Annotated in this window: 50 protein-coding genes (1 of these 50 running past the window's edge); 40 read left to right on the top strand and 10 right to left on the bottom strand. The window is 63.1% G+C overall.

Annotated features, from left to right (window positions below):
* Nucleotides 1-246 precede the first annotated feature (246 nt).
* From dnaA to ACAty_RS00030, 5 genes are all read left to right on the top strand, one after another.
* Complete coding sequence (gene dnaA, locus ACAty_RS00010; protein WP_004869623.1) at nt 247-1,599, top strand: chromosomal replication initiator protein DnaA; 1,353 nt, start codon at nt 247-249, stop codon at nt 1,597-1,599.
* Between the two features lie 250 nt (nt 1,600-1,849).
* Nucleotides 1,850-2,947 (top strand): DNA polymerase III subunit beta, encoded by a 1,098-nt coding sequence (gene dnaN, locus ACAty_RS00015; RefSeq protein ID WP_004869626.1) that lies wholly within the window; start codon nt 1,850-1,852, stop codon nt 2,945-2,947.
* Between the two features lies 1 nt (nt 2,948).
* Complete coding sequence (recF, locus tag ACAty_RS00020) at nt 2,949-4,022, top strand: DNA replication/repair protein RecF (RefSeq protein ID WP_004869630.1); 1,074 nt, start codon at nt 2,949-2,951, stop codon at nt 4,020-4,022.
* Nucleotides 4,019-6,424, top strand: coding sequence for a DNA topoisomerase (ATP-hydrolyzing) subunit B (gyrB, locus tag ACAty_RS00025; protein ID WP_004869635.1), 2,406 nt, complete (start codon nt 4,019-4,021; stop codon nt 6,422-6,424). Before recF ends, gyrB begins: the two co-directional genes overlap by 4 nt.
* Nucleotides 6,425-6,488: 64 nt before the next feature.
* Nucleotides 6,489-9,959 (top strand): FAD-dependent oxidoreductase, encoded by a 3,471-nt coding sequence (locus tag ACAty_RS00030; protein WP_004869638.1) that lies wholly within the window; start codon nt 6,489-6,491, stop codon nt 9,957-9,959.
* A gap of 34 nt (nt 9,960-9,993) precedes the next feature.
* Here ACAty_RS00030 and minE read toward each other — a convergent pair whose 3' ends face one another.
* From minE to ACAty_RS00070, 8 genes are read right to left on the bottom strand one after another with little or no spacing between them, the layout of a single operon-like run.
* Entirely contained in the window at nt 9,994-10,263 is a 270-nt protein-coding gene (gene minE, locus ACAty_RS00035; protein WP_004869641.1) for a cell division topological specificity factor MinE, read from the bottom strand.
* Nucleotide 10,264: 1 nt separating this feature from the next.
* A complete protein-coding gene (minD, locus tag ACAty_RS00040) occupies nt 10,265-11,074 on the bottom strand; it encodes a septum site-determining protein MinD (protein ID WP_004869644.1) in 810 nt (269 codons plus the stop codon).
* A gap of 24 nt (nt 11,075-11,098) precedes the next feature.
* Nucleotides 11,099-11,794 carry a septum site-determining protein MinC gene (gene minC / locus ACAty_RS00045; protein WP_004869647.1) on the bottom strand — a complete coding sequence of 232 codons (696 nt, stop codon included), beginning with the start codon at nt 11,792-11,794 and terminating at the stop codon, nt 11,099-11,101.
* A gap of 18 nt (nt 11,795-11,812) precedes the next feature.
* Nucleotides 11,813-12,139, bottom strand: a complete 327-nt coding sequence (gene fdxA / locus ACAty_RS00050) for a ferredoxin FdxA (RefSeq protein WP_004869651.1) — start codon at nt 12,137-12,139, stop codon at nt 11,813-11,815.
* 3 nt (nt 12,140-12,142) lie between these two features.
* Nucleotides 12,143-14,626 (bottom strand): type I DNA topoisomerase, encoded by a 2,484-nt coding sequence (gene topA / locus ACAty_RS00055; RefSeq protein WP_004869654.1) that lies wholly within the window; start codon nt 14,624-14,626, stop codon nt 12,143-12,145.
* Between the two features lie 2 nt (nt 14,627-14,628).
* Nucleotides 14,629-15,066, bottom strand: a complete 438-nt coding sequence (locus ACAty_RS00060) for a Smg family protein (protein ID WP_004869659.1) — start codon at nt 15,064-15,066, stop codon at nt 14,629-14,631.
* Between the two features lie 12 nt (nt 15,067-15,078).
* Nucleotides 15,079-16,173 (bottom strand): DNA-processing protein DprA, encoded by a 1,095-nt coding sequence (dprA, locus tag ACAty_RS00065; RefSeq protein WP_004869662.1) that lies wholly within the window; start codon nt 16,171-16,173, stop codon nt 15,079-15,081.
* Nucleotides 16,170-17,216 carry a LysM peptidoglycan-binding domain-containing protein gene (locus ACAty_RS00070; protein ID WP_004869665.1) on the bottom strand — a complete coding sequence of 349 codons (1,047 nt, stop codon included), beginning with the start codon at nt 17,214-17,216 and terminating at the stop codon, nt 16,170-16,172. Before ACAty_RS00070 ends, dprA begins: the two co-directional genes overlap by 4 nt.
* 84 nt (nt 17,217-17,300) lie before the next feature.
* Here ACAty_RS00070 and def point away from each other — a divergent pair, with 84 nt between their 5' ends.
* From def to ACAty_RS00245, 35 genes are all read left to right on the top strand, one after another.
* The gene (gene def, locus ACAty_RS00075; protein WP_004869669.1) at nt 17,301-17,807 is read left to right on the top strand and encodes a peptide deformylase; all 507 of its coding nucleotides are present in this window, start codon (nt 17,301-17,303) and stop codon (nt 17,805-17,807) included.
* Nucleotides 17,797-18,732, top strand: a complete 936-nt coding sequence (fmt, locus tag ACAty_RS00080) for a methionyl-tRNA formyltransferase (RefSeq protein WP_004869674.1) — start codon at nt 17,797-17,799, stop codon at nt 18,730-18,732. Before def ends, fmt begins: the two co-directional genes overlap by 11 nt.
* Nucleotides 18,729-20,060 (top strand): 16S rRNA (cytosine(967)-C(5))-methyltransferase RsmB, encoded by a 1,332-nt coding sequence (gene rsmB, locus ACAty_RS00085; RefSeq protein WP_004869677.1) that lies wholly within the window; start codon nt 18,729-18,731, stop codon nt 20,058-20,060. The genes fmt and rsmB overlap by 4 nt, the downstream gene beginning before the upstream one ends.
* Nucleotides 20,057-22,312, top strand: a complete 2,256-nt coding sequence (locus ACAty_RS00090; protein ID WP_004869679.1) for a sensor histidine kinase — start codon at nt 20,057-20,059, stop codon at nt 22,310-22,312. The genes rsmB and ACAty_RS00090 overlap by 4 nt, the downstream gene beginning before the upstream one ends.
* Complete coding sequence (locus tag ACAty_RS00095; RefSeq protein ID WP_004869681.1) at nt 22,294-23,700, top strand: sigma-54-dependent transcriptional regulator; 1,407 nt, start codon at nt 22,294-22,296, stop codon at nt 23,698-23,700. The genes ACAty_RS00090 and ACAty_RS00095 overlap by 19 nt, the downstream gene beginning before the upstream one ends.
* A gap of 112 nt (nt 23,701-23,812) precedes the next feature.
* Complete coding sequence (locus ACAty_RS00100) at nt 23,813-24,343, top strand: molybdenum cofactor synthesis domain-containing protein (RefSeq protein WP_004869685.1); 531 nt, start codon at nt 23,813-23,815, stop codon at nt 24,341-24,343.
* On the top strand, nt 24,333-24,965 hold the full coding sequence (locus ACAty_RS00105) for a class I SAM-dependent methyltransferase (RefSeq protein WP_226824462.1): 633 nt from the start codon (nt 24,333-24,335) through the stop codon (nt 24,963-24,965). Before ACAty_RS00100 ends, ACAty_RS00105 begins: the two co-directional genes overlap by 11 nt.
* 67 nt (nt 24,966-25,032) lie before the next feature.
* Nucleotides 25,033-26,907 (top strand): tRNA uridine-5-carboxymethylaminomethyl(34) synthesis enzyme MnmG, encoded by a 1,875-nt coding sequence (gene mnmG, locus ACAty_RS00110; protein ID WP_004869692.1) that lies wholly within the window; start codon nt 25,033-25,035, stop codon nt 26,905-26,907.
* 13 nt (nt 26,908-26,920) lie between these two features.
* Entirely contained in the window at nt 26,921-27,568 is a 648-nt protein-coding gene (rsmG, locus tag ACAty_RS00115; protein WP_004869695.1) for a 16S rRNA (guanine(527)-N(7))-methyltransferase RsmG, read from the top strand.
* Nucleotides 27,569-27,656: 88 nt separating this feature from the next.
* Nucleotides 27,657-28,415 (top strand): ParA family protein, encoded by a 759-nt coding sequence (locus tag ACAty_RS00120; RefSeq protein WP_004869699.1) that lies wholly within the window; start codon nt 27,657-27,659, stop codon nt 28,413-28,415.
* On the top strand, nt 28,412-29,254 hold the full coding sequence (locus ACAty_RS00125) for a ParB/RepB/Spo0J family partition protein (RefSeq protein ID WP_004869701.1): 843 nt from the start codon (nt 28,412-28,414) through the stop codon (nt 29,252-29,254). Before ACAty_RS00120 ends, ACAty_RS00125 begins: the two co-directional genes overlap by 4 nt.
* A gap of 62 nt (nt 29,255-29,316) precedes the next feature.
* Nucleotides 29,317-29,712 (top strand): hypothetical protein, encoded by a 396-nt coding sequence (locus ACAty_RS00130; RefSeq protein ID WP_004869704.1) that lies wholly within the window; start codon nt 29,317-29,319, stop codon nt 29,710-29,712.
* A 3-nt stretch (nt 29,713-29,715) separates the two neighbouring features.
* Nucleotides 29,716-30,465, top strand: a complete 750-nt coding sequence (gene atpB, locus ACAty_RS00135) for a F0F1 ATP synthase subunit A (RefSeq protein WP_004869707.1) — start codon at nt 29,716-29,718, stop codon at nt 30,463-30,465.
* A gap of 54 nt (nt 30,466-30,519) precedes the next feature.
* Nucleotides 30,520-30,774 (top strand): F0F1 ATP synthase subunit C, encoded by a 255-nt coding sequence (gene atpE, locus ACAty_RS00140; protein ID WP_004869709.1) that lies wholly within the window; start codon nt 30,520-30,522, stop codon nt 30,772-30,774.
* 42 nt (nt 30,775-30,816) lie between these two features.
* Nucleotides 30,817-31,296 carry a F0F1 ATP synthase subunit B gene (locus tag ACAty_RS00145; protein WP_004869711.1) on the top strand — a complete coding sequence of 160 codons (480 nt, stop codon included), beginning with the start codon at nt 30,817-30,819 and terminating at the stop codon, nt 31,294-31,296.
* A gap of 11 nt (nt 31,297-31,307) precedes the next feature.
* On the top strand, nt 31,308-31,847 hold the full coding sequence (locus ACAty_RS00150) for a F0F1 ATP synthase subunit delta (RefSeq protein ID WP_004869712.1): 540 nt from the start codon (nt 31,308-31,310) through the stop codon (nt 31,845-31,847).
* A 16-nt stretch (nt 31,848-31,863) separates the two neighbouring features.
* A complete protein-coding gene (atpA, locus tag ACAty_RS00155) occupies nt 31,864-33,408 on the top strand; it encodes a F0F1 ATP synthase subunit alpha (protein ID WP_004869716.1) in 1,545 nt (514 codons plus the stop codon).
* 9 nt (nt 33,409-33,417) lie between these two features.
* Entirely contained in the window at nt 33,418-34,284 is an 867-nt protein-coding gene (atpG, locus tag ACAty_RS00160) for a F0F1 ATP synthase subunit gamma (RefSeq protein ID WP_004869718.1), read from the top strand.
* Between the two features lie 30 nt (nt 34,285-34,314).
* Nucleotides 34,315-35,724, top strand: coding sequence for a F0F1 ATP synthase subunit beta (gene atpD / locus ACAty_RS00165; protein WP_004869719.1), 1,410 nt, complete (start codon nt 34,315-34,317; stop codon nt 35,722-35,724).
* A 12-nt stretch (nt 35,725-35,736) separates the two neighbouring features.
* Nucleotides 35,737-36,156: a F0F1 ATP synthase subunit epsilon gene (locus ACAty_RS00170; RefSeq protein WP_226047577.1), complete on the top strand. Its 420-nt coding sequence runs from the start codon at nt 35,737-35,739 to the stop codon at nt 36,154-36,156.
* Between the two features lie 168 nt (nt 36,157-36,324).
* A complete protein-coding gene (glmU, locus tag ACAty_RS00175; protein WP_004869727.1) occupies nt 36,325-37,701 on the top strand; it encodes a bifunctional UDP-N-acetylglucosamine diphosphorylase/glucosamine-1-phosphate N-acetyltransferase GlmU in 1,377 nt (458 codons plus the stop codon).
* 20 nt (nt 37,702-37,721) lie between these two features.
* A complete protein-coding gene (gene glmS, locus ACAty_RS00180) occupies nt 37,722-39,557 on the top strand; it encodes a glutamine--fructose-6-phosphate transaminase (isomerizing) (RefSeq protein WP_004869729.1) in 1,836 nt (611 codons plus the stop codon).
* Nucleotides 39,558-40,021: 464 nt separating this feature from the next.
* Nucleotides 40,022-42,775 (top strand): bifunctional glycoside hydrolase 114/ polysaccharide deacetylase family protein, encoded by a 2,754-nt coding sequence (locus ACAty_RS00185; protein ID WP_226823202.1) that lies wholly within the window; start codon nt 40,022-40,024, stop codon nt 42,773-42,775.
* Entirely contained in the window at nt 42,759-43,607 is an 849-nt protein-coding gene (locus ACAty_RS00190; RefSeq protein ID WP_004869739.1) for a hypothetical protein, read from the top strand. Before ACAty_RS00185 ends, ACAty_RS00190 begins: the two co-directional genes overlap by 17 nt.
* Nucleotides 43,604-45,256 (top strand): tetratricopeptide repeat protein, encoded by a 1,653-nt coding sequence (locus tag ACAty_RS00195; RefSeq protein WP_038471333.1) that lies wholly within the window; start codon nt 43,604-43,606, stop codon nt 45,254-45,256. Before ACAty_RS00190 ends, ACAty_RS00195 begins: the two co-directional genes overlap by 4 nt.
* Nucleotides 45,253-46,770, top strand: coding sequence for a hypothetical protein (locus ACAty_RS00200; protein ID WP_070114078.1), 1,518 nt, complete (start codon nt 45,253-45,255; stop codon nt 46,768-46,770). Before ACAty_RS00195 ends, ACAty_RS00200 begins: the two co-directional genes overlap by 4 nt.
* A gap of 17 nt (nt 46,771-46,787) precedes the next feature.
* Complete coding sequence (locus tag ACAty_RS00205; RefSeq protein ID WP_004869745.1) at nt 46,788-47,324, top strand: hypothetical protein; 537 nt, start codon at nt 46,788-46,790, stop codon at nt 47,322-47,324.
* 2 nt (nt 47,325-47,326) lie between these two features.
* Nucleotides 47,327-48,610 carry a PelD GGDEF domain-containing protein gene (locus ACAty_RS00210; RefSeq protein WP_004869747.1) on the top strand — a complete coding sequence of 428 codons (1,284 nt, stop codon included), beginning with the start codon at nt 47,327-47,329 and terminating at the stop codon, nt 48,608-48,610.
* Nucleotides 48,607-49,515 (top strand): hypothetical protein, encoded by a 909-nt coding sequence (locus ACAty_RS00215; RefSeq protein ID WP_226824484.1) that lies wholly within the window; start codon nt 48,607-48,609, stop codon nt 49,513-49,515. The genes ACAty_RS00210 and ACAty_RS00215 overlap by 4 nt, the downstream gene beginning before the upstream one ends.
* Entirely contained in the window at nt 49,512-51,005 is a 1,494-nt protein-coding gene (gene pelF, locus ACAty_RS00220) for a GT4 family glycosyltransferase PelF (RefSeq protein ID WP_004869749.1), read from the top strand. The genes ACAty_RS00215 and pelF overlap by 4 nt, the downstream gene beginning before the upstream one ends.
* 2 nt (nt 51,006-51,007) lie before the next feature.
* Nucleotides 51,008-52,378, top strand: coding sequence for an exopolysaccharide Pel transporter PelG (gene pelG / locus ACAty_RS00225; RefSeq protein WP_004869750.1), 1,371 nt, complete (start codon nt 51,008-51,010; stop codon nt 52,376-52,378).
* Nucleotides 52,379-52,386: 8 nt separating this feature from the next.
* Complete coding sequence (locus tag ACAty_RS00230; RefSeq protein ID WP_004869751.1) at nt 52,387-53,334, top strand: NAD-dependent epimerase/dehydratase family protein; 948 nt, start codon at nt 52,387-52,389, stop codon at nt 53,332-53,334.
* Between the two features lie 177 nt (nt 53,335-53,511).
* A complete protein-coding gene (locus ACAty_RS00235; protein ID WP_004869755.1) occupies nt 53,512-54,255 on the top strand; it encodes a 2OG-Fe(II) oxygenase in 744 nt (247 codons plus the stop codon).
* Between the two features lie 20 nt (nt 54,256-54,275).
* Nucleotides 54,276-54,977 carry an SIMPL domain-containing protein gene (locus tag ACAty_RS00240; protein ID WP_004869756.1) on the top strand — a complete coding sequence of 234 codons (702 nt, stop codon included), beginning with the start codon at nt 54,276-54,278 and terminating at the stop codon, nt 54,975-54,977.
* A 94-nt stretch (nt 54,978-55,071) separates the two neighbouring features.
* Nucleotides 55,072-56,979 carry a sensor domain-containing diguanylate cyclase gene (locus ACAty_RS00245; RefSeq protein WP_004869758.1) on the top strand — a complete coding sequence of 636 codons (1,908 nt, stop codon included), beginning with the start codon at nt 55,072-55,074 and terminating at the stop codon, nt 56,977-56,979.
* Here the strand turns inward: ACAty_RS00245 and ACAty_RS00250 are convergent.
* Nucleotides 56,976-57,263, bottom strand: a complete 288-nt coding sequence (locus ACAty_RS00250; protein ID WP_004869759.1) for a chaperone modulator CbpM — start codon at nt 57,261-57,263, stop codon at nt 56,976-56,978. The genes ACAty_RS00245 and ACAty_RS00250 overlap by 4 nt on opposite strands.
* 22 nt (nt 57,264-57,285) lie before the next feature.
* A protein-coding gene (locus ACAty_RS00255) for a DnaJ C-terminal domain-containing protein (protein WP_004869761.1) crosses the window boundary here: on the bottom strand, nt 57,286-57,671 show its 3' portion. 550 nt of this gene lie beyond the right edge of the window; 386 of the gene's 936 nt are visible here — the last part of the coding sequence; the start codon falls outside the window, past its right edge; its stop codon occupies nt 57,286-57,288.

Raw genomic sequence — 57,671 nt, forward strand, 5'->3', positions numbered from 1 at the left:
AAGCTATTTTCGCCCACTGGGTGGGCGGGTTCGGGGCTGCGCAGCCAGCGCGCCTTAATTTTCTGAAAAACCGCACTATTCCCGCTGCGCCCCGGGCCTCGTGGTGGGGGTGGCGACTGGCCACGGTGGGGTCGGGTGGGTATACTGGGGGAAGCTTGAGTCCGTGCCTACGTTACTTGGAGAGCTCCCCCCTCGCGCCGCGCCTGGCGACCGGGGTCGGGGTCATTGCGGCCAGATAGGATCATCATGAGTAGTCATTCAGCGCCGACAGCGTTGCAAGATGGAGCCGCGCTGTGGTCCGCCCTATGCGTCCAACTGGAGCTCGTCACGAGTCCGCAGCAGTTCAATACCTGGCTGCGGCCCCTGCGTGGCGAATTGCAGGGTCATGAGCTGCGCCTGCTCGCCCCCAATCCCTTCGTCCGCGACTGGGTGCGTGAACGCATGGCCGAACTCGTCAAGGAACAGCTGCAGCGGATCGCTCCGGGTTTTGAGCTGGTCTTCGCTCTGGACGAAGAGGCAGCAGCGGCGACATCGGCACCGACCGCGAGCATTGCGCCCGAGCGCAGCAGCGCACCCGGTGGTCACCGCCTCAACCCAGCCTTCAACTTCCAGTCCTACGTCGAAGGGAAGTCCAATCAGCTCGCCCTGGCGGCAGCCCGCCAGGTTGCCCAGCATCCAGGCAAATCCTACAACCCACTGTACATTTATGGTGGTGTGGGCCTCGGCAAGACGCACCTCATGCAGGCCGTGGGCAACGATATCCTGCAGCGGCAACCCGAGGCCAAGGTGCTCTATATCAGCTCCGAAGGCTTCATCATGGATATGGTGCGCTCGCTGCAACACAATACCATCAACGACTTCAAACAGCGTTATCGCAAGCTGGACGCCCTGCTCATCGACGACATCCAGTTCTTTGCGGGCAAGGACCGCACCCAGGAAGAGTTCTTCCACACCTTCAATGCCCTCTTTGACGGCGGACGGCAGATCATCATCACCTGCGACCGCTATCCCAAGGAGGTGGAAGGCCTGGAGGAGCGCCTGCAATCCCGCTTCGGCTGGGGTCTCACCGTCGCCATTCAACCGCACGACCTGGAGACCCGCATGGCCATCGTCCTGTGCAAGGCCGAGGACCACGGCATTCAGCTACCGGAAGAGGTCGCTTTCTTCATTGCGGAGAAGATCCGCTCCCACGTGCGCGAGCTGGAAGGGGCATTGCGACGGGTCATTGCCCACGTCAACTTTACCCACAAACCCTACAGTGTGGAATCCGCCAAGGAAGCCCTGCGCGACCTCATCGATGTTCAGAAACGTATGGTCAGCCTCGAAAACATCCAAAAGGTCGTGGCCGATTATTACCACATCCGGGCTTCGGAAATGCAGTCCAAAAGACGCAATCGCAACGTTGCACGACCACGACAGATGGCCATGGCCCTGACCAAGGAATTGACCCGCCACAGTCTCCCGGAAATTGGCGAGGCCTTTGGCGGACGCGATCACACAACCGTACTCCACGCCTGCCGTCAGATCGAGAAATTGCGCCGGGAGAGCGCGCAAATCGAGGAAGACTATCGTAATCTCATACGGATCCTCGGCGCATGAGCGTGCTGTCGACAAAGCTGTGGATAAGCACCGGGACAAGACCGGTACGGTTTCGGTATAAAAATGGGCAGGGTGATCCATCCCAGGTCATACCGACTTATCCACAAGCTATACCCTTTGCGGCGCACCTAAAAAAGCAAATAAAAACCAGTGGGTTCATACCGCCCTCCACAGGCCAGACGGCCCCTTAATAAGATTATACAGAAAAAAGAAAATATTTATTAAATTTAGCGTTGCGGAGAGAGACGATATGAAAATCCGGGTAGAACGGGACACGCTTTTACCGTTGCTCGCCAGCATGGTCAGTGTAGCGGATCGACGGCCCATCCAGCCCATACTCTCCCACCTGCTGGTAACGGCGGAGTCGGACTCCCTGCGCTGTGTGGCCACGGACCTCGAGATTCAACTGCTGGCCCACATACCCGCCCAGGTGGAACAGGCCGGCTCTTGCGCCATTCCCGCGCGCAAACTCTACGATATCTGTCGCTCCCTACCGGAAAGCAGTACCCTGGATATCCTGCGCGACAAGGAAAGAATTGCCCTGCGCTGTGGTTCAGCACGGTTTCATCTGCAGTCCTTGCCAGCGGAGCAATTTCCAGAGAGCAGCAACGACGACACCCTGTTCTCGGGGCAATGCAGCGGCACGACCTTGCGCGACGCCCTATCCATAGCCGCTACCGCCATGGCGCAGAACGACGCGCGTTTTTTTCTGAACGGTGTGCTTCTGGAAGTCGCCGAACATGAATTGCGCTGCGTCGCCACCGACGGCCATCGGCTGGCGCGCATGACCCTGCCCTTTGCACATGCAGCAGAGCTCCCGAGCTATCAGGGAATCTTGCCGCGCAAGGCTGTTCTCGAGCTCGGTCGACTACTGGATGAGCAAGACATAGAACTGCGCCTTGGGCATAATGCCATCGTGCTCGTCAACGACCGTATGCAATTCCGCTGCAAACTCATCGATGCCCGGTATCCCGACTATCGCCGGGTGATTCCCCTGGGCCACCCCGAGCGGGCACAGGTGGATCGGCTCGCGCTGAAACAGGCGCTGACCCAGATCAATGTGCTTTCCAGCGACAAGAATCCGGCCTGTGTTCTGAAATTCCAGACGACGAGCCTCAGCCTGCGCAGCCGCAATGAGGAGCAAGAAGAAGCGGAAGTGGAAATTCCGGTGCAGTATGGCGGTGCCGGTCTCGAAATCGCGTTCAATAGCCACTATCTGGCCGACTCCACCCAGATATTCACCGAGTCGGAAATCGCCATGCAGCTCAAGGACAACGGCAGCAGTGTGCTCTTCACGCCCTTGAAGGGAGATAACCCACTGTACATCGTCATGCCCATTCGCCTGTGAGATGCCCGTTGCCGTTTTGGAGATCCGGAATCTACGCTGCATCGAGCACATGCAACTGGCGGCAGGACCGCGGTGGAACTGGCTGGTGGGGGCCAACGGCGCCGGCAAGAGTACGGTTCTGGAGGCGCTGCACCTGCTGGGCCTTGGGCAAAGCTGGCGGCGCGGACCACGGCAACTCATCCGTGACGGAAGTTCGTGCTTCCTGCTCTCGGTCCTGCGCAACGAAGATTTGGGTTTGAACGATCGCATCGTGCTCGAACAAAACGGTGGCGAGCGCCAGATGCGCTTTGCCGGCGAGCATCTCAGATCGCAGTGGGCTTTGCTGGAGCTGCTCCCCATACAGGCCATCCATAGCGGCAACAGTGAATTCATCGCCGGTTCCGCCGACGATCGCCGGCGCCAGTTGGACTGGGGCATCTACCGCCGGCATCGGGAATACGGCGACCATCTGCGTCAGTATCGCCGCTTGTTGGCACAACGAAACGCCTGGCTGCGCAGCCAAGGCCACAAAGAAGACCCCTGGGAACATCTGCTGGCCGGAGCCGGTGAACTCCTGCACGAGTACCGCAGTCGGGAAATTGCTTATCTGCAGGAAGGTCTTTGCCACTTCTGGAAAGAGCGGACAGGCTCGACTTCTGAGATCCGCCTGCACCTGCAATCGGGTTGGCGCGACGGGATGCGCTTTGCCGAGGTGCTGCGGGAAGATCGCAGCAGCGATGCGGAAACCGGCTTCACCCGTAGTGGTCCGCACCGCGCCAACATCCTGTTCCGCGTCGATGGCCGCAGTGCAGCGGACAGCCTGTCCCGAGGCCAGCTGCGCACCCTGGGCAACTGTTTTCGTCTGGCGCAGCTACAGGCCATCAAGGACAGCGGTCTGGAACTGCCGGTGGTGCTCATCGACGATTTTGCCGCCGAACTGGATCCCGCCGGACGCCTGTGGTGGCGTCAACAACTGGATGCCCTGGGTGTGCAGGTCTTTGCAGCGGGCACCGAGGCCGCAGCCCTACCCATGAACGCCGAGGATTGCCAATGGACGATCCAGGCCGGACAATTGCGTGAAGGAAAACCATCATGACCGAAAAATACGACTCGACCAGCATTCAGGTGTTGCGCGGCCTCGAAGCCGTGCGTAAACGTCCCGGCATGTACATCGGTGATACCGACGATGGCAGCGGCCTGCACCACATGGTTTTCGAGGTGGTGGACAACGCCATCGATGAAGCCTTGGCCGGCTATTGCGATCGCATCCTGGTCACCATCCACGAGGACGAGTCCGTCAGCGTACGCGACAATGGACGCGGCATACCGGTAGATATTCATGCCGAAGAGGGTCGCTCGGCGGCGGAGGTGATCCTCACCGTACTCCACGCCGGCGGCAAATTCGACGACAACTCTTACAAGGTTTCGGGTGGTCTGCACGGAGTCGGTGTCTCCGTGGTCAACGCTTTGTCGGAGTACCTGCATCTGCAGATCGATCGCGATGGCTACCGTTGGACCCAGGAATACCGCGATGGTGAGCCTTTGGCGCCCCTGCAGCGAGGCGAGGCGTCGCGTAAGCGCGGCACGGAAATCCGCTTCAAGCCATCGGCACAGGTCTTTGCCGACACCCATTTCCACTTCGAGATCCTGGCCCGACGCCTACGCGAGCTCGCCTTTCTCAACTCCGGTGTGCACATTCAGTTGCGCGACGAGCGCGGAGAGGGGCGCGAAGAAGTCTTTCACTACGAAGGTGGTATCCGTGCCTTCGTGGAGCATCTCAACCGCAGCAAGAACGCCATTCACCCCACCGTCATCAGTCTGTCGGGGGCGCGCGACGGGGTGATGGTGGAAGCCGCACTGCAGTGGAACGAGGGTTACAACGAGAGTGTGCTCTGTTTCACCAACAATATCCCGCAGGCGGACGGGGGCACCCACCTGGCCGGGTTTCGGGCGGCCCTGACCCGCACCCTGAACCAGTACATGGAGCGCGAGGGAATTCTCGCCAAGGCCAAGGTGGCGGTCTCGGGAGACGACGCCCGGGAAGGTTTGACGGCGGTCTTGTCCGTCAAGGTACCGGATCCCAAGTTTTCCTCCCAGACCAAGGAGAAACTGGTCTCCAGCGAGGTGAAGCCTATCGTCGAGGCCTCCATGGCCGAGGCCCTCGGTATTTTTCTGGATGAACACCCGCGCGAGGCTCAGGCCATTGCCGCCAAGGTGGTGGAGGCGGCGCGCGCCCGGGAAGCGGCGCGGCGCGCGCGGGAATTGACCCGGCGCAAGGGCGCTCTGGACATTGCCAACCTGCCGGGGAAACTGGCCGACTGCCAGGAAAAGGATCCCGCCAAGTGCGAGATCTATCTCGTGGAGGGAGACTCGGCCGGAGGCTCCGCCAAGCAGGGACGCGACCGCCGCCACCAGGCCATCCTGCCCCTGAAGGGCAAGATTCTCAACGTCGAGCGAGCGCGTTTCGACAAGATGCTGTCCTCGGACGAGATCGGCACCCTGATCACGGCCCTGGGAACGGGCATCGGTCAGGAGGACTTCGACGTGACCAAGTTGCGCTACCATCGAGTGATCATCATGACCGATGCCGACGTCGACGGCAGCCACATCCGCACCCTGCTGCTCACCTTCTTTTACCGACAGATGCCGGAGCTGGTGGCGCGCGGCCATGTCTACATCGCCCAGCCGCCGCTGTACAAGGTCAAAAAAGGCAAGGACGAGCGCTATATCAAGGACGATCAGGAGCTGGCTACCTACCTTCGGGAACTGGCAGTGCAGGATGCGCGCTTCGAGACTGCGGCGGGCGGAGAGATCGTCAGCGACGAGCACCTTGCCGCCCTGATCCGCCAATACCAGGGTGTCGAGGCGGTGATCGAGCGGCTCGCTCGCCGCTACCCGACCGCCCTGCTCTGGGCGCTGGCAACCGTTGCACCGCCGGCCTCGGCCATGGACGCTGGCGCCCCATGGCAGGATTTTGCGGCGCGCCTCGAGAACATCCTGCAAGGGGATGCCCTTGCCGGCGAACACTACCGGGTGCAGATCGTCGGCGGTGACGAAAGTCCGCGTCTGCACATCGAAAGGCGCCTGCACGGCAGTCAGGAGCAGCGTTTCCTCGATGCCGATTTTTTTGTCAGCGCCGACTATCGTCATCTGCGCAATTATGCCGAACAGGTGGAAAGCCGGGTTGGCGACGGGGCACGTATTCACCGCGGCGACAAATCCAGCGAGCTGCGCCATTTTCGCCAGGGTATGCAATGGTTGCTGGCACAGGCGCGCCAAGGAGTCGAGATTCAGCGCTATAAGGGTCTGGGCGAGATGAATCCGGAACAGCTCTGGGAGACCACCATGAACGCCGATAACCGGCGTCTGGTGCGGGTGGATGTGGAGGATGCCATCGCCGCCGACGAGGTCTTTTCCATGCTCATGGGCGATGCCGTGGAACCGCGCCGCCGTTTCATCGAGGAGAATGCGCGCTTCGTATCGCGCCTGGACGTTTGACGATCGACTTTAGGATATACATACACAAGGCAGCCGTGCGCGTGTGCTGCCCGGGGGAGTCAAGGTGCTGACATTCACTGAGGGGAATTTTGCGGATTTTTTTACGGCGACGGGCCTCACCCGCCTGGATTCCACGTTTCAGGCGGCCGTCGCTGCCGAGGATCCGGAACTCGCCCGCCAGTTTGCGGATTACCGTGCGGGCAGGATAGCCGCCCAGGGGCGTGAGGCCAGCGCCCTGCTGCTTGCCCTGGCGCCCATCCTGGAGGCATTCCTGGCCCGCTTCTTTGGCATCGAGGCGGACAATGCGGCCTTGCAGCAAAGTACCCGTGGCCATGACCCGGTCATGGCCTTCAAGAAACACTTTGTGCTGCGCCGTGCGCGGCGCTATCGTGGCGAGTTTCCCGAGTCTTTTGCCGAGCTTTCCGCCTGGCTTGACGAGGAAATCCAGCAGGCGCACCTGGATCCCGCCGATCCGGAGCTCGCCATCGCCCGTCTGGGGGAAAACTGGCTGGCCGACGAGGCCCGGCATGCCGAGGCCATCCTCAAGTTGACCCGCTGGTGTGCCCTCGCCCTTACCGATCCCGAGGGGCAGCACAGGGTGGCGGACTGGCCGAGTTTTCGTTTGCCACAGCGGGTCGACCACGAGGCACTGGTCCCCTTGCAGCGCTATACCGCCCGTCCCGATCAGCCCTGGATGGGCGATCCATCCCAGCTGCGCCGTCGCGATGGTTTTCACCTGACGGACCCGCGCATGGACGCCCGCGGCGTCCAGAGCGAAGTGCACTATTGCCTGTATTGCCACGACCACGATGGCGACTTCTGCTCCCGGGGTTTCCCGGAAAAGAAAGGCGTTCCGGAGCTCGGCTTCAAGGTGGATCCGCTGGACGTGGTCCTCACGGGCTGTCCCCTGGAAGAGAAAATCTCGGAGATGCAGATCCTGCGCCGCGACGGTTTCAATATCGCCGCCCTGGCCATGATCATGGTGGACAACCCCATGTTGCCGGCCACGGGACATCGCATCTGTAACGACTGCATGAAGGCCTGCGTCTACCAAAAGCAGGATCCGGTGAACATTCCCCAGGTAGAGACCCGGGTGCTCAGCGATGTCTTGTCCCTGCCCTATGGCGTCGAGATCTACGACCTCCTCTGTCGCTGGAATCCCCTGCGCCAGACCCAATATCTGGCACGGGACTACAACGGTCGGCGGGTGCTGGTGGTGGGCATGGGTCCGGCAGGCTTTACCATGGCCCACCACCTCCTGCAGGAAGGCTGCGCCGTGGTGGGCATAGACGGACTCAAGATCGAACCGCTGGCCGAGGAGTGGCTGCGGCAGCCGGTGCGTTCCTGGGCGGCCCTACAGGAGGATCTGGACGAGCGCCTGCTGCTGGGTTTCGGTGGCGTTGCGGAATACGGTATCACCGTGCGCTGGGACAAGAACTTTCTCAAGCTCATCTATCTGAGCCTTGCCCGGCGGCCCCTTTTCCAGATCTTCGGCGGCGTGCGCCTGGGTGGTACCCTGACCCTGGAGGATGCTTGGTCCAGCGGTTTCGATCACGTCTGTCTGGCAACGGGTGCCGGTCTGCCGCGGGTGCTGTCCTTGCCTGGGAGTCTCGCCCGCGGCATGCGTCAGGCCAGCGATTTTCTCATGGCCCTGCAACTCACTGGAGCAGGGAAACAGAGCAGTCTTGCCAATCTCCAGGTCCGCTTGCCCGCCGTGGTCATCGGTGGTGGTCTGACGGCCGTGGATACGGCAACGGAAGTTCAGGCCTATTACGTGCGCCAGGTCGAAAAGGTTCTGCAGCGTTACGAGGCCATGGCGGCGGCGCGCGGAGAAGCGGCGGTACGGGCTGGACTCGGCGAGGAAGATGTCCGCATCCTCGATGAATTTCTGGCACACGGTCGGGCCGTGCGTGCCGAGCGCGAGCGCGCCAAGGCTGCCGGGGAGCAGCCCAATTTCATTCCCCTGCTCCACGCCTGGGGTGGGGTGACGCTGGCCTACCGCAAGGGCATGCAGCAATCCCCCGCCTACACCCGCAATCACGAGGAACTCATCAAGGCCCTGCAGGAGGGGATCTTCTACCAGGAGGGCCTCGATCCCCTGCGGGCCGAACTGGATGGCTACGGACACATCGCGGCCATGGTCTTCCGGCGAATGGAAGAGGTGGAGGGGCGCTGGCGTCCCAGCGCAGCGGAGCTGCGCCTGCCCGCCCGCGCCGTTTTCGTCGCCGCGGGGACGGTCCCCAATACCATCTACGAGCGCGAGTATCCCGGGACCTTGACGCTGGATGGCGATCATTTCCAGACCTATGTGGGACACCCCCATAGTCTGCAGGCAGTACAGGTGGCGGCGGACTGCAAGTCGCCGGATTTTGGCCCCTTTACCTCCTACCGCGATGAACGGGATCATCGCGTGAGCTTCGTGGGCGACGCGCACCCCGTCTTTCACGGCAGCGTGGTCAAGGCCATCGCCTCGGCCAAGCGGAGCTACCCCGAGCTCATGGAGCATCTACGACAGCTGCCGATGCAGGACATTCCCTTGGAATCCTTTCAGAGGGAGATGGCGCAGCGTCTGGGTATGCGCATCCGCCGCATCGACCGCAGCAACCCGGCAGTCTGCGAGCTCTGGGTGGAGGCTCCGGCAGCCGCCCGAAACTTCCGCCCTGGACAGTTCTTTCGTCTCCAGAGTTACGAGGCGATGAGTCCGGTGGTGCAGGGGACACGCCTGCAGATACCGGTGCTCACGGTGAGCGGCGCCGGCGTCGAGGACGACTGCATCCGCCTCATGGTGTTGCAGTGGGGAACGGCACCGCGTCTGGTGGGTCGCCTGCGGGAAGGGGACCCGGTGGTGCTCATGGGTCCCACGGGCGCACCGACGGATATCCCCAAGGACAAGACCATTCTGGTGGTCGCCGGACGCTGGGGTGCAGCGGTGATGATGGACATTGGTCCAGCGCTGCGGGCGGCGGGTAACCGCGTTCTCTATGTGGCGGCTCTGGGGGACGCGCGGGAACTGGACCATCAGGAGCTCCTGGAAGCCGCCGCGGATCAGATCGTCTGGTGTGTCGCCAAGGGTCCGCAGATTACGGCGCGGCGCCCACAGGACATCAGCGTCACTGCCAGCGACATGGTGCAGCTACTGCTGGACTATGCCGCCGGCCAGTTGGGAAAAGCGGACGGCAACATTGCCCTCAAAGAGGTGGATCGGCTCATGGTGATGGGTTCCACCGGACTGCTCAAGGCCTTTCAGGCCGCCCTACGGGGAAGCCTCGAAAGCCGTTTCCGAGCCGATCTCGAGGCCGTGGCCACCGTTGGCAGTCCCATGCAATGCATGTTGAAGGGCGTCTGCGCCCAGTGTCTGCAGTGGCAGGTGGATCCGCAGACGGGGCAGCGCACCCAGGCCGTTTTCAGTTGCGCCGGGCAAGACCAGCCCCTGGCCTGGGTGGATCTGGATCATCTGGCCGCGCGGCAGAGCCAAAACCGGCTGTTGGAGCGCCTGTCCAGTCAGTGGTTGGATCACGTTCTGGCGGGAAGCTAGCGTCCCGGGGTGCCGAAGATGCACCGGAGCCGGTTCAATGCTTCGGTGCGTTACCCGCCTTTTCGGGGAAAAGCACGTTCAGCTCCAGCACCTCGAAATCGCCGCGCCGCTCGAGGTTGACGCTGATCCGGTCGCGCTCCACGGGCAGGTATTTGGCGATGACGGCGAGGAGTTCCTCTTGCATCTGCGGCAGGAAATCTTGCGTGCCAGCACTGCGTTCGTGGGCCAGGATCAGACGGAGTCGGTCCTTGGCCACCTCTGCGCTTTTCTTGCGCGTACCCAGAAAATAATCGAGAAAGGACATGTCAGCCTCCGAAAAGCCGCTTGAAAAGGCTCTGCTTTTCCGGCTGCGTGAAGCGTAGGGGGCGGTCTTCGCCAAGGAAACGGGCAATGGCATCTTCGTACGCCTGGGCCACGTCGGTACCTTTCATGTGGATGGCGGGTATACCCTGATTGGAGGCCTGAAGAATGGCCTCCGATTCCGGAATGACCCCCAGCAACGGGGTGCGGAGCAGCTCCTGGACATCCTCCACAGACAGCATTTCGCCACTCTGGACGCGTCGCGGCGCATAGCGAGTGAGGAGCAGGTGCTCCTTGACCGGACTGTCGCCCATTTCCGCCCGTTTCGAGCGTGCCTGCAGGATACCGATGATGCGATCGGAGTCGCGCACCGACGACACTTCCGGATTGGTGACGACGATGGCCTCATCGGCGTGATATAGGGCCCGCAGAGCGCCGGTTTCGATGCCCGCCGGTGAATCGCAGACGATGTAATCGAACTCCTTCTGCAGTTCGTCCATGATGGCGGCAACGCCCTCGGCGGTAAGGGCTTCCTTGTCGCGGGTCTGGGAGGTGGGAAGGATGTAGAGCTGTTCCAACTGGCGATCGCGGATGAGGGCCTGCTGCAAGCGCGCCTCGCCCTGGATGACGTTGATCAGATCGTACACAACCCGGCGCTCGCAACCCATGACGAGATCCAGATTGCGCAGGCCCACATCGAAGTCGATGACCACAGTGCGAAAGCCGCGCAGCGCCAGCCCGCTGGCGAAGGCAGCGCTGGTGGTGGTTTTGCCCACCCCACCCTTTCCCGAGGTGACGACGATAATCCTGGCCATGTCTGCGGTCTCCGATGGTGGCAACTACGATTCTAGGGGAATTATATGCAGGGCGTCGTTGTCCAGGTACACCTGGGACGGACGACCCCACTGGGGATGTTGGGAGTCCAGTGTGCTGTAGATGCCGGCTATGGCCACGAGTTCTGCCTCCAGACTGTGGCAGAAGATCCGGGCCTCGCTAGCGCCGCTCACCCCGGCCATGGCGCGGCCGCGCAGGGCGCCGTACACGTGCAGATGGCCATCCGCCAGAACCTCGGCGCCGGCATTCACCGCCCCCAGGCAAACGAGGCCGGTGTGGCGGGCATAGACGCGTTGACCGCTACGCACGGGCTGGTCGAGAATCCGGGATGGCGGAGTGGCCACATTCGTCGCCGTCGGCGGAGGGCTGGCGCCCGGATCGCGACCACGCAGGATGGCAAGGCCCAGCCTCTGGGCTGCCTCGCACAGTCCCGCGGAGGCCTGGCGCACCCCGACCACCGTGCAGCCGAGCTCGCGCAGGCTGGCAACGGAGCGGGCAAGGGCATCCGTATCGGTGTCGGACCAGTTGGCGAGATCCAATACCAGGCCCGCACCCTGGAGGAGATCCGGGAGTCGGCCCTCGCGGTCGAGGAGTTCCCGGCCAAGGTCGGCAGCGTCCACATCCCAGAGCTCCAGTATGGGCAGAGTGAAGACGCCACCACTCAGGCGTAGTCGCGACCCCTTGCGTTGGATGTCAGCCATGTTTCACGTGAAACGCGTTCATGAACGCCGCAGCAGTGGCCGCTTGCCCGGCTTGCCATTCCACTCATCGGCATCCGCCGGCGCTGCCTTCTTACGCAGGATGACCGGCCAGTGTTTACTCAACTCGGCATTGAGGGCGGTGAAATCGCGCTGATCCTCGGGTACGTCGTCCTCGGCGAAAATGGCGTCGGCAGGGCACTCTGGAACGCAGGCGGCACAGTCAATGCACTCTACGGGGTCGATGGCCAAGAAGTTGGGTCCCTCGTGAAAACACTCCACGGGACAGACTTCGGCGCAATCGGTGTACTTGCACTGGATACAGTTTTCGGTGACGACGTAGGTCATGTTTCACGCTTTGACGGTGGGTTTCTTGGAGGTTTTGCTCTTGGTGGCGGCTTTGCTGGTCGGCTTCGACCGGACGGTTTTAGCCGCGGCGGCGGATTTGGGGCCAGCTGCCGCCTTCTTGACGGTCTTAGCAGCGCGCCGTGGGCGCGCCGTGGCATCGGCGTCGCCCTTGGGCGGCGGCGGAGTGTAGTCCGCGAGAAGCCGCTGCACTTCGGCATCTTCGGCTGCGGCGGGAAAATGGAAGGCGCACTCGGCTTGGGGACAGACCAGTTCTTCGCCGCGCCGTTTGGTACTTTTCTGGTAGAGGATGGGCCAGCCGCAGCGGGGACAGGGCCGTTGCAGCGGCGGGCCCCAGAGGGCGTAGCTGCATTTGGGATAGGTATCGCAGGAGTAGAAGATCTTGCCGTAGCGGCTGCGTTTTTCCACCAACTCACCGACCTTGCACTGGGGGCAGGTGATGCCCGTACCCTTGGGCTTGTTCAGGGCCTCGATGTACTTGCACTGGGGATAGGCACTACAGGAGATGAAGCGCCCGTAGCGCCCGGTCTTGTAGACCAGGGGCTGGCCACAGTCGGGGCAATCGCGACCGACGGGTTCCGGAGCGTCCCGGGGTCCCTCCAGGGGACGGGCATAGTGACACTCGGGAAAGCCGGAACAGGCGATGAAACGTCCGTGTCGACCGAGTTTTACCAGAAGCTTTTTGCCGCATTCGGGACAATCCTCATCCAGCGCCTCGCTGGTCGCTTCCTGTCGGCTGACGTTGGCCTTTTCTTCCAAAAGCTCGTGGAAGGGGCCCCAGAACTGCGCAAGAACCGGCTGCCACTGCTTCTCACCCCGGGCAATGGCGTCCAGTTCGTCTTCCATTCCGGCGGTGAAACCGTAATCCACGTAGCGTTCGAAGTGCTGAATCAGGAAGCGTCCCACGACGCGCCCGAGATCGGTGGGGAAAAAGCGACGCTGCTGGACCTCGACGTATTCGCGGTTCTGCAGGGTCTGAATGATGCTGGCGTAGGTGGAGGGGCGGCCGATACCGTGGGCCTCCAGAGTCTTCACCAAAGTGGCGTCGCTGTAGCGCGGCGGTGGTTCCGTGAAGTGCTGTTCGCCCAGCACCGCGTCCACGGCAACGCTCTCGCCCTCGCGCAGGGGCGGCAGCAGGCGCTCCTCGTCCTCCTCCGCCGCCTCATCACGACCCTCCAGGTAGACGGCCATGAAGCCGGGAAAGGTCACCGTCGAGCCGTTGGCGCGCAAGGTCCAGTGGCTGTCGGCGTCCAGGTCGGCGGCCACGAGATCCAGACGCGCCGCCGCCATCTGGCAGGCCACGGCGCGCTTCCAGATGAGGTCGTAGAGTCGCCACAGATCGCGCTCCAGCACCCCCCGGAGCTTCTCGGGAGTGCGCTGCACATCCGTCGGTCGAATGGCCTCGTGGGCCTCCTGGGCGTTCTTGCTTTTGGTCTGGTAGCGGCGCGCCTCGGCCGGGAGGAAATCCGCCCCATAGTGCCCAACGATGAAGCTACGCAGGGACGTGAGCGCCTCTTCGGCCAGATTGACGGCATCGGTACGCATGTAGGTGATGAGGCCCACCGTTTCCGTGCCGATACTCACACCCTCGTAGAGTTGTTGCGCCACGCGCATGGTACGGCTGGCGCTGAAGCCCAGTTTGCGTGAGGCCTCCTGCTGCAGGGTGGAGGTAGTGAAGGGCGCCGCGGGCTGACGCTGCCGATTCTTGCGCTCGACCTTGCGCACACGCAGACCGTGGGCGGCGATGTCCGCCAGGATGGCTTGCCGTATTTCCTCCGCCCGCTCGCCATCGACGATGTCGAACTGCTCCAGCTTTTGCTGCTGCCAGTGGGTCAGGCGTGCCGTAAAGGGGTCTTCGCCGCGCCGCAGTTGTGCGCCAATGGTCCAGTATTCCTGACGGACGAAGGCCTCGATCTCGTCCTCGCGCTCGCAGACCAGGCGCAGGGCGGCGCTCTGGACGCGTCCGGCCGACAGGCCCGGACGGACCTTGCGCCAGAGCAGCGGCGATAGATTGAAACCCACGAGATAGTCCAGGGCACGGCGGGCCTGCTGGGCGTTGACGAGATCACCCGCGATCTCCCGCGGGTGGGCGATGGCTTCCCGCACCGCCTTCTGGGTGATCTCGTGAAAGACCACGCGGTGCACCGCTCGGTCTTCCAGCAGGCCCTTTTCCCGGAGGAGTTCCACCAGGTGCCAGGAAATGGCCTCACCCTCGCGATCGGGGTCCGTCGCCAGCCACAGGGCGTCGGCGGAGCGCAGGGCCTTGGCAATGGCGTCGACGTGCCGCCGATTCCGTTCGATCTCGGCATAGCGCATGGCAAAGCCATGCTCCGTGTCCACGGCCCCCTCCTTCGGGAGCAGGTCGCGCACGTGCCCGTAGGAGGCCAGCACCGTAAAATCCTTGCCCAGGTATTTTTCGATGGTCTTGGCCTTGGCCGGGGATTCGACGACGACGAGTTGCTGACCCATGCTCAGTGCAGGATACGCTTGCCGTCGGGATCGAGCAGATTATCCATCCACAGGGAATCTGGTCCGGGCTCGTTGGCCAGTACCAGAAAGGCGACCCAGTCGAGGGTGTCGACATCGGCCTCGTCCAGCTCCAGGGCGAGCAGGCGATCGATGATGCGTTCCCGCAGCACACCATTGATCACGCCCAGTCGCTCCCACTCCTGCAGCTGGCCGCGCGTGGCCACCGACAGGTTGCGCAGCTCCCAGGGGTGATAGGCGCGGGTGGCACGGGCATTATCGTGCTGCTCGGCGACGGCGTCGAAACCGTCCATCCAGTCCAAAGCCCGCTGGATGTCCTCCTCAGGATAGCCCACGGCCCGCAGTTGCTCTTCCACCTCGAGGTCGTCCTCGTCGTCCAGATGGTCCAGAAGATAACTGATGATATCGATCACGTCTTCCATGGGAACAACCTCCTAGCGGAAGCCAGAGAGGCGGCAGAAACGCCCGCCGGGACAGGGAGCGATGAAACCGTGTATTTCCATGCTCAAGAGGATGGCGGAAAGCGCCGATAGCGTCAATCCAGAGCGTTCCGAAATCTCCTCGAGGCTGAGGGTGTCCTCGTGCAGGGCGTTCCACACCATCCGCTCCTGGGGATCCTCGGGCGCCTTCGGTGCGGCCGTATCGCGCTGGAGCTCTCGACGGGCGTGAAAAAGGGGACCCAGTTCCTCGAGGATGTCGTTGCTGGTTTCCACCAGCTTCGCACCGGCACGGATGAGTGCATGTGGTCCGCGCGCCAGGGGCGAGTGAATGGAGCCCGGTATGGCAAAGACCTCGCGGCCCTGGTCCAGGGCCAGCCGGGCGGTGATGAGGGAGCCACTCTGCAGGGCGGCCTCCACCACCAGCACACCGAGACTCAGGCCGCTGATGAGGCGGTTGCGGCGGGGAAAGAGGCCGCTGCGCGGACCGGTCCCGGGAGCTTGCTCACTGACGAGCAGGCCAGCGTCCAGAATTCGGTGGGCAAGCTCCAGGTGCTCCCGGGGATAGACGATATCGGGACCCGTAGCCAGAACGGCAACGGTACCCGTTTCCAGCGCACCCTCGTGGGCAGCGCCGTCGATGCCCAGGGCAAGGCCGCTGACGATGACGAGGCCGGCACGGCCGAGGCTCTCGGCGAAGGCCACGGCATTGGCGCGCCCGCTGGGTGTGGGGTGGCGCGTGCCGACGATGGCCAGGGCGGCCCGACCAAGCAGCTCGCGGCGCCCGCGCAGATGCAGGTAGGCCGGTGCGTCGGGAAGGATCCGTAACAGGGCGGGGTAGTCACTGTCCTCCAGGCTGCAGATGGCATTGTCGCCGATGGCCAACCAGCGGCGATCGTCGGCGTTCAGGAGGTCCCCTGGGTCCTTCTGCAGCTGCGCTACCTGTGCTCTGCCAAGACCCAGTTCGGCGAGCTCTGCCGTTCCCCGGCCAAAGCAGGCGGCAACACTACCGAAGTGTTGCAACAGGGCCCGCTGCCGGACCGGGCCCAGACCCGGGATACGCCCCAGGGCAAGCCAGAGCTCTCTGCTCAAGGAGCGATACCCAGGACCTTGGGGGCCTCGGGCGGGGGACTGCGCAGGGCATCACCGACACGGATGCCGCGTTTGGCGACGGTGATCACGGCAAAGGAGACTTCCGGCAAGACCCGAAAGAGCATGAGGGAACCGACATCCCGTCCAGGCAGGGTGAGGTGCTCCCCCGTCACGGCATCGCGGGTCACGCTCTCGGGGCCATCGATCTGCAAAACGTTACCGGGGACGAGGCCGGCATCGCTGCCCTGGTCCACCACGACCACCTGCCCGACCATCATCTCGGGAAAGTTGCTGAGACTGCCGACGATGTGACCCTGAATCGGATGGGCAGGGCTGCTGGGGAAGAAGTGTGGTTCTGGCACCGGGGTTTCCGGCACCAGGCGATCGCCCAGGGTGATTTCTTCCCGGGCGTTGGTGATTTCGATCTCGGCCAGGGCGCCATCGTGGAGCACTTTGGCCGTGCCAAGGTCTATCAGGGCGTGGCCCAAAGGTTTCCGGTCGCTGGGCCGCACGAGCTGGGGACCAGCACGCACCACCCGCAGCAGGGTGCCGGGGGCGAGATTGCCCAGCTGTTTGACGTACAGGCGATTGCCGTTGCTGAAGATGGTGTCGCTGTCGTCGGCGGCGGCGATGTAGGGGAGTCTTTCGTAGTCGCTACGCTTGGCGATGAGTCCCGGGCTGCCCAGGAAAGGCAGCATCACGCCGGTGTGGTAGCTCGGTATCGGGCTCACCGTCATCTTGGGCCGTAACTGGATCACCTGCAGTTGCGGCACACCCGCCGCATCGTAGCGCAGGACGATGCGATCGCCGGGGTAAATGAGGTTGGGATTGTGGATGGCGGGGTTACGGCGCCACAGGAGGGGCCAGTCCCAGGGGTTTTTCAGGAAGTGCGCAGCAATGCCCCAGAGGGTGTCACCGGGCCGAACCACGTAGACCTGCGGCTGCGCCGCGAATGCCTCGGCAGGAGTGGCCAAGGTGGCCAGAGGCTCGCTGGCAGCGAGGGCCAGACCAAGGCACAGAATGACACGGCGGGCGTTGCGCATGATGGGTTCCTCCAGACTTTCGCAGCGACTAGTATTAGTCCAAGATAAGGGATTTGGCGAGTTAGCGCAGCGCAGAGGACGATCATGGCGCTTTTGAAGATTGTTGAGTATCCCGATGTTCGCCTCAAGCAAGAGGCCGCACCCATTGCCCGCATCGACCGGGACATCGAGGCCCTGGCCGACGATATGGCGGAAACCATGTACGCTGCCCCGGGCATCGGGTTGGCGGCCATTCAGGTAGCAGCGCCCCAGCGGCTCATCGTGGTGGATGTGTCGGAAGCGCGTAACGAGCTCCTGACCCTCGTCAACCCCGAGATCATCGAAAGCTCCGGCGAGGAGGAGATGCAGGAAGGCTGTCTGTCCGTTCCCGGTGTGCTGGAGACGGTTCGCCGCGCCGAACGCGTCAAGGTGCGCGCCTTGGATCTGCGGGGCAAAACCCTGGAACTCGAAGCCGATGGTCTGCTGGCCGTGTGTCTGCAGCACGAGATCGACCACCTCAACGGGACCCTGTTCGTGGATCATCTCTCTCGCCTCAAGCAGAACCTCATCCGCCGCAAGGCCGAGAAGCGGCTGCGTCACCATGGCGGATAGTCGTCGCATCGTTTTTGCGGGGACGCCGGAGTTTGCGCGGGTGGTTCTCGCGGGGTTGCTTTCGGGACCGGAACCGGTGGTGGGCGTTTTCACCCAGCCCGATCGACCCGCCGGCCGCGGGCGCAAGCTGCAGTCGAGCCCCGTCAAGGCCCTGGCCGAGGCGCACGGTCTGGCCATCTTCCAGCCGGAAAGCTGCCGCGATCCAGAGGTCCCCGGGATCCTTCGCGCCTTGCAGGCGGATCTGCTCATCGTCGTCGCCTACGGCCAGATCCTGCCGGAGACCGTGCTCCACGCCCCGCGTCTGGGCTCCATCAATGTGCACGCAAGCCTCCTGCCCGCCTGGCGTGGCGCCGCTCCCATCGCCCGTGCCCTGGCTGCCGGTGACAGCGAGACGGGTATCTCCATCATGCAGATGGAGGCGGGACTCGATTCCGGACCGGTGCTGTGGCGGCGATCCCTTCCCATCCGCGCCGACGATACGGCCGCCAGTCTGCACGATCGCCTGGCGGAGCTGGGCGCCGTCGCCCTGCGCGAGGCCCTGGACCGGCTGTGGTGTGGTACCCTGACGCCAGAGCCCCAGGATCCGGCTCTCGTCAGCTATGCCCGTAAATTGCGCAAAGCCGAAGGTCTATTGGATTGGCAGCAGGCGGCGACGCTCCTGGAGCGTCTGGTGCGTGCCTTCAATCCCTTTCCCGTCGCCCACAGCCAGTGGCGCGGGCAGATCGTGCGTGTCTGGTCGGCGCGTATCGGCGTGGGGTGCGGCGAGCCCGGTCGCATCCTGGCCCTGCATCCCGATGGACCGGAGGTGGCCTGCGGCGAGGGCAGCTTGATCCTGACCCGGGTACAGCCAAGTGGAAAATCGGCCCTCAGTGGTGGCGACTTTCTGCGCGGTTATCGTTTGGCGGTGGGGGAAGCGCTCGGTTGAAGCCGGCACGCCTGGATCGGGGACTCGCCATAGCGGGCCTGCAGCGACTTTGGGCGGGCACTCGTCTTGACGATCTCTTGATGGAAATGGCTCCGGAGCAGGCAGGGCGAGGTACGCTGCAGTGGCTGTGGAGTGCCTGTCTACGCCAGCACGGTAGTCTACGCCGTCTCACGGAACTCCTGTTGCGCAAGGCCCTGCGGCCGGAGGACGAAGACCTCTCCGCCCTTCTGCATCTGGCCCTGGAAGAGCTGCGGGCCGGTCAGCGCCCGGATTTTGCCGTGGTCAACGACTGGGTGGGAGCCTGCGCCCTGCTGCACAAGGAGTGGGCGCGAGGCTTGGTGAATGCCCTCCTACGCCGCTATCTGCGCGAGCGAGAGCCCCTAGAGGAGCAAATCCGGGATGCGCACTGGAATCATCCCCAGTGGCTCGTGCGCCGCCTGCAGCAGGTGTACCCGACACAATGGCCAGACATCCTCGCCGCCAACCTTCGGGAGGCGCCCCTGTGGCTGCGCGTGAATCCCCAAGCCATCACGCCCGCCGCCTACGCAGAGCGACTGGCCGAGGCCAGCCTCCCGGCGCAAAGCCACGCAGGGCTACCCGAGGCTCTGCGTCTGGACACCGCCGTACCCGTGCGCGCCCTGCCGGGCTGGGAGCGGGGCTGGGTCAGCATCCAGGATGGCGCGGCGCAGCGGGCAGCCCATATTCTGGCGCCACGTCCGGATGAGCGCGTTCTGGACGCCTGCGCAGCCCCCGGTGGGAAAACGACGCACCTTTTGAGCTTTGGGGTGAGGCAGTTGACGGCCCTGGACCGATCGCAAGCTCGCCTGGAGCGCCTGCGTCGGGAACTGCAGCGCTTGCAGCTGCCCTTGCCGTCCCTGCACGTGGCCGACGCCGCCGACGTCGACGCCTGGTGGGATGGGATGGTCTTCGACGCCATCCTCCTGGATGCGCCCTGTACGGCCAGCGGGGTCATCCGGCGCCACCCCGACATCTTGCTGCGCCGTCGGGAGGATGACGTAGAGCGCGTCCGTCACGAGCAGCGGCGCCTCCTCGCGGCACTCTGGCGGGTACTCAAGCCCGGTGGTCGACTCCTCTACTGCACCTGCTCCGTGCTACCGGAGGAAAACGGGGAACAGATCGCCAGTTTCCTGGAGGAGCACGACGATGCCCGCGCGCTTCCCCACCCACAATGCGGGCAACGACTCCCCGGGGAGGAGGGCATGGACGGTTTCTTCTATGCGCTCCTGGGCAAGATCCCCATGGCTGTGCCCGTTTCACGTGAAACCGACGGCGCGCACTGCCGTGCGGCGGCGCAGGATAGGGTGTGAGCGGCCAACAGCGACCGGAGTCATCGCGCCGTTCCTGGCTCCGGGCTCTGCGCAACGGTGGCGCCGTGACCAGCGAAGGCAGTGGCCCTCGCCTTGGGGCCTTGCTCCTGATCCTTGCCATCCTGGTCTTTCTGGGCGTCAACTTCATCACCGGCGCAGGCGGACCCCTCAGTGCCTACTTCGTTCCCATGCTGGTGGCCTCGGCGATCATTCTGCTGGGCCTGCTGGGTCTGGTGGTGCTCTCCGTGGCAGCTCTGGTGTGGCGCTTGCGCCGCGGGGAAGTGGGCAGCCAGCTGGCCACCCGCCTCGTCGTCATCATCACGGTCCTGAGCCTGCTCCCCGCCACGGTCGTCTTTGCCTTCTCCTGGCAATATCTGGATCGTGGGGTAGACTCCTGGTTCAGTGCGGCCGTGCAAAGTGCCTTGGACCAGGCCCTGGATGTGGCCAAGGCCGGCATCGATCGCTATCGCAGCAACACCCTCCTTGCGGCAGAGAGCATTGCCCAGGCGCTGGTGGGGGAGTCGGATAGTAATGCCGTGCTCACCGTGATCCAGTTACGCGATCAGTTTCGCCTGAGCAGCGTGACCCTCTTTTCCAGCAACAATCGCATCATTGCCACCAGCAGCGACAGCCTTGATCTGGCCCCACGCCTGCCGCGGCGACAAATGCTAGGCATGAACACCGGTCACCCTGACGCCAAAATCATCACTGAGCCCGATGGCCGTATGGTGGTGCGGGTGGTGGTGCCGGTGATGAGCCCCAACCTCGGCCAGGGCAATCGCCTCCTCTACGTCGAGCAGACCATCCCGGAGCAGCTGAGCAAGGCAGCAGCGGCAGTGCAGGTGGCCTACACCCGCTATCACCAGCTTCTGCTCATGCGCGAGCCCATGAAAACCGCCTTCCAGTTGAGCCTCGGGGTGGCGCTGCTGCTGGCGGTGCTGTCCGCCGTCTGGATGGGCCTGCACCTGGCGCGGCGCCTCACGGCCCCCATTGCCCGCCTTGCTGCCGGTACCCAGGCCGTCGCCCGGGGTGAGTTCATCCCGGTGCAAACCGTGGCGAGCCAGGACGAACTGGGAGTACTCATCCACTCCTTCAACAACATGACCCGCCAGCTAGCCCGCGCCAAGACCCAGGCAGCGGCTGCCCAGGAGCAGGCGGAGCAACGCCGCCTCTATCTGGAAACGGTGCTGGCACAGATCTCTAGCGGTATCCTGACCTTCGACGGCGATGAGCGGCTGACGGAGTGCAACGCCGCCGCGATCCAGATTCTGCAGCAGGAACTCGAGACCGGCCGGAATCTCGCGGACTGCGGCGACGGCGCGGTACTGGAGCCCTTCTGGCAGCTGGTGCGTGACTGGGTGCGCCAGCCGCGAGCGGAGATGCACAAGGAGTTGCAGATCGAGCGCAAGGATGGCAACCAGACCCTCATCCTCCACGGTGCCCGTTTCGTCGAGGAGGGCGGACGTACCGGTTTCGTACTGGTCTTCGACGATATCAGCACCCTGGTCGCCGCGCAGCGCAGTGCCGCCTGGAGTGAGGTGGCGCGCCGCCTCGCCCACGAGATCAAGAATCCCCTCACACCCATCCAGCTGTCGGCGGAGCGTCTACGCCGCAAATATCTGGAACGCCTGGGCACCGAGGCCGATACCTTGGACCGGGCTACCCGGACCATCATCCACCAGGTCGATTCCTTGCGGGTCTTGGTGGACGCCTTCTCGGATTATGCGCGGGCGCCGCAACTGGACCTGCGGCCGGTGGATCTCAATGCGCTGATTCTGGATGTGCTGGAGTTGTATCGCGGCCAGGACGCCGGGGTACGGCTGCAGACGGAACTCGCCCCGGATCTGCCCCTGGTTCGGGCCGACGCCAATCGTCTACGGCAGATCCTCAACAACCTGTTGCGCAATGCCCTGGATGCCTTGGCCGCCCTTGGTGAGAGCGCGACTCCCAAGGTCATTCGCATCCGCAGCCGCGTGCGCGCCGAGGCCGGCCAAGCCGTGTTAGAATGGGAAGTGAGCGACAACGGTCCGGGGTTTCCGGCGGAGTTGCTGGCACGGGTCTTTGAGCCCTACGTGACCAGCAAGGTCAAGGGTTCGGGCCTTGGTCTGGCCATCGTCCGGCGTATTGTCGAGGAGCACGGCGGCCAGATCCAGGCGGACAATCAGGGTCTGGACGGTGGTGCGCGCATCGTGATGCGGTTTCCGCTGCAGGAGGCAGAGATGGAGGAGGGACGATGGAACGGTCGGGCCTGAAAATTCTCGTGGTGGACGACGAACCGGATATCTGCGCCACCCTGGCCGAGATCCTCGAGGACGAGGGCTATGCCGTGCAGACCGCTGCCAGCGCCGAAGCCGCATCCCTTCTCTGCCGCGATCAGATCTTCGACCTGCTCTTGCTGGACATCTGGATGCCCGGTGAGGATGGTCTCAGTCTGCTGCGGCGTCTTGCCGAACAGGGTCTGGAGCAGCCGGTGGTGATGATGTCCGGGCACGGCACCATAGAAACGGCTGTCCAGGCCACCAAGCTCGGAGCCTACGACTTCATCGAAAAGCCCCTGTCCCTGGACAAGACCTTGCTGACGGTGGAGCACGCCCTCGAGGCGAGTCGCTTGCAGCGCGAGAATCGTCTGTTACAGACCCAGGTGGGGGTGGTCAGTCAGCCTTCCGGAGACAGCCTGGCTATCCGCCAGTTTCGCGAGCAACTGGAACGGGTCGCCGCCGTGGATTCCTGGGCACTCCTGCTGGGCGAGCCGGGCAGCGGCAAGGAGGTTGCGGCACGCTACCTGCATCAGCACAGTCGTCGAGCGCGCGGGCCCTTCGTCGATCTGCGTGCCGCCGCCATCGCCCGGCCCAATGTCGCCATCGAGCTCTTTGGCAGCGAACAGGACGGACGGCTCGTTCGCGGGCGGCTGGAGATGGCCCACGGCGGTACCCTCTACATCGACGAGATCGGGGACATGGATCTCGAGACCCAGGCGCGTCTCAGTTCGGCGCTGCAGGAGCGGCGGATCATGCGGGTGGGCGGTGACAGCCCTGTTCCCGTGGACGTGCGGGTCATTGCCGGTAGTGTGCAGGATCTGGGGCAGGCGGTGCAGGCCGGACGCTTTCGTCAGGAACTTTTCTATCGGCTCAATGCCCTGCCCCTGCGCGTGCCGCCCCTGTCGACGCGGGTAGACGACATTCCGGTGCTGGTGGAGGAGTTCATGGCCTTCTATGGCCGCCGCGACGGTCTTGCGCCACGACGCTTCCGACCCGATGCTCTGGACGTGCTGCGCCACTACCCCTGGCCCGGCAATGTCCGCGAGCTGCAGAATCTGGTGGAGCGTCTGCTCATTCTGTCCGAGGGTCCGGAGGTCGGCGCCGATGAGATCGAAGGTGCCCTGGGCCTCGACAATCGCTCCGTCTTTGCCCAGCCCATGGGGCTCGACGAAGAGGACTTCGGTGGAACCCTGAAGCGCGCCCGAGAACGCTTCGAGCGAGCCTTTCTGGAATACCATCTGGCGCGCAACGACTGGAACATTGCCCGGACCGCCGAGACAGTGGGTCTGGAACGTACCCATCTGTACCGCAAACTGAAGAGTCTCGGCATTGCGCTGCGCAGTGAGCGCCGCGGGGACCCGGAGGAGGAGACGGGCCGCTGAGGCGGGCGCCCCCTGGGTCGCCAGCGTGGGCATGCTCTCAAGGGGTGGACGGCACGACCGAGAGCCACGCCGTGCTAGACTCCCGGGAAGTTTCCTTGGTGGAGAGAGCACCATGCCCATAGATCCCAATCGTCCCTTTCAAGCCCTCGGCATCGCCATCCTCACGGCCTCCGATACCCGCACGGCCGATACGGACAGTTCCGGCGACCTGGCCGAAAGCCTCTGCCGTGAGGCCGGCCACCGAATACAGGCACGGGTCATCGCCCGCGACGATCTCCTGGCCTTGCGCCGGCAATTCCAGCACTTCATCGACGATGCCGATGTGGACGTCGTCATCGCCACGGGCGGTACCGGGGTAACGGGCCGGGACGTCTGTCCCGAGGCCTTGGCGCCCCTGGTGAGCAAGCCCATCCCAGGCTTCGGTGAGCTCTTTCGTCAACTCTCTTATTTGGAGATCGGGTCGAGCACCATCCAGTCGCGGGCTGAGGCGGGCGTCTGCTCGGGCACCCTGATTTTCCTTCTGCCCGGCTCGCGTGGTGGCGTGCGTCTGGGTTTGCAGGAGATCGTCCTGCCGCAGTTGGACAGCCGCAATCGACCCTGTAGTCTGGCCGAGCTTTTGCCCCGCATTCGCCATGAGCATTGAGCGCCGTGGGGCATTGACGGTCAAGCATTCCGAAAGCGATACGCGCACCGAATCCGGGGCCGATGATCGTCGTGCCCGCTGGCGGTCGCGTTACTCGGAACTGGCGGACACGCCCCTGCCACCGGCACATACCCTCCTGCAACGCTGGGTTCAGGCGCCCCAGCAGGGTACGGCCTTGGACCTGGCCTGTGGTCGCGGCCAGGACGCCCTGTACCTTGCCCGCTGCGGTTTCGACACCGAGGCCTGGGACCTGGCCGAACCGGCCATTGCCGAGCTCAGTGAGCGCGCCCAGGGTCTTTGCCTACGTGCCCGCGTGCGCGACGTGCTCGCCGAACCCCCCGCCGAGTCCACCTTCGACTGCCTGCATGTGGCCAACTTCCTCGCTCGACCCAATTTTTCCGCAACTGGTTGCGGCACTACGCCCCGGTGGCCTGCTCATCTATACGACCTGGGCGGGCAGTCCTGCTGGGCGCGGCCCGAAGGATCCCGCCTTTCGCGCGGCGCCGGGGGAACTGGCCGCGGCCTTTGCGTCCCTGACCGTCCGCTTCTACCGCGAGGAAAGGGAGCGCGTAACCGGAGTCTGGCAACGTTCACTTGGGTGAGCGCGCCCAGGGACGCCTGACTCGGGCGCGCCCAGGTCGCTGCGCCGGTCTCTTGTCCTGCGCATTGCCCCCGGCGATAATCTCTTTATGGCTCAACAGTATGATCTCATTGTGGTCGGTGGCGGTCACGCCGGGGTCGAGGCGGCGGCCGCTGGCGCTCGCCTCGGTGCCTCGACCCTCCTCCTGACCCAAAACCTGGATACCATCGGCCAGATGTCCTGCAACCCGGCCATCGGTGGCATCGGCAAGGGACACCTGGTCAAGGAAATCGATGCCTTGGACGGCCTCATGGGGCGCGCCATTGACGCAGCCGGGATCCAATTCCGCACCCTCAACCGCCGCAAGGGGCCGGCGGTTCAGGCGACCCGGGCGCAGGCGGATCGGGTGCGCTATCGACAGGCCATTCGTCAGCTGCTGGAGGCGCTGCCGCAGTTGCACCTTTTCCAGGGCACGGTGGCCGATCTTCTGCTGCGCGGCGGTCGTGTGGCCGGAGTACAGCTGGAGAACGGCATTGAGATCGGGGCCGGCGCCGTGGTGCTCACCACGGGAACCTTTCTCGGTGGTCAGATCTACATTGGTGACCGGCGCACGGCGGCGGGTCGCGCTGGCGACCCGCCGGCCAACGCCCTGGCCCAACGCCTGCGGGCCATGGAGTTTCCGGTGGGTCGATTGAAGACCGGGACCCCGCCGCGCATCGACGGTCGCAGCATCGATTACCGCCACCTGGAGCCGCAGCCCGGAGACACCCCGCCGCGCCCGTTTTCCTTCCTCAATAGGCGGGTGGTGCTGGGGCAACTGCCCTGCTACATCACCCACACCAACCGTCGCACCCACGAGGTCATCGCTGCCAATCTGCAGCGCTCCGCCCTCTTTGGCGGCTTCATTCAGGCTACCGGGCCGCGCTACTGTCCCTCCATCGAGGACAAGATCGTGCGCTTTGCGGACAAGGAGTCCCACCAGATCTTTCTCGAGCCGGAGGGTCTGGACACGCAGGAAGTCTACCCCAACGGTATCTCCACGAGTCTGCCCTTTGCGGTTCAGGAGGAGCTGGTGCACACCATCCCCGGCCTCGAGGCGGCGATTCTGCTGCGCCCCGGATATGCTATCGAGTACGATTATCTGGACCCGCGCGATCTCGATCACAGCCTGCAGAGTCGGCGCCTGCCCGGTCTTTTCTGTGCCGGCCAGATCAACGGCACCACCGGCTACGAGGAGGCCGCTGCCCAGGGTTTGCTGGCGGGCATCAACGCCGTGCGCAGCCTGCGCGGCGAAGAAACTTGGTGTCCAGCGCGGCACGAGGCCTACATGGGGGTGCTCGTGGACGATCTGGTGAGCCGGGGCGTGGACGAACCCTATCGCATGTTCACCAGTCGTGCCGAGTATCGCCTGCAGCTCCGGGAAGACAACGCCGATCGCCGGCTCACGCCCATCGGGCGAGGTCTGGGTCTGGTCGGTGACGAACGGTGGCGACACTTTGAGGAGAAGCAGGCACAGCTCGAGCGAGAGCGGGAGCGACTGGCCGGCCTGCGGGTCCGCCTCGATGCGCAGATGGCGCAAGGTGTTGGGATGGACACCAGCGCTGGCGAACCGCGGGACCTCAGCGCTCTCGAGTTGCTACGCCGTCCCGAGTGGGATTACGCCGCCGTTGTTCGGCTGGTGGGCGGAGAGGGCGATCTCCCTGCAGCGGTGGCCGAGCACCTGGAGATAGAAACGAAATACGCCGGCTACATTCAGCGTCAGGCGGAGGAGATCGAGCGTGCTGCGCGCTGGGCACACGCCAGCATTCCCGAGGACCTGGATTATGGTCATCTCCATAGCCTCTCCTTCGAGGTGCGCCAGCGCTTGCAGAGGCAGCGTCCGCGAACCGTGGGGGAGGCCAGCCGCATCCCCGGCGTGACTCCGGCGGCCATCTCCCTGCTTTTGATTCACGTGAAACGTCGGCAGCTACAGGCCGGTGCCTGAGCCCAGGCATTCCATGGGGGATTTTCCCACGGAGCTCCTGCGCCAGCAGCTGGGCGAGGGCCTCGTCGCCCTGGGTCTGGATACCGCCGTGGGTGAAGCGGCGCGCGATGGGCTGCTGGACTATCTCGCCCAGTTGCAGCGCTGGAATCGTAGCCACAACCTCACCGCCATACGCGACCCGCACGCGATGGTGGCGCAGCACCTTCTGGACAGCCTGGCCTTGCTGCCCCATCTGCCCGATGGACTGCTCCTGGACGTCGGCAGCGGCGCGGGTCTGCCGGGTGTGCCCCTGGCCATCGTTCGGTCCGGGCAGGACTTTGTGCTCATCGAGCCCAACGCCAAGAAGGCGGCATTCCTGCGGCACGTGCATCGCCACCTTGGCCTTGTCCGGGTGGTGGTCCATGCTGGACGCGTCGAAAACTACCGTCCGCCAGAGCCCGCCGCCGCGGTCCTCAGCCGAGCCACGGCGTCTCTGGCGCGCCTGGACGCGATGACCCAGCACCTGCAGGCTAGCGGCACCCGGGTGCTGGCGGCCAAGGGCCCGGGTTGGCGCGAAGAAATGCGGGAATGGCCGCGGGCGGCAAGCCTTGCCCCCGAGAGCATCCCCCTCGCCGTACCCGGGCTTCCACCGCGGTTTCTGGTGCGATGGCCAGGAGGGTGACGGCGTGGGCCGCAACGGGCTAGCCCAGGGTGGCGGGAAAAGGGTATGCTCTCACCCATCTCCCGAGACCGAGCACACTCTCCACTCGATGCGCTGCATTGCCATTGCCAATCAGAAGGGCGGGGTCGGCAAGACCACGACGGCGGTCAACCTGGCCGCGGCGTTGGCGGCTGCGGGCAAGCGGGCCCTGCTCATCGATCTGGATCCCCAGGCCAACGCCACCACGGGCATGGGCCTGGCGAAGACCCTGAACCCCAACGTCTACCACGTCCTTCTGGAAGAGGTCGGTGTGATGTCGGCGGTACGGCGGGCGGCGCAGCTGGATCTGCTCCCGGCCAGTCCCGATCTGGCCGGTGCCGAGGTGGAGCTCGTCCAGCGACCGCAGCGGGAATCGGTCCTGCGTCGCGCCCTGGAAAAAGCCCCGGACCAGTGGGATTATTGCCTCATCGATTGCCCGCCCGCCTTGAACCTGTTGACCATCAATGCCCTGGTCGCGGCGGAGCGCGTCCTCATCCCCATGCAGTGCGAGTATTACGCCCTGGAGGGCCTCGCCCAGTTGCTGGCCACCATCCGGCGGGTGCGGGCGCAGCTGAATCCAAAGCTCGAACTGCACGGCGTGTTGCGCACCATGTTCGATACCCGCAACCGTCTCGCTGGTGAGGTGGGTTCGGAACTGGAGCGCCACTTTCCCGAAAAACTGTACCGCACGGTGGTCCCCCGCAACGTTCGTCTCGCCGAGGCCCCCAGCTACGGCAAGGCCGTCTTCGACTACGACCCGCACTGCGCCGGTGCCGAGGCCTACCGCGTCCTGGCCGCAGAGTTTCTGCAGCGGGAGTGGCGTCCATGAAGCGACCGGGTGCCCTGGGACGGGGTCTCGATGCCCTCTTTTCGGCCCAGGCGGGCGGCGACAGTCTGCGCAGCATCCCCCTGGACCTCTTGCAGGCGGGACCTTTCCAGCCGCGCCGGCACTTTGCCGAAGAAGCCCTGGAAGAGCTGGCCAGCTCCATCCGCAGCGAAGGGGTCTTACAGCCCATTCTCGTGCGTGCCGTGGCGGACGGGCGTTACGAGATCCTGGCCGGAGAGCGGCGTTGGCGAGCGGCGCAACGCGCCGGTCTGCGGGAGATACCGGCCCTGGTACGGGAATGCGGCGATCAGCAGGCTCTGGCCATCGGTCTCATCGAAAATATCCAGCGCCAGGATCTCAACCCGCTGGAGGAGGCGCAGGCCCTGCAGAGGTTGATCGATGAATTCCACTTGACGCACGAGGCTCTCGCCCAGTCCCTTGGCCGTTCCCGCGCCGCCATCAGCAATCAGTTGCGCCTGTTGCGGCTGGATCCGAGCCTCGCCCCACACCTGCAAAGCGGCGCCCTGTCGGCGGGACATGCCCGCGCGCTGGTGGCACTGGAGCCCGCCCTGCAGCGCGAGCTTGGTGTGCGCGCGGTACGTGAGGGCTTGAGTGTGCGGCAGATGGAAAGTCTGGCGGGACGGCGGCGAGAGGCACGCCGGGCGACTGCGGTAGATGCCAATGTCGAGGCACTCAGTGCCGCCATTTCGGCGCAGCTGGGCTTACCGGTTACGGTGCGGCAGATCGGTGGGGGCGGGGAGTTGCGTATCCGCTGGCACGACGCCACCCAGGAGGCGGAGTTGTGGCGACGCCTGCGCGTGGATCTCGGCGCTCTGGATTAGTGTCCGCCCTTGACGAGCCCGATGCGCGCCTTTAGACTCCAAGCCGATTCAGGACCGAGCCGTTGAAAGCGCAAGAAAAACAAACGGCGATGGTGCGGTTTTCGTCCTTCGTGGCGCGTGTGGTGGCGTGGGAAGTGACCTTGGCTTTGCTGGTTGCTTCCGTCGTCCAGTGGCGCTGGGGGCGTGAACCTGCTCTAGCGGTCTTATATGCCGCATCGTTGAGCGTCATCAATATGCTCATTTTGGGTAGTCGCCTCGTGGCGCTCCCTGTGTCCGGCCGGGGCGCGCAGCGCCTGGGTGGCGCAGTGTTGCAGCGCTGGACGATAACCCTGGTGGGGCTGCTGGTGGCCATCGCCTGGCTCCACCTCCCCGTGATGGGGCTGGCGGCTGGCCTGCTGCTCACGCACTTTGTATTCTTGGGATTCATGCTGCAGCAACGCAGCAGGCAAAGGAGTTGAATCGTGGCTCAAGGCGATATCGCCCAGCATCTTACCAACTGGCACGTTGGCCATGGCTTCTGGACCTTCGACCTCGACACCATTTTCATGGGTTGGGCACTCGCCGCGGTTCTCGTGATCACCAGCATGGTGGTGGGTCGTAAGCTCGTCAGCGGCGCTCCCACGGGTATGCAGGCTTGGCTCGAAGGTGTCGTGGAGTTCATCGACAACCTGGTGACCGACAGTTTCCCGGTGCGGGACCCGCTCATAGCGCCGGTGGCGCTTACCGTCTTTCTGTGGATCCTGCTCATGAACAGCATGGACGTGATCCCTGCCTACCTTCCGGGCATCGTCGCGCACTGGTTCGGTCTTCCGGAGTTCCGCATCACGCCCACGGTGAATCTGAACACCACCCTCGGCGTTGCCATCGCGGTGTTCCTGCTGAGTCTTTTTACCAGCCTGCGGGTCAAGGGTTTCGCGTATTTCAAGACCTACCTGACGCATCCCTTCGGGCCCTGGCTCTTCCCCTTGAATATCGTCATGACCCTTATCGAGGAGATCACCAAGCCCTTGAGTCTCGGTCTGCGACTCTTCGGCAACATGTTTGCGGGAGAACTCGTCTTCCTGCTCCTCGTACTGCTGCCTTGGTGGGGTGAGACCCTCCTGGGTGTGGTCTGGTCGGGCTTCGAGAGTCTCATCATCATACTGCAAGCCTTCATTTTTACGGTGCTTACGGTGGTGTATCTGGGCATGGCCAACATGCAGGAACACTGACGGCACAGCACGATAGCCGGATTTTCGTCAACCTTTGTCACCTCAGGAGTCATCATGGACGCGCATACCATCATCGTTGCAGCTACCGCCATCGCCGTGGGCATCATCTTTGGTGCCGCTGGGCTCGGTTCCGCCATCGGTTGGGGCTTGATCACCTCCAAGACCATCGAGGGCATCACCCGTCAGCCCGAGATGCGCCCGCAACTCATGGTCAACACCTTCATCTTTGCGGGCTTGATGGAATCTTTCCCCTTCATCATCCTCGCCTTTGGTTTCTGGTTCCTCTTCGCCAATCCCTTCCTGGGTTGAAGTCGGTCCGGCATCTGCCGGTTCTGCACATAAGAGGGAATCATGAATCCAGTAGCAATCAATGGCACCCTGATCATTCAGTTGATCACCTTCGCCATCTTGGTGGTTTTACTCTACAAGTATCTGTACGGCCCGCTGCGCAAGATCATGGACGAGCGCCGCGCGAAGATCAGCGATGGCCTCGCAGCGGCGGAGCGTGGCAAGGAAGAGCTGGCATTGGCGCAAAAGCGGGCGGAGCAGATCCTGCGGGACGCCAAGGATAAGGCTGCCGAGATCATTGCCAGTGCCGAGCGGCGGGCCGTGGAGATGCGCGAAGAGGCGCAGGTCAAGGCGCGGGAGGAGGCGGATCGCATCATCGCCGGCGCCCGGGCTGAAATCGAGGTGGAGACCAATCGTGCCCGCGAAGTGTTGCGTGGGCAGGTGGTGGAGCTCGTGGTGGACGGCACTCGCCGCATCCTCCATCGGGAAATCGACAGCAATGCCCACCGTGACATTCTGGACCGTGTGGTCGGGGAGCTCTGAGGCCCGGACCTATGGCGGATTTGATCACAATAGCGAGGCCTTACGCCGACGCAATATTCTCCGTAGCCAAGGCCAACCACCAGGAAACGGTGTGGGCGGAGGCTCTGAGCGCCCTCTCAGCCTGGCTTGCGGACCCACAGGCGCGCGCCTTTCTCCAGGATCCAGAGCGGTCCGAAGAGGACAAGGTGCAGTTCCTGTCCTCCATACCCGTGGAAGTGGACGCACAGGCCTGGCGGCGATTCATCACCCTGCTCGTGGAGAACGATCGCTGGTCTGCAGCCGCTGAAATCGCCGCACACTTCCGGGCGGCCCTGCTCGCCGATCAGCGCCGGATAGAAGTGGTTGCGCGTTCGGCGATACCGCTGACCGACGACCAGAAAACGGCGGTGCGCGCTGCGCTGCGGCGCCGTTATCCGGATCGCGAGATAGAGCTGCGGGAAGAGGTCGACGAGGATATTCTTGGCGGCCTCATCCTGCAGGCGGGCGACCTCAGCATCGACGCATCCGTTCGTGGTCAGCTGGAGCAGCTGACCCAGACCCTTCGCAATTAAGACTTGAGGAACTGGCATGCAACAACTGAATCCATCGGAAATCAGTGAACTGATCCGCGAGCGGATAGCGGGTTTCCAGGGGCGGGTGGAAACGCGCTCACAGGGAACCATCATCAGCCTGGGCGACGGTATTCTCCGTATCCACGGTCTGGAAGACGTTATGTACGGCGAGATGCTGGAATTGCCCGGCGGCAAGTATGCCCTCGCCCTCAACCTCGAGCAGGATAACGTCGGTGCGGTGGTACTCGGCGAGTTTTCGGGCCTCGAGGAAGGAGACGTCGTCAAGTGCACCGGTAAGGTGATGCAGGTTCCCATCGGCAAGGCGCTGCTCGGCCGTGTGGTGAACACCCTGGGGCAACCGGTGGACGGTAAGGGCCCCGTCGACACGCAAGAATTCGATATCCTCGAGAAGATCGCCCCGGGTGTGGTGGAACGGCAGAGCGTGGACGTTCCCATGCAGACGGGCATCAAGGCCATCGACGCCATGGTACCGGTAGGCCGCGGTCAGCGTGAGTTGATCATCGGCGACCGGCAGACGGGTAAGACCGCGGTTGCCGTGGACGCCATCATCAACCAGAAAGGTAAGGACGTCTACTGTATCTACGTGGCCGTCGGTCAGAAAGCCTCGACGGTGGCCGCGGTGGTGCGCAAGCTGGAAGAGTACGGTGCCATGGAGTACACCACCGTGGTGGCTGCCAATGCCTCGGAGTCCGCGGCCATGCAGTATTTGGCGCCGTACGCCGGCTGCACCATGGGTGAGTATTTCCGCGACCGGGGCATGGACGCCCTCATCGTCTACGACGATCTGACCAAGCAGGCCTGGGCTTACCGGCAGATCTCCCTGCTGCTGCGCCGTCCGCCGGGCCGCGAAGCCTATCCCGGTGATGTGTTCTACCTGCATTCCCGCTTGCTGGAGCGTGCTTCCCGCGTCAATGCCGACTATGTGGAGTCTTTCACCAAAGGCGCCGTGAAGGGCAAGACGGGGTCGCTGACGGCATTGCCCATCATCGAGACCCAGGCAGGTGACGTTTCGGCCTTCGTGCCCACTAATGTGATCTCCATTACCGACGGGCAGATCTACCTCGAATCCGACCTGTTCAACTCCGGTATCCGCCCTGCCATCAATGCGGGCCTATCGGTGTCGCGCGTGGGCGGTGCGGCCCAGACCAAGATCATCAAGAAGCTGGGCGGCAATATTCGCCTGGATCTTGCCCAGTATCGGGAATTGGCGGCCTTCGCTCAGTTCGCATCGGATCTCGATGAGATCACGCGCAAGCAGATCGAGCGCGGGAAGCGGGTGACGGAGCTACTCAAGCAGGACCAGTACGCCCCCATGTCGGTGGCGGAGCAGGCGGTTTCCCTCTTTACGGCCAGCAGCGGCGCCCTGGACGATGTCGAGGTGAACAAGGTGCGGCCCTTCGAGAAGGCCCTGCTCTCCTATCTGCACTCCAGTCACCAGGATCTTCTCGACGCACTCGAGGCGAAGAAAGAACTGACGGATGAGCTGAAGCAGCAGCTGGACGCGGCGGTAAAGCAGTTCAAATCCACGTCGACCTACTAGGAGTTCTGCATGGCTAAGGCCAAGGAAATCAACGCGCAGATCAAAAGCGTCAAAAACACGCGGAAGATCACGCGGGCCATGGAGATGGTGGCGGCCAGTAAGATGCGGCGGGCTCAGGAGCGGATGCGTGCGGCCCGCCCCTATGCGGAGAAGATCCGTGAGGTGCTCGGGCATCTTGCCCAGGCTCACCCCGAGTATCGTCACCCCTTCCTGGAGGAACGGGAGGTCAAACGTGCCGGTTTTCTCGTGGTGACCACGGATCGAGGCCTTTGCGGCGCGCTCAACGTCAACGTTCTGCGTAAGGTCGTCGACAAGATGCACGAGCTGCACCAGAAAGGCATCGAGGCGGACGTCGGTGTCTATGGCAGCAAGGGTATTGCTTTCATGCGCCGCCATGGTGCTCACCTGGTGGCCGAGCTGAATGGCCTGGGTGATCGGCCCAACCTTGCCGACATGATCGGCCCCATCCGTGCCATGGCCGACGCCTTCCGTCGCGGTGAGGTGGATGTCGTCTACTTGGTATCGTCGCGCTTCATCAACACCATGGTGCAACGCCCGGCCCTGGAGCAGCTGCTGCCCGCGGCCAGACCGGAACCGACGGAAGCGCAGAAAAAGGAGCAGTGGGATTACATCTACGAGCCGGAGGCGCGTCCCGTTCTGGATCGCTTGTTGGAGCGTTACGTGGAATCGGTGGTGTACCAGGCGGTCATTGAACACCTGGCCTGCGAGCAGAGTGCGCGCATGGTAGCCATGAAAAATGCCTCGGACAATGCCAAGCGGATGGTGTCGGATCTGCAACTGGCCTACAACAAAGCGCGTCAGGCGGCCATCACCCAGGAAATTGCCGAAATCAGCGCCGGTGCGGCGGCGGTCTAGAGTCTTTGATTTACTATTGAGGGTTAGAGCATGAGCGAAGCGCAAGCAGCAGAAAAGGCGGTAGGTCACATCGTCCAAGTCATCGGACCGGTGATCGACATCGCCTTTCCGCGAGGCGAGGTTCCGGAAATTATGGAGGCCGTGGTCGTCGAGGATCGCCAACTGACGATCGAGATTCAGACCCAGCTGGGTGACGGTGTAGCCCGCGGTATCGCCATGGGTGCGAGCGAAGGTCTCAAGCGTGGCCTCAAGGTCCGGCGTACGGGAGCGGCCATCAGTGTGCCCGTTGGGCACGGTACCCTGGGACGCATCATGAACGTCCTGGGTGATCCAGTGGATGGCAAGGGCGAGGTCCAGTGCGACCAGCGTACCCCCATCCATCGTGCGGCACCGGCCTTTGACGAGTTGGCGGCCAGCACCGAGATACTGGAAACGGGCGTCAAGGTCATCGACCTCGTCTGCCCCTTCGCCAAAGGCGGTAAGGTGGGGCTCTTCGGCGGCGCCGGTGTGGGCAAGACCGTGCTGATGATGGAGCTTATTCGCAACATCGCCATCGAGCACACCGGTTACTCCGTATTTGCCGGTATCGGTGAGCGTACCCGCGAGGGCAACGATTTCTATCACGAAATGACCGAATCCAAGGTTCTGGATAAGGTCGCCCTGTGCTATGGGCAGATGAACGAGCCGCCGGGTAACCGCTTGCGGGTGGGGCTCACCGGTCTGACCATGGCGGAGCATTTCCGCGACGAGGGTCGTGACATCCTGATGTTCATCGACAACATCTTCCGTTACACCCTGGCCGGTACGGAGGTGTCCGCCTTGCTGGGACGTATGCCCTCGGCCGTGGGCTATCAGCCAACCCTCGCGGAGGAAATGGGTAAGCTGCAGGAGCGTATTACCTCCACCAAGGTGGGATCCATCACCTCGGTACAGGCCGTGTACGTGCCGGCGGACGATATTACCGATCCCTCCCCGGCCACTACCTTCGCGCACCTCGACGCAACGGTAGTGCTGTCGCGTCAGATCGCCGAGCTTGGCATCTACCCGGCGCTGGACCCTCTGGATTCCTTCAGTCGCCAGCTCGATCCACAGATCGTTGGGCAGGAGCACTACGATGTGGCCCGTGCCTGTCAGAAAACCCTGCAGCGCTACAAGGAACTCCAGGACATCATTGCCATTCTGGGTATGGATGAGCTCTCGGCGGACGACAAGGTGCTCGTGGCTCGGGCGCGGAAGATTCAACGTTTCCTGTCGCAGCCCTTCTTCGTCGCCGAGGTCTTCACCGGCGCACCGGGAACCTACGTCTCCCTGAAGGAAACGATCCGCGGCTTCAAGGCCATCGTCAACGGTGAATACGACCACCTTCCCGAACAGGCGTTCTATATGGTCGGGACCATCGACGAGGCTATCGCCAAAGCCCAGAAGCTGCAGCAGGGATAAGGCGGTATGGCCATGACCATCGATGTCCAGGTTGTGAGTGCCGAGGGCAGCATCTACGAGGGTGCCGCCGACATGGTGGTGGCTCCCGGCGAGATGGGCGAGCTCGGTATCCTGCCCATGCACGCGCCGCTGCTCACTGGGCTGCGGCCTGGGGAGCTGCGTATTAAGCATGGCGATGAGACCGAGTATCTCTTCGTCAACGGCGGTATTCTGGAAATTCAGCCGCACCTTGTCACCGTGCTGGCCGATTCGGCCGAGCGTGCCACCGACATCGACGAAGCCAAGGCCAAGGCCGCCAAGGAGGCGGCGGAAGCACGGCTGAGCCAGCAGCTGGATGGCATGGATTATGCGGCAGCACAGGCTGAGCTTCTGGAACAAATCGCGCGTCTCAAGACGGTCCAGAAGCTGCGGGAACAGGGTCTCTTGCGCTGAGCCAAGGGGCTCACCGCCCGACGCTAAGGGACCGGTTACCTGCATCCATTGCCATCGGGAAACCTCAGGTTTTGGCATCGCGCCTGCCTGGGGTTTTTTGTCTTGGCCTTCCATGTCGAGGCAGCAATTTTTGAAAAAGCCAAAAGCGCGTAGGGGAGGTGGGATTCCGTGATCACCGATGTCGTCATCCTAGCCGCGGGCAAAGGCACGCGGATGCGCTCCGCCTTGCCCAAGGTCTTACAGGACCTGGCTGGTCGCCCTCTGCTGGAGCACGTGCTGGAGAGCGCCCAGGCCCTTTCCGAGCTGCGCGAGCTTCATGTGGTACTTGGCCATGGAGCCGAGGCCGTTCGGGCCCGCTTCGAGGGCTGGAACCTCCACTGGTGGTTACAGGAAGGCCAGCGCGGCACGGGCGATGCCGTGGCCGCCGCCGCCGCGGGTTTTGCCGACGCCCAGCGTGTCTTGGTGCTCTATGGGGATGTTCCTCTGCTGCAAACTGAGACCTTGCAGGCGTTTCTGGACACTACGCCAGGTGACCAACTGGGCATATTGACCGGTGTCCTTGCGGATCCTCGGGGCTACGGCCGGATGCTTAGGGATTCTGCCGATGCCATCGTGGGCATCCGCGAGGATCGGGACTGTCGCGATGAGCGCGAGCGTGCCATCGTTGAGGTCAATCTCGGGGTGATGATCCTGCCCGTCGCGCCGCTGATGTCTTGGTTGGCGCGGCTGCAGCCCCACAATGCCCAGGGAGAAATCTACCTCACCGACGTCGTCGCTCTGGCCGTGGCGGACGGCGTCGAGGTTCGCGCCTTTGGCCTTGTCGATCCCAGTGAGGCGGCCGGCGTCAACGATCCCATCCAGCTCGAGGCCGTCGAGCGCCTTTATCAAAAGCGCCAACTGCAGCGTCTGATGCTGGCGGGATTACGGGTGCGCGACGCCAGTCGCGTCGATATCCGGGGTGCCTTTCGCTGCGGGACCGATTGCATACTGGATGTCAACGTCATCTGCGAGGGAAGGGTGCAGCTGGGTAACCGGGTGCGTGTCGGCGCCGGGGTCTTGCTCAAGGATGTTTCCGTGGACGACGATGTGGAGATCCTGCCCTATTCCGTCATTGATGGTGCGAACCTGGGTCCGGGGGCGCGCATTGGGCCCTTCGCCCGGATCCGTCCCCACAGCGTCGTGGGTGCCGGGGCGCACATCGGCAATTTCGTAGAGGTGAAGGCGGTGGAGCTCGGTGCCGGCAGCAAGGCCAATCATCTCAGCTACCTGGGGGATGCGCGCATTGGCGCTGGCGTCAACGTGGGTGCCGGCGTGATCACCTGCAATTACGACGGCGCCAACAAGCACCGCACGGAAATCGGTGACGCGGTGTTCATCGGCTCCGATAGCCAGCTCATCGCGCCGTTGCGGGTCGGTAGCGGTGCGACCATTGGCGCGGGCAGCACCATCACCCGTGACGTACCCGAGGGTGGCTTGAGCCTCAGTCGTAGCCCACAGCGATACGTCGCCCATTGGCAGCGGCCCGTCAAGAAAGCGAAGGATTAGACAAGGAGCCAGACCAGACCATGTGTGGAATCGTCGGTGGCGTAGCGGATGGCGATGTGTTGCCCCATATTCTCGAGGGATTGCGCCGTCTGGAATACCGCGGCTACGACTCCGCGGGGGTTGCGCTCGTCTCAGCGGCGGGCGGTATCGTGCGTCGGCGCAGCGTCGGCAGAGTCGCCGAGCTCAGCGCCCTCATCGCCCGCGACGCTCTCGCGGGCAGCATAGGTATCGGCCACACCCGTTGGGCGACCCACGGCGGAGTCGTCGAGCACAATGCCCATCCGCTCCTCTCGGGGGAGGACATTGCCGTCGTCCACAATGGCATCATTGAGAATTTCGCCGAGTTACGCCAGGAACTTCAGGCGCAAGGTTATGTCTTCAGCTCGGAAACGGACACCGAGGTCATCGCCCATCTGGTCCATCGCGAGCGATCCCGCCAGCCCGATCTGCTGAGCGCCTGTCGGGCCGCCATGGGTCAACTGCGCGGGGCCTTTGCGATCGCTGTACTGAGTCGTAGCGATCCCGATCGTCTTTGCGTCGCTCGTATGGGCTGCCCGCTCTTGCTGGGACTGGCCGAGAGTGGCCAGTATTTTGCGTCCGATGTCGCTGCACTCCTGCCGGTGACCCGGCGAGTCGTGTATCTTGAGGACGGTGATCTGGCCGAAGTCACGCGCAGCGGTATTCGTATCGAGGATGCCCGTGGTCAGGTGGTCGCGCGCCAGGAACACTGGAGCCAGTTGAGCCCCGCAGCCATCGATCTTGGCCCGTATCGTCACTTCATGCAGAAAGAGATCCACGAGCAACCTCGGGCCATAGCCGACACCCTGGAGGGCGCCTTGCAGGGTCCCTTCTCTTTGCAGGATCTCTGGGGGCAGGATGCACGTGAACGCCTGGCGCACGTGGAGCGTGTACTTTTTCTGGCCTCGGGTACTAGCCACTACGCGAGCCTGGTGGGGCGTCAGTGGGTCGAGACCATCGCCGGCATACCTGCCCATGCCGAGCTCGGGCACGAGTATCGCTATCGCGACTCCATTCCCAACCCAAACCAGCTCATCGTCACCTTGTCGCAGTCCGGCGAGACCCTCGATACCTGGGAAGCGCTGCGCCGGGCCAAGGATCTCGGGCACGAGGAGACTTTGTCCATCTGCAATGTGGCGGAAAGTGCCATCCCCCGGGCCTCGGCCCTACGCTTCATTACCCGGGCTGGGCCGGAAATCGGGGTCGCCTCCACCAAGGCCTTTACCACTCAGCTGGTGGCCCTCTACCTCCTGGCATTGTCTTTGGCCATTCTGCGCGGTCGCCTGGATGATGTGAGCCTCGCGCAGCACCTGGAGCACCTGCGCGAGTTGCCGGGTGGGGTGCAGCAGGCCCTCAACCTCGAACCGCAGATCCAGTTGTGGGCGCAGCGCTTTGCCGACAAGGATCACGCCCTTTTCCTGGGGCGCGGCCTGCATTACCCCATAGCTCTAGAAGGCGCCCTGAAGCTCAAGGAGATCTCCTACATCCATGCCGAAGCCTATCCTGCCGGTGAGCTGAAACACGGGCCCCTGGCTCTGGTGGATCAGCACATGCCGGTGGTGGTCATCGCGCCCAACGATCGCCTTCTGGAGAAGCTGGCCGCCAATATGCAGGAGGTGCGGGCGCGGGGAGGAGAGCTCTACGTCTTCGCCGATCTCGACAGCCATTTCGAGGCGGCGGCAGGTATCCACGTCATTCGACTGCCTCGCCACGCTGGACTGTTGTCGCCCGTTCTGCACGCGATCCCGGTACAGTTGCTCGCCTATCACGCGGCCTTGGTAAAAGGTACGGATGTCGATCGTCCCCGTAATCTTGCCAAAGCCGTGACGGTGGAGTGAGGCGCGGCTCATCTCCGGTTCTGGTGATAATGGATAAAAAGAGGTGATCTTTAGCTGTGGTCCTTTTGGGGTGGTAATATTTTGGGACACTCAGCAATAAGGTCTCCTTTTGCGGTGGTGTGAAGCCACCGTCGCCGAATATTTGTACCAGCGCGGCGCCATTCCGTACATAATCACTCTAACCAATTGTCTGGAAATGCATTTCATCGCGAATAACCCTCTGCAGCAGGTGATTCCTTCGAAGATGACAGACCAATAAAAGCGGCGCCGATCCGCCCCTGCGCCAAATGTGCACGGTCTGAAGCCCTGGTGGTCGACTTCCTCCTCATCGGATACTGCAGACCTTCATCGGCCCGTCCTTGCCCTGGCTCAAGACTGTGGGCATCATGAAACCATGTGGTCGGCTTACGCGTAGCAGGAGGGTATGTCGCACCTCTGCTCGCATGGATCGGACATCTGAGGAGATGCTATTGCAGCGAACACGGTGGTTGCGTTTTCTGACTTTCATGGTCCTGGCTGTCTGGGCGGGTCTCTCTTGGGCTGCGCCTGAGGATAGCCTGCCCAGTGTTGGGCTCTATTATGGTTCAGGACCGGCTCCCGCCGCCTTTCGCGATTTTCACTGGCTCGTCGTCAATCCGGGTGCAGAGCGCCTGCCCAGCGCCTTTCCGGGGCAGCAGGTCTTTGCCTACGTCAGTGTGGGCGAGACGGTTCCCGGCGACGCTCGCTACGCCCAATTGCCCCAAGATTGTGTTTTGGGCACGAACAGGAGCTGGGGAGGAAAGATCATCGATCTGGCCAAGTCGAGTTGCCGGGGCTACGTGCTGCACCAGGTGGTCGATCCTATCTGGGCCCAAGGGTATCGGGGATTTTTTCTGGATACCCTCGACTCCTACGAGTCCGTGACCAAAGGTGCCGCCCGCCACGCCCAAGAAGAGGGCCTGGTGGATCTGATCAAAGCCCTGAAAACGGCGCATCCCGAAGCCAAACTCATCGCCAATCGTGGCTTCTCAGTACTCCCTGAGATCCATGGGGATCTGGTCGCGGTCCTGGCGGAATCCCTGTACCGAGGCTGGGATCAGGCTGAACATCGTTACACGGAAGTCCCGGAGAGCGAGCGTAGGGCTCTGCTGCGGGAATTGCACAAGGCCCAGGGCTTTGGCCTGCCCGTCGTCATTGTCGACTACATGCCGCCGGCGATGAACCGTTCCGGCTGGTGGGAGGATGCCCAGCGGATTCGTGCCGACGGCTTCATTCCCTACGTCAGTAACCCCGAGCTCACGGCCGTTGGCGCCGGACTGCGGGAGCCCATGCCGCGCAAGGTACTGGTGCTTTACAACAGCACCCAACCGGAAGAATACAGCACGCCCTTTGCCAACGGCGCCATGCCTTTGGAATATCTGGGATATATCCCAGAATTTCGGCGGTTGTCCCAGGGAGTGCCGCCGCCCGTTCCGGGGGAGTATGCCGGAGTCATCTTCTGGAGCGATGGTGATCCGGTGGACGACGTTCCGGCGCTTTCGCACTGGATTCGTGAGGCCCGCGCCCAGGGGATTCCCATCCTGCTGTTGGGAGATTTTCAGAACGATCTGGATGCCAAGACCTTTGCCGCGTTGGGGATGATCGCGCCTCGCTCGGTGGATGCGACTTCGGTTGAGCTCATCCATGCCGCAGCGGAGATGCAGTACGAGATGTCCATCACGCCCGATGCTCGGGACTTCCTTGCGGCACAGGCCCCCTCGGAGAGTCGGGTCTGGCTGCAACTACAGGCGGCCCATGGCGACCGGGAGGATGCCGCAGCCATAACCCCCTGGGGCGGATACGTCTTGAGCCCCTACCTCTTGACGACACTGCCCAACAAGGACACGCGCTGGTTGGTCGATCCCTTCGCCCTGTATCGGCAGGCCTTTCGCCTACCCAAGATGCCGGTGCCCGATACCACCACCGAGAGTGGTCGGCGCCTCTTCATGGCGCACACGGATGGTGACGGATTCGTCAGCCGTGCCGACTTCCCTCCCTACCATATTGCGGGCCAGGTCTACATGGATCGGATCCTGAAAAAGTACCGATTGCCCTTTACGGGTTCCGTCATCGTTGGCGACCTTCTGCCAGGGGATCGTGGCCTCTATCCCGCCCTTGCGCCGCTGGGTACCCAGGTGGCGCGGGAGCTGTTCCGGTTGCCCTATGTGGAAATCGGCTCGCACATGTGGTCCCATCCCTTTAACTGGCCGGCCATCGAAGCCGGTAAGGATTATCCCGGTATCAACTTGCCCGTGCCCGGTTATACGTTCAGCCCGTATATGGAGGCGGTGGGCGCTGCCAAGTGGATCGACAAACATCTGGCGCCGCCCGGAAAGCAGGTGGTGATCGATCAGTGGTCTGGCGACTGCGAACCCGATGCGCAGGTGGTGGGACTCGCCTACGGCGCCGGCCTGGAAAACATCAATGGCGGCACCAGCTACATCAGCAAGAAAAATCCCAGCATCACTGCCGTACCGCCCATCGGCATCTTTCGCGGGAAATGGCTGCAGGTTTTTGCCCCGGACGCCAATGAGGATTATTTCACCAATCAGTGGCATGGCCCCTACTGGGGTTACATCGACGTCATCCAGACCTTCGAGATGACGGACAAGCCGCACCGGCTCAAACCCATCGATATCTACACGCACTGGTACACGGCGACCAAGTTGGCTTCGCTGTCGGCACTGGAACGGGTCTACGACTGGGTACTGAAGCAGTCCATCACGCCCGTCTATGTGGCGGACTATGCCAAGATCGCCAACAACTTCTTCACCATCCACATAGCTCGTCAGGGAGATGGGTTCTGGATCGGTGGCGCCAAGGTCTTGCAGGAGTTGCGTATGCCCAAGGATCTGGGCTACCCCAATCTTCTGCAAAGTCAGGGGATTGCTGGATACCATGCCACCCCCAACGGGCGCTGGTATGTGCACATGGATGGCCGGGACTCCACGTACCTCGCGCTACAGTCGACGCCGCCTCAGCCACCCTACATTGCCAGCGCCAACGCGGCCATTGCCGATTATCGACAGGATGCCAGGGGCTTCTCTGCTGAGCTGGATGGCACGGTACCGGTGACGCTACGGCTGGGCAATGCCCAGGCCTGCCGTGCACGCATCAATGGCAAGCCGGCTGCCATCGGGGACTCTGGCGAAATCCGCAGCGACGCCGAGCATGTCCGTATCGATGTCCACTGCTCCTGAGCGGGACGGGGAAGCGCGTGCGCATCTCCTGCGCCCGGCAAGTCTGGCGGTATTCGCCATACTGGTTTGCGCCGTGGTATTTGCGGTGGCCTGGCAGTACGGATGGCGCGGTGGCCTGTCCTTCTACGACTCCGCGGGAGATGCCCAGGCGCAACTGCAAGGTGCGGAACTGATGCTGCAAAGCGGCCAGTATGCCGCTGCCCTGAGGCAGATTGCTCCTATCTTGGCAAACAGCCAGAACCCGCGGTATCGCCAGGCCCGTCTTCTGCAATGGCAGATTGCGCGAACGCAGGCCTTGGCCATCCCGCCCCAATCGCCTCAACGTCGCCGGGCGCTCTCCCATCTGGTGCCCATCCTGGACGGTTTGCTCCGGCTGGGGGGCTGGACGCCGGCGCAGTGGCGCTCCCTGGCGCGGGACGCCGCTGCAGTGGGGGCCTACAGGCTGAGCGCGCGCTTCTGGACGGCGGCTGCCGCGACCGATCCAGGGTCTGCGCAGGAGGACCAGCGGCAGGCGGCTCGCGCTCTCGTGGCAGGGGGCGACCCCGCAGCGGGGGGGCAGATATTGTTGAACCTGGCCGCCGTGTCTGCGGACCCTGCGCAGCAAAGGTCCCTGTTTCTGCAGGGCGGAGCGTGGCTGGAGGGTGGGGCTGGTGCCGCCCTTGCCCTGACCCGTTGTGAGGCGATTCTCGCCCGCAAGCCATTACTTTGGCAGGATCGTACCATCGTCCTCTTCATGGCCCGGCTTGCCCTGGCCGCGGGCAAGCCCGATCTGGCTGCCCGGTGGCTGCACCGCGAACTGTTGCGGTCCGGCGGCGAGGAATCGTCGCGGTGAGGTCCGGAATCTTCGTGCTCTGCTGTCTGTGTCTGCCCATCCTGGCCCAGGCACGGACCGTTACTGCCCCCGCAGATTGGTGGAAGGTGCCCGGGAGTCTCGCCTCCGACGATGCGCAGTGGCGTGCAAAGTATCTGCGCCAAAAGGAGGTTGCCAACGCCTTTGCTGCGGATTTGGAGCAAAGCCAGAAAACCGGTAAGGGTATGCGTTATCTGGATCAGGGCGGCGAGTCCCCTTCCTGGTATGCCCCGCCTTTGGTCGTACAACCTTATCCCGGGCCTTACGCTTCCCGGCTCTACGATTTAGCCTGGAGTGCCTTTCTCCAGAGTCATCGGCTGCACGAGGCCTATCGCCTGGCCTACACCGCAGTGCAGTTGCGCCCGGAGGATCGGCAATGGCGCCAGCGCCTCATCCAGGTCGCTCTGTGGCTCGGGCAACGGGAGCAGGCTTTGACGCAGTGGACCTGGCTTGCCCAGCACGGGGACGCGGCCGCCACACAGCAAGCCGTCACCCTGGCCGTGAGTCTGTCGCGGCCGGACCTTGTGGTGCAGCTCTTGAGCCCTGCGGCGCGCGCCGGCACCCTCAGCGACGCCGACTGGAAATCCCTGATCTTTGCCTATGGGGAGCTGGGAGAGCCGGACAGAGCACTGCGCATCATCGACACTGCGCTACGGCGCGGTGGACCGCGCCGCTACCTGCTGGAGCAGAAGGCCTATCTGAGCTACCAGCTCGGCGAGCTCCACCAAAGCTTATCGGCCTTGCAGCGTAGCGCCCAGATCTACGGCACCACCGTTCACATTGCCGTGGAGGAGGCACGCCTGCTCTCCATGCGCGGGGACTACCGCCTTGCCTTTCAGGCGCTGAAGCGTGCACGTACCGCGGCGACTCTGGACGATGTGCCTTTCTGGCAGCTCTATGCCCTCCTGGCCTGGGAGATACACGACGATTCCGCCGCCTTCGCTGCCGAGAAAACCCTCTATTTGCTGGGCGCGGCCAGTAAGTATGATCTGCAACGACTGGTCCTTCTCAGTGGAAAAGAGAGCCCCGAGGCGGCCATGCACGTCGCCGAAGAGGGCTGGCGACGCTACCACCTGCCCTTGTTCTATTTCGAGGCGCTTTACTACGCCGGCGCCGCGCAACAATGGCAAACGCTCGGTGGCTTGTTGAACCAGGTTCCCGCCAACGACCCCGATGGCATCCGTAACTATCCGGCCTACTGGATGGCCATGGGGCAGTGGGCCAGTGCCGAGGGCAACTTCGATGCTGCGGGGCGAGCCTACGCCGAGGTCTTGCATCTCAACCCCGAGGACGAGCTGGCCCAGGTCAACCTCCTGTGGATGCTCATCGATCACGACCGGGTGGCTACCCTGCGCGCGCTCTTGGTCGGGGACGCCCTGCATCCTGCTCCGGGACTGCGGGATGCCGTCGCCAATGCCCTGGAACGCATGGGACGAAGCCGCTCGGCACTCTATCTGAATCTTGCTCCGGACCGGAGGGCGCGCGATGGTTCGCCCCGAGCTTTGCTCCAGCAGGCTGGCCTGTGGGCAGAGAGCGGCAGCTCGGGGATCGCCTGGTCGCAGCGGCAACAGGCAGCCCGGCTCAGTCTCGAAGCGCTGGAGCGCGGTGGTACGGGGGTAGTGCAGCCGTGAACGCGCGTGACTATGGCTATGTCTTGATATCTGGATTGGGCGCCCTGTGGTACACCCCTGGGGCATTGGCGGCGGAGCCAGCGGCCGATGCCGCGGTAACGACGCCTTTTCGATCCCCGGTGACGATACCTTCTGCACCGTCCGAGGACGAAGCGCGCGCCGACAGCTCCCCAGTGGATGCTACGGGCGCCTTTTCCAGCGATCCCCTGCGCACTCTGGCCGAAAGCTTGTCTGCATCGCCCAGTCTCGGTGATGCCACCCGGCGGATACTCCTGGCTGAAGCTCGGCGAGGTGACTATCTCCCGGCCATCTCCTGGGCTTTGGGCCAGAGTTACTGGGGGCTCGCCCAGTTGCTCATCCAGAACAACCCCAAGCCCACTCCCGACTGGGCAAAGCTGAGCCTTGCCTTGCATCGTTACGATGGGCCGGAAATGGCGAGGCTACTGCAACATCCAGAGCGCCTGCCGGCGCGCGATCGTCTCCAGGCACAGATGGATCTGGGGCGCTATGGGCAGGCACGAAAGGATGCCCTCGCGGCCATGGAGACGGATCCCTACGATTGGCGACTGCGTCGGGAATACCTGCAGGCGGTGCGTAAGAGCGCGAGTTACGTGGATCTCGCGGGTATCTGGCAGAGCTTCAACGGCCTCAGTCAGTATGGTCCGCGACTGCGCGGCCGCCTGGCCTTGGGCGATGCCTGGGGGATCGAGCTCGACGCCGATGCCTTGCGCGAGGCGACCTCCCAAGCTGCGGGATTGCAGCGTCTGCCGGGCTGGAGTGAGCGCGCAGCCCTCGGACTCTATTGGCAAGCACCGGACTGGGAGATCCAGACCCTGGTGGGCAGTTACGAGGGCATGCGCAACCATCTGACCCTCGATCTCAAGGCCCGTTGGCAGATGTCTGCTGGCCGCGTGCTCTCGGGTACCGTGGAATACCATGGGCGCAGCCAGCAGAGCCCAGCGCTGGCCGTGGCGGGAATGGCGAGTGGCATACGCTTGCAGCTGATGCAGCAGGTGGGCGCCTGGACCGCGGGATTGGGCGCTGGCTGGCGGCAGTATCGGGGTCAGGACGGAGTCGACCTGGGCTCGGATCTCTTTGCTGGAGCCTCCCTGCTGTGGCGCCACGGCCTCGGTCCCTGGGAGCTCGAGGCCGGGCCCTTTGTCGACTATCACGATCTAAATCGACGAGGGCAAGTGCAGGGGCTGGTCGCCCAGACCCTGATTCCCTCAGCACGCACCATCGATTCCGTTCTGCCCGGAAGCTACGGGGATGTGGGTTTGCGCCTGCAGTGGGGCCAGTGGGAGCGCGCCATCGACAGCAACTGGACGCCGTATCTCGCGCTCAGCGTCTACGACAACACCCGCTTTGGAATGCAGTATCAGCTGGATGCCGGAGTGAGTACTCCCGTTTTTGGGCCCGACCGTCTGCGCATCGGCTTTTCCCAGGGGCAGGGCGGTAATGGTCTGGCCATCAGCGAGCGCATCTTCAAGATGGCCTATCGCGTATATTTTTGAGCAAAGGAGGACGGGCGATGAACTGGCGCTGGGTATTGGCTTCTGTGGGACTTTTGGCACTGCTGTCGGGCTGTGCCGGCATGGACCTGCGTACGGCAAAACCGCTGCCGAAGGCGCAGGATGTGGCTTGGGCGGTCCTGCCCTTTGCCAATAACACCGAAACACCCATGGCCAATGCCCGCGCTGCTGCCTTGGCCGCTGGCATCCTGCAGAGCGAAGGGCAGCGTGTGGTGGGCAGCCTCCCCGTCAGCACGCGCACGCAAGACCTGCTCGGCGGCGACTGGAAAAAGGAATACGCCGAGGCCTTGACGGCGGCCAGAAGCGATGGCGCTCGTTATGCCTTGGCGGGAAGTGTGGACGAGTGGACCTACCGAGCGGGCATCAATGCCGAACCGGAAGTGGCTATGACCCTCTGGGTGGTGGATGTTGCCAAGGATCGCGTGGTCTGGAGTGGGGTCGGGAGTGCTCACGGTGGTAGCCTTGGACGGAGCGGCACCGGCGGCGTGGCCCAGCGTCTGATGCAGCGGCTCCTGGATCGTGCTTTGAACCGCTGAGCATGCGTCTGCTGACATCCATCCCCCGCTGGCGGGAGGGCTGGCTGGAGGCAATCCTCCTACCTGCCCTGGTCCTCGTCCTCACGCACTTCCTGGCCCCCCAGGATCCGTTGCTGTTGCAGCAGCCTTTCCCTTGGCTCATCCTGGTGCCATTGCTCATCGCCCTGCGTTACGAGTTCCTGCCTGGCGCTGTCGCCGCGCTGATCCTCGCTGCGGTCACCTGGTGGCATCCCTATCCCAGCACCACCTTGCTTCCCGACGCTGCCGGAACGCTCCTGGTGACGCTCATCGCCGCCGAGTATGCCGCGTATTGGTCGCGGCGCGAGGTGGACCGGGCCCTGCAGGAAAAAATTACCGCTACTCGCTTACGGCAGTTGGCGGACGATCTGTACGTCACCCGGACCTCTCTGGACCGGCTAGAACAAAGTCTCGTGTATCAGCCGGTGTCCATACGCAGTGCTCTGGAGGAATTGCGCCAAGACCTGCGTCGGGGAAAAGGCGAGATGGACGCCCCCCTGCTGGAGAAGATGCTGTACTTCCTGAACCAGCTGGCCGGGGTGCAAGTGGCGTCCTGGTATCGCTGGGAGGCGGGGGCCGCTGAGCCTCGCCGCCTGGCAAGCTTTGGTCCGGTGGCAGAATGGGATGGTGGCGATCCTGTCGCCCGGGCGGCGCTCGCCGAGGGGCGCAGTCAGCAGCTGGCCGACCTGCAAGTGGAGCGCATTCAGCGGTATTTGAGTGTGCACCTCAACGGTGAGCCGGGTCAGGATCGTCATATGCTCTGCATTGAGGACATGACCTTTTTCGCCATTACCTTCGAGAGTATCCAGATTATCGAGGTTTTCTTTCAGTATCTTTGTCACTATCGGGATGGCTGTGTCCATGCTCAGGAACTGCTATCCCGCTGGCCAGACTGCCCCGTGGATTTCGCTGTGGATTTTTTGCAGCTGCGTCGCCTGGCAGGGATCGTCCCCCAGCCTGGAGTCTGTCAGAGCTTTGTTTTTCGCGCCGGCAGGGAAGCCCGGGAGATCGCGGACAAGATCCAGAAACTGCGCCGCGGACTGGATGTCTTTTGGGTACACGAGGATGGCGAATATCTGCGTGTGCTGACCTTGTTACCCTTTGCCGGTACCACCGCTGCCGAGGGACAGAGGGCGCGGGTGGAGGCAGAGTTACAGAGGTGTTGCGCCGGGCTTTGGCAGAGCGCCTTTCTGGGCGCGGACTTCATGCGCATCGATGCACGTCCAGCGGCGGAGCAGCTGGCCCATTGGCTGGGATCGCGCCCTTGATACGCTGGCTTCTGCTCGATACGGCGCTTTCGCTAATGGCGACGATCGTGGCCAGTTACGTGGTGCCCGTGACTCGGCCCAAGGGTCGGCGTCTGGCGGTGCTCCTCTTTGCCCTGTTGTGTCTCGTCCTACCCTACGTCGGTGCGGTCTTGACCTTGGTCTACGCCGTCGCCCTGCGCTCCGTTGTGCACCGTACTGGCGAAGCCGAGGTAGAGCCCATCCGCCTGCCGCCGCCCGCTCGGGATTTTCGTTTGCGCTCCATCAACCTGACCCCGGGAGCCATTGCCGCCCGTATGCGTGGCTCCCGGGATCCGCAGCAACGGGTAGAGGCGCTATCTCAAGTCATGGGTTCCCGTTTTGCCGACGAGATCCGCTTGCTGCGTAACGCACTGCGTGACGAAGCCGAGGAGGTACGTCTGCTGGCCTACGCTGCGCTGGATCGGCGAGAACAGGAAAACACCGATATGCTCATCGATCTGCAGCGGCGCATTGCCGGATCCGCGGACGAAGCCCGGGTCGGGAGGCTCCAAGAGTATCTGGCCTGGCTGCGCTGGAACATCGATCATTCCGTTTCTCAGGAGATAGCTGAACCCGTGGTGCGTCTCGACGATGTTCGTGGGCCGGCCCCCACGGTGGGCGCCCAAACGCCGGCCGCGGAGCCGCCTTTCTTGCAGGGTCTCCGTGCCCTGGAGCACGGTGAGGCGAACCTGGCCCTTGCCCACTTCGCGTCTGCGCGCGGCCAGGGCATCGCCGCCGCTGTCCTCGCCCCCCATGAGGCCGCTGCACACTTTCTTCGCCGTGATCTTGGGGCTTTGCGGGAACTCTACCGCAAGCACCCGGAACTTTCCGTTTCTCCCCGTTATGGTCCTTCCCACCGATTCTGGCAGGGAGCAGAGCGCGGATGAGAGATAAAACGGCGGAATCCACCGATATCCTATTGCTACTCGAGGGGACCTTTCCCTACGTCCGCGGCGGGGTTTCGTCCTGGGTCAAGCGGATCATCGAGGGTTTTCCCAAGCGACGTTTCGGGATCATTTTCCTGGGTAGCGCAAAATCCGATTACCGTCTTGGCGAGGCTTACGCTCTACCCGACAATGTCGATTATTTTGCCGAATATTTTCTTTACGATGCATCGGCAAGCCACGCCAAAGCGTCTTCAGCTATGGGGCGGATCGATGTGGATGGCATCGACGGCGCGCATCGCCAGATGAGGTCCTGCCTGCGTGGAGAGGCCTTTCCCATGGAGGATATGGATCTCGCGGAAAACTTTGGCGTCAGTCCGGAGGCGTTTTTCCATGCACCGGCCATCTGGGACTACTTTTTGCAGCGCTATGCAGAGATTCCAGATCAACCCCCTTTTGTGGATTATTTTTGGACCATACGCGGAATGCATGGACCGCTGTGGATTTTGCAGAGGGCCGTGCAAGCTGCGCCGCGGGCAAAACTCCTGCTGTCTCCCTCCACGGGTTACGCTGGTTTTCTGGGCGCCCTGCTGTCTAGCCGACAGGATCGACCCCTCCTTATTTCCGAGCACGGAATCTATACCAAGGAAAGGCGCATCGATCTGATGCTTGCGCGCTGGATTCACGAGGACGACGAGTTCCTCCGTCGACCTGGACAGATTCACTATTTGCGCCAGCTCTGGATCCATTTTTTTGAGTTTCTCGGGCGCCTGGCGTATCAGCAGGCATGGCGCATTCTGAATCTGTACGAAGGGGTGATTCCTCTACAACTGGCGGGGGGCGCGCCACCAGAAAAGCTGCTCACCATACCCAATGGGATTGACGTGGAACGTTTCGTCGCTGCCCGGCGTCCTTTTCTTCAGCGCGAAGACGTGGTAGCGCTCATCGGTCGCGTCGTTCCCATAAAGGATATCAAGACCTTTATCCGGGCTGCGGCGATCCTGCACGCTCGCGGCCGCAATACCGTGTTCTGGATCGTCGGGCCAACGGAAGAGGACGAGGAGTATTACGCCGAGTGTCGGGTGTTGGTAGAACACCTCGGTCTGCAGGATCGTGTCCAGTTTCTGGGTTTTCGCTCGGTATCCGAGGTGTTGATGACCGTCCGCTTGACGGTTCTGAGTTCCATCAGCGAGGGATTGCCCCTGTCGGTGCTCGAGAGTGTTGCCGCTGGGGTGCCCGTCGTTGCCACCGACGTCGGCTCGTGTCGGGAACTGGTTTATGGCGCCCAACCCACGGTCGAGGAACCGGCGGGGATCATCGTTCCCATCGCCGATCCCGCCGCACTTGCCGGGGCTATGATCGCCTTACTGGACAGCGAGGAGCGTTGGAATCTTTGTAGCCACAACGCCGTTATCCGGGTTGAGAGGCATTACCGGGAAGAGCAGATGTTTGCGCGTTACGGCGACCTCTTCGATCAGGTCATGACGGAGTAGCTATGGCTGGGATCGGTTTTGAATTACGGCGTATTCTCCGGCGCGGAAGTTATCTAGCGATGATGGAGGCCTATGGGTATGCCGGCGTGGTATCGTCGGGCCCGTGGCTGTTGTCCATATTCGGTATCCTATTGCTGGGATTTCTGGCAATCGGCGATCATACTGCGCGTGCGTCGGTCATCCAGTTCCAGGTTTCCGTGACTTATCTGATTGCGGTTTCCCTGATACTCACCGGTCCCTTGCAGCTCCTCTTCACGCGCTACATTGCGGATATGCTCTTTGCGCGACAGACGCGATCGGTCGTGACGGTCCTGCTCACCATGCTGATCACGGCACTCGTTCCCGGCACCATCTTTGCGGTGGCTGCGCTACTGCTTTTCTTCAGGGCAACGCCATGGCTTTACCAGGTGCTCATGGCCATGGCATTTATCGAGCTTTGTGGTGTTTGGGTTTTGACGATCATGGGCACCAGCCTCAAGGATTACAAGGCCCTGGTTAGCTGGTATCTGTTCGCCTACGCAACGGTGGTCGCCCTGGGCCTGTTTCTGGGGCGGCGCTTTGGTCTGGACGGCTACATGCTGGCATTCGTACTCGGTCAGGGGATCTTACTCCTGGGTCTTGGGACACTGGTGATCCGCCAGTTCCCGGGCTTCGTGCAGTGGCCCGAGCACCGCGGCCTCCGCTGGTACTGGTCCCTCGCCCTGGTGGGCACCGCTTTCAATTTGGCTGTTTGGACGGATAAATTCTGGTTCTGGTTTTCTCCGGCAACCAGTGCTGCGATCATCGGTCCGCTGCGGGCTTCGCCCATCTACGATGTTCCGATTTTTCTTAGTTATCTTTTGATCGTGCCAGGTCTCGCGGTGTTCCTCTTTCGCCTGGAAACGGATTTTGTGGAGGCCTACGATGCATACAATCGGGCCATCATCGACGGTGGCACCTACGAAGAACTGAAGAGTGCCAAGTTGCGCATGCTGCTTGCGACGCGTTCCGGTCTTGGGGACATCGCCAAGGTCCAGGGAGTCACGGTGCTGTTGGCTTTTGCTTTCACCCAGCCCCTCCTTGCGCTTTTGGGTTACTCCAGCAGCTACGCCCGCATTTTTCAATTTGACGTCATCGGTGTAAGTCTGCAGCTTTTGTTGATGAGTCTTCTGAATGTCTATTTTTATCTGGATCTGCGTGGTCGTAGCGTCCTGCTGACGCTCACTTTTCTCTTGGGCAACGTTATCTTCACCGGGATGACCCTCTGGGCCGGGCCGTTCTTTTATGGCTTGGGCTTTCTGGCATCACTTTTTGTGGCGGATCTGCTCGGGCTCTATTTTTTATCCCGGGATCTGGAAAGAATCGATTATTTGACTTTCATGCGTGCTCAGTGAGGATCCATGTGAAAGACCAGCATAAAAGTATTCTGGTGATCGGAGGCGCTGGTTTCATCGGCTCTCATACCGTCGACCTGCTTTTGCAGGAGGGTCATCGCGTACGGGTGCTGGATAATTTCTCCAGCGGGCGAAAAGAAAATTTGCCATGGGAGCATCCGCATCTGGAAATCGTTTCTGGAGACCTGGAGGATGGCGTGTTGCTGGAACGGGCTTTTGACCAGGCACAAGCCGTCCTCCACTTGGCGGCACAGGTGTCCGTGCAGCGAAGCCTGGAGGATCCGCTTGGCTCTTGCCGGCAGAATATCCTGAACTTCGTGCGCGTGCTGGAGCAGGCGCGTCGACATGGCACACGCGTGGTATACGCCTCGTCGGCTGCCGTTTATGGGGATCCGGAGGTTTTGCCTGTGGACGAGCAGGCCCCTGTTCGCCCGGTATCTCCCTACGGTCTGGAAAAATACAGCAACGAACTCTACGCAGAACTCTACGGGCGGATACATGGCCTCTCGCATCTGGGTCTGCGCTATTTCAATGTGTATGGTCCGCGGCAAGATCCGGGCTCTCCGTATAGTGGGGTCATTTCCCGCTTTGTGGATCAGATCCGTAAGGGGCAGGCCCTGACGGTACGCGGGGATGGTCTCCAGGGGCGGGATTTCATCCACGTCGCCGACGTAGCACGAGCCAATCTGGCTGCCTTGTTCGCCTCTCTGTGTGGCGTGGTCAATATTGCTGGCGGGCAAGTAACGACCGTCCGGCGGCTGGCCGAGCTCATCATTGAACTCCACGGAGGCAAAGGATCGATTGAGGGCGTTCCACCCCTCCCCGGTGACATTCGCCATTCCCGGTCAGATATTGGCCGCATGCAACAGTTCCTGATCGCGCCGGGAATCCCCCTGGATCAAGGTCTGCAGGATTTGCTGGATGGGGGTATGAGTCGCGCACGCAGCGTCGGATAGCGCTGTCTTGGGCGCCTTGCTCTGGTTCTCGACATTCCACCCAATGCCAGGGATTTACGCCCTGGCGATACGCGCGGGCTTTCCATGCGGCCCGCTTGTACGGCCGTCCGGCCGTTTCCGGGCCGTGCCGGACTGGGTTATGCTTCGGTGTAGACAATCCTGTATAGCGGGCGCGCAATGGAATACATCGATTCGGCGGTGATGGAGGCGCTACTGGCGAATGGCGAGGCGTTTCGGCAGAAGCGGCCTTATCCCTATGCCAGTATCCAGGGATTTCTGAGGGAAGACGCCTTTGCCACGCTCTGCCGCGAGTCACCCAGTCCCGAGGATATGCAGCAGGAAAAGCGGCGCCGTGCGCACGGTCAGCAGACGCACGAGCGTCTCAGTTTGCAGGTGGTGCCAGCCGTGGAAGATCGATTGTCCAGCCATTGGCGGAACTTTTTGGCGGAGTTGCGCAGTCCGGCCTACCTCGATTTCTGGCGGCAGATGCTGGGGCTGTCGCGACGCAGCCCAGTGCTTTTGAGCATGCACTGGCACTATGCGCCGGCAGGGGCGTCGGTATCACCGCACACCGATGCGCGGCGCAAACTGGGCTCACACATCTTTTACCTCAATACCCCGGCGGACTGGCAGGAAGACTGGGGCGGCCAAACCCTGGTGTTGGACGACGGGGGACGCTTTCCGCGGCATTCGGCGCCCGGGTACGAGGATCTCGAACTGGTAGCTGCCTCGACGGTGCTGGGTAACCGTAGCTTTCTGTTCGCCCAGACCGACCATTCGTGGCACGCGGTGCGCGAACTGCGCAACCCCCCGGGTCATTTGCGCAAGGTGTTCATCGTGGTGGCCAACCGCCTGTCCTTTCAGGTCCTCTCTCGGCGTTTGCGGGGGAAGGATCCGGACGGTTTCCGGCTGCGCGGATGATTTTGAGGGAGGAGCCCATCGTGTCCAGCCATCGTCGCAGTGCTGTCTTTGCTGGTCTCATTGCGGGCCTGTGCTTGCTGCCCCCCGCCGCCGGTGCCGATGTCGCCAGCGATGCGAACCGCACCCGCATCGAGCTTTCGACGACCGAGGACTACGTCGTTCCCGCTACCCAACTGAGGGCGGAACTGGCGGCCAGCGCGGAGCGTGACGATCCGGCGCGCGCGGCAGCCGCGGTCAATGCATCCTTGCAGTGGGCCAGTGGCATTCTCGCCAAAGATCCGGCCGTGCACTGGCAGAATGCGGGGTATCAGAGTCTCCGCGTGGAAGTGGACAAACGTCCTCTCTGGCGGGTTACCGGGAGTCTGCAGCTGGAGGCGGCTCCCGCGCTTCTGGGCCCATTGTTGGCCCACTTGCAGGCCCGCTTGCAGATCGTGTCGACGCAGTTCGTTGCCCGTGCCGCCGATCACGAGGAGGCCGAGCGGCGGGCCGCCGCCAAGGCTCTGCACACCTGGCGGGAGCGCGCCCGCGAGGCCTGCACGGCACTGGGTCTGCGTTGGGGCGGCATCGAGTCCGTGCGCCTCAGTGATCGTTGGCAGGATAACGAACCGCGTCCGTTGGTGTTCGCGGCCGCCCGCGCCGGTAACCCGCCCGCAATTCCCCTGGGCGAGGGGCGCAAATCCCGTCAGGTGGAGGTCGCCGGCAGCGCTTGGTGTCACCCATGATCTGCGCGGCGCCAGACGGCCATTTGGCGTATTTTCGACTAAATGGTAGTCGGTACCGGTCTGCACGTCCGCGCCGGGTTCAAAGGACATCCGCTTGATCGACGATCGCTTCAAGGCGCTCAAGAATACGGGGCGATTACCCTCGCCGCGCGGCATCTATCTCGAGGTCGCCCGCCTGGTCGATGCCGAGGAAACCAGCAGTCTTGACCTTGCGCGGGTCTTGCAGGCGGACCCGGCCCTCAGCGCTAGGCTTCTCAAAATGACCAGCATGGCCATGCGCGCCGGTCGGCGCCCCATCGTGTCCATCCCCGATGCCATACTGGTCTTGGGTTTTGCCCAGATCAAGCGCCTCGTGCTCGCGCTGACGCTGATGCAAGCGTCGGAGCAGCGGGTACCGGGTTTCGATTACGCGAGCTTCTGGACCACGTCTCTGCTCACTGCCCTGGCCGTCCAGGAGTTGGTCCAGATTTTGGGGCAGGCCCCGGCCGATGAGATTTTCGTCCTGGGCCTGCTGGCGCGAATCGGTCACTTGTCCCTCGCCAGTGCCTATCCCGAGGAGTTTGCCCAGATCTTGCAGGATGCACCGACACCTGTCGATGAGCTCTGGCTGAAAGCGCAGGAGTTGGAGCGCTTTGCGCTGGACGAGGATGAGGTCACCGGTCTGCTTCTGGAAGATTGGGGATTCCCCGCCGTATACGTGGAAGCCGCATTCTTTCAGTCCAATGCCAAGGCCGTGCCGCGGGGCGAATGGCCGCGATCCTTGCGGATTGCGCATATGCTGAGTCTGGGGAGGTCCCTGGCGCAGCAATGTCTGCTGCAGACCCAGGACGACGATGGTCAGCGCGAGCACCTGCTGCGGGAAGCGGCGAATCTGGGTATCGATGTGGCCACCATGGAGACGATTGCCCAGTCCCTGCTCATGGCCTGGCCAGAGTGGCGCGGCTTGCTGGGTGAGGCCGCACCCTTGCGACGCCAGGTGCAGCTGCGCCAGGCGGCAGATACAGAACCTGGCTGCGGTGTTGGTGACGCAGTGCACAGCCTGCATGTGGCCTGGGCCGGTAGAGTGGATGCGGTGCCGGAGGTATTGCTGAGTCTGGGAAAGCAGGGGAACGCTTTTTGGCCCCTGTCCATCGAAGGATTTTTGCACTGGCCCGGTCGCGATCAGGTGGATCTTCTGGTGCTCGACTGGGACGCCATCGCCGAACTTTGGGAGCGCCTGTTACCTCGGTTCAACGGTCGACGGGAGCTTGGGCCCTACCTCTTGCTCGTCGCGCCTGAATTGCCGCCTGAGGTGGAGTCCCGTCTTTTCGAAACGGCGGTGGACGCGCGCGAGCTACCGCCTTTGACAGACCAGAAACTCACGCCCCATCTGCACGCCGCCGCCCGCCGCCGAGCCTTGCGCCAGGAGCAAGCCGGTCGCTGGCAACGGCTGCGCCAGTTTGCCGGAACCTTGGTGGAGGTCAACCGAGACCTGCGTCAAGCGGCCCTGACCGATCCTTTGACGGCTCTGCGCAACCGGCGCTACGTGACGGAGCGGCTCGCCCAAGAGTGGGCCGCCGCCCAGCGACACGGAAAGACCTTGGCGGTTCTCCTGCTCGATCTGGATAATTTCAAGCAGATCAATGACGAGCTGGGCCATCACAGCGGCGATGCGGTCCTGCGTCAACTGGCGGCGACGCTGCAGGCGCACGCACGCATGCAGGACGTGCTGTGCCGCGTGGGCGGCGACGAGTTTCTCGTTATCTGTCCCGAGACCACCCTGGACGGTGCGCGCACCATGGCGGAGCGGATCCGCCAGGCGCTGTTGGAACTGCGCGTCCCCGGCGCAGAGTCTGCCGACGGACTTTCCTTGAGTATTGGCATCGCCACCAACGGCGCCGAGGTCGATTCCCCTGAGGCTTTATTGCAGGCTGCCGACCGCGCGCTCTACCGTGCCAAAAGCCATGGCCGCAATCGGGTGGAAGTGTACCAAGGTGGCACCGGCGGCGTCGGCTTGGGCTAGAAGCGCAGACGTTCCAACAGCTCGACGGCCAATGCCGCGCCGGCCATGTCCAGTTCGAGATCGCGGGCCAAGCGCTGCCCGAGACGAGCGCGATAGAGGTCTATGCGCCGAAAACGCCAGTGTTGTGGTCCGCTGCCCTGGGGCTGTATCACCCCGTATTGGACCCAGGCCAAGGCCTCACTGGGTGCGCAATGCAACAGATCGCAAAGCTCGCCGAAATCAAAGCAGAGCAGACCATCGTCGACGATCTCTGCCTGCAGGACGGTGATGGGAGTGGAACTCATGGGGGCTTCTCCTCACTCGGGCTCAGCGACGTGGGTGAAAGTGCGAGTGCTCGGCTAGCTGTTGCCAGAGGGCTCTATCCTGCTCCGATATCGTTTTTGGCACGACGATCTGGACGACAGCATACAGATCTCCTGCCTCCTTTCCTGCGCTACCTGGCAGTCCCTTACCCTTGAGCCGGAGCTTCTGGCCACAATTGGCTCCCGCCGGGACTTTGGTGCGGACGGGCCCGTCCAGGGTCGGTACCTCGACACTGGCGCCCAAAACGGCCTCCCAGGGCGTGATCTTCAGATCGTGGTAGAGATCCCGACCCTCCACCCGGAACTGGGGATGGGGCAAGAATTCCACCAGCAGGTAGAGATCGCCGGCGGGACCGCCACCAAGGCCAGGTTGCCCCTGTCCGGCAATGC

Origin of the sequence: Acidithiobacillus caldus ATCC 51756 (genome assembly GCF_000175575.2) — a bacterium.
GTDB lineage: Bacteria > Pseudomonadota > Gammaproteobacteria > Acidithiobacillales > Acidithiobacillaceae > Acidithiobacillus_A > Acidithiobacillus_A caldus.

What these genes read in the sequence shown, in the direction of transcription:
- dnaA (WP_004869623.1), top strand. Translation starts at nt 247, where the DNA reads ATGAGTAGTCATTCAGCGCCGACAGCGTTGCAAGATGGAGCCGCGCTG.
- dnaN (WP_004869626.1), top strand. Translation starts at nt 1,850, where the DNA reads ATGAAAATCCGGGTAGAACGGGACACGCTTTTACCGTTGCTCGCCAGC.
- recF (WP_004869630.1), top strand. Translation starts at nt 2,949, where the DNA reads ATGCCCGTTGCCGTTTTGGAGATCCGGAATCTACGCTGCATCGAGCAC.
- gyrB (WP_004869635.1), top strand. Translation starts at nt 4,019, where the DNA reads ATGACCGAAAAATACGACTCGACCAGCATTCAGGTGTTGCGCGGCCTC.
- minE (WP_004869641.1), bottom strand. Translation starts at nt 10,263, where the DNA reads ATGTCCTTTCTCGATTATTTTCTGGGTACGCGCAAGAAAAGCGCAGAG.
- minD (WP_004869644.1), bottom strand. Translation starts at nt 11,074, where the DNA reads ATGGCCAGGATTATCGTCGTCACCTCGGGAAAGGGTGGGGTGGGCAAA.
- minC (WP_004869647.1), bottom strand. Translation starts at nt 11,794, where the DNA reads ATGGCTGACATCCAACGCAAGGGGTCGCGACTACGCCTGAGTGGTGGC.
- fdxA (WP_004869651.1), bottom strand. Translation starts at nt 12,139, where the DNA reads ATGACCTACGTCGTCACCGAAAACTGTATCCAGTGCAAGTACACCGAT.
- topA (WP_004869654.1), bottom strand. Translation starts at nt 14,626, where the DNA reads ATGGGTCAGCAACTCGTCGTCGTCGAATCCCCGGCCAAGGCCAAGACC.
- ACAty_RS00060 (WP_004869659.1), bottom strand. Translation starts at nt 15,066, where the DNA reads ATGGAAGACGTGATCGATATCATCAGTTATCTTCTGGACCATCTGGAC.
- ACAty_RS00070 (WP_004869665.1), bottom strand. Translation starts at nt 17,216, where the DNA reads ATGCGCAACGCCCGCCGTGTCATTCTGTGCCTTGGTCTGGCCCTCGCT.
- def (WP_004869669.1), top strand. Translation starts at nt 17,301, where the DNA reads ATGGCGCTTTTGAAGATTGTTGAGTATCCCGATGTTCGCCTCAAGCAA.
- fmt (WP_004869674.1), top strand. Translation starts at nt 17,797, where the DNA reads ATGGCGGATAGTCGTCGCATCGTTTTTGCGGGGACGCCGGAGTTTGCG.
- ACAty_RS00095 (WP_004869681.1), top strand. Translation starts at nt 22,294, where the DNA reads ATGGAACGGTCGGGCCTGAAAATTCTCGTGGTGGACGACGAACCGGAT.
- ACAty_RS00100 (WP_004869685.1), top strand. Translation starts at nt 23,813, where the DNA reads ATGCCCATAGATCCCAATCGTCCCTTTCAAGCCCTCGGCATCGCCATC.
- ACAty_RS00105 (WP_226824462.1), top strand. Translation starts at nt 24,333, where the DNA reads ATGAGCATTGAGCGCCGTGGGGCATTGACGGTCAAGCATTCCGAAAGC.
- mnmG (WP_004869692.1), top strand. Translation starts at nt 25,033, where the DNA reads ATGGCTCAACAGTATGATCTCATTGTGGTCGGTGGCGGTCACGCCGGG.
- rsmG (WP_004869695.1), top strand. Translation starts at nt 26,921, where the DNA reads ATGGGGGATTTTCCCACGGAGCTCCTGCGCCAGCAGCTGGGCGAGGGC.
- ACAty_RS00120 (WP_004869699.1), top strand. Translation starts at nt 27,657, where the DNA reads ATGCGCTGCATTGCCATTGCCAATCAGAAGGGCGGGGTCGGCAAGACC.
- ACAty_RS00125 (WP_004869701.1), top strand. Translation starts at nt 28,412, where the DNA reads ATGAAGCGACCGGGTGCCCTGGGACGGGGTCTCGATGCCCTCTTTTCG.
- atpE (WP_004869709.1), top strand. Translation starts at nt 30,520, where the DNA reads ATGGACGCGCATACCATCATCGTTGCAGCTACCGCCATCGCCGTGGGC.
- ACAty_RS00145 (WP_004869711.1), top strand. Translation starts at nt 30,817, where the DNA reads ATGAATCCAGTAGCAATCAATGGCACCCTGATCATTCAGTTGATCACC.
- ACAty_RS00150 (WP_004869712.1), top strand. Translation starts at nt 31,308, where the DNA reads ATGGCGGATTTGATCACAATAGCGAGGCCTTACGCCGACGCAATATTC.
- atpA (WP_004869716.1), top strand. Translation starts at nt 31,864, where the DNA reads ATGCAACAACTGAATCCATCGGAAATCAGTGAACTGATCCGCGAGCGG.
- atpG (WP_004869718.1), top strand. Translation starts at nt 33,418, where the DNA reads ATGGCTAAGGCCAAGGAAATCAACGCGCAGATCAAAAGCGTCAAAAAC.
- atpD (WP_004869719.1), top strand. Translation starts at nt 34,315, where the DNA reads ATGAGCGAAGCGCAAGCAGCAGAAAAGGCGGTAGGTCACATCGTCCAA.
- ACAty_RS00170 (WP_226047577.1), top strand. Translation starts at nt 35,737, where the DNA reads ATGACCATCGATGTCCAGGTTGTGAGTGCCGAGGGCAGCATCTACGAG.
- glmS (WP_004869729.1), top strand. Translation starts at nt 37,722, where the DNA reads ATGTGTGGAATCGTCGGTGGCGTAGCGGATGGCGATGTGTTGCCCCAT.
- ACAty_RS00185 (WP_226823202.1), top strand. Translation starts at nt 40,022, where the DNA reads ATGCTATTGCAGCGAACACGGTGGTTGCGTTTTCTGACTTTCATGGTC.
- ACAty_RS00190 (WP_004869739.1), top strand. Translation starts at nt 42,759, where the DNA reads ATGTCCACTGCTCCTGAGCGGGACGGGGAAGCGCGTGCGCATCTCCTG.
- ACAty_RS00205 (WP_004869745.1), top strand. Translation starts at nt 46,788, where the DNA reads ATGAACTGGCGCTGGGTATTGGCTTCTGTGGGACTTTTGGCACTGCTG.
- ACAty_RS00210 (WP_004869747.1), top strand. Translation starts at nt 47,327, where the DNA reads ATGCGTCTGCTGACATCCATCCCCCGCTGGCGGGAGGGCTGGCTGGAG.
- pelF (WP_004869749.1), top strand. Translation starts at nt 49,512, where the DNA reads ATGAGAGATAAAACGGCGGAATCCACCGATATCCTATTGCTACTCGAG.
- pelG (WP_004869750.1), top strand. Translation starts at nt 51,008, where the DNA reads ATGGCTGGGATCGGTTTTGAATTACGGCGTATTCTCCGGCGCGGAAGT.
- ACAty_RS00235 (WP_004869755.1), top strand. Translation starts at nt 53,512, where the DNA reads ATGGAATACATCGATTCGGCGGTGATGGAGGCGCTACTGGCGAATGGC.
- ACAty_RS00250 (WP_004869759.1), bottom strand. Translation starts at nt 57,263, where the DNA reads ATGAGTTCCACTCCCATCACCGTCCTGCAGGCAGAGATCGTCGACGAT.